This window comes from Verrucomicrobium sp. BvORR034 (genome assembly GCF_000739635.1).
Lineage (GTDB): Bacteria > Verrucomicrobiota > Verrucomicrobiia > Verrucomicrobiales > Verrucomicrobiaceae > Verrucomicrobium.
Window position 1 is genome coordinate 57,672 of the sequence record NZ_BATQ01000117.1, and the last position, 57,671, is coordinate 115,342.

The following is a 57,671-nucleotide window of genomic DNA, read 5'->3' on the forward strand; positions in this document are numbered from 1 at the left end:
CGAAGGCGGATGCCCTGATCACCACTTCTGAAATGGACCGGGGCAAACTTGAGACCGACCTTGAGGTCCAGGAGTTTGCCGGCTTTGGTTCCGCGGCGGGCGGCGACTATTTCGAATTTCGCACCCCAGACGGTGCGCTACTGGCCCGCTCCCCCTCCTTGCGGCGGGATCGGCTTCCGTCACTATCTGCTCCGCTGACGCGCAAGCCGCAATCTGGATTCCTCGACCTGCCCGACGGACGCCCGGGGCGCGCGCTCTGGCTCGTGGTACCCGTGAAGTCCCGCGATCACCCCGAAGGTGCTACGCTGGTGGAGCTGGGGGTCGCCAGCGACAGCGCCTCTCTAAGCCAGACCCTGCATACCCTTGGGATGGTGGTCGCTGGTACTGCCACAGTGGGATTGCTCGTAGGACTGCTCGTACTGCGCGGTGTGGTGCGGAGAAGCCTGCAGCCCGTTTCCGACCTTGCCAAGGAGGTTCAGGAAATACCCGTGGATGAACCGGCGCGTGCGATTGACGCGACCGCGCTCCCTGCCGAGCTGGTCCCCGTGGGAAGGCGGGTCAATGACCTGCTCTCCCGCGCCCGCGAGGCCATTGAACGCGAGCGCCGCTTCAGCAGCCACGCCGCTCATGAATTGCGCACCCCTCTCGCAGAGCTGCGGGCCATCATCGAGCTCATGGCTGAGTGGCCAGATGAACGGACCACGGAGCAGTTTGAAGAAGCTCAAAAGGTGCTCAAGGGATTGGAGCAGTTGTTGCAAAAGCTCACCCTGCTCTCCCGCGCTGAAGCAGGTCGGCAGCCAGTGCACCTAGAATCCCTGGATCCGGCAGCGCTGGGCGAGGGAGCGGTGGAGCGCTTCAGAGCTGCCGCGGAGTTGCGCGGGCTCAGCCTTGTATTGAAACCGGGATCCGGCCCTCTGCGGTCTGATCCGGTGATTTGGGAGGCGATCGCCAACAACCTGCTGGAGAATGCCGTCTCCCACGCCCCCGCCGGTGCGACCATCACCGTGGAGTCCTCCGCTGAGCAGTTGGCGGTTTCCAATCCTGCACCTGGGCTCTCCAGTGCGGATCTGCCCCATTTGATGGAGCGATTCTGGAAGAAGCATTCCCGGCACGGCGAGGGAGAGGAAATCATCAGTCACTCAGGACTCGGACTCTCCCTGGTGGCGATCTATGCCCAACTGCTGGGCACGGCGGCGACAGCAGAGTTGCAACCTGGCGGAATCCTTACCATCAGGGTGCCGTGGTCGCGAACTGAAGGTACCCAGGGTTGACTCGCTTAAGGCTCGTCCAACCACTGGGCTGTGCTACAAATCCCCTTCGGGGATTAACTGCGGACTGAGCAGAAGTCTGCACAGTGGAGATGCTCAGTCGAAGCTCTTCCTCGAAGAGGATGCGGCTCCAAGCCCAACGTTGGCGAGCTTCCAGCGAGTCTACGTTGGGTATGGGTGTTTGAGGTTTATACTCCGAAGGAGTTGTGGCGGTCAGACTGCCTTGCGCGTTCAAAGTTCCCTGTCAGATTTTTTCTTTACATGCTCACATCGCACAATAACCTGTGCTAATGAGAATGGGACTGTGTTTTGCCTGGGCAACGCTGCTTCTCGCGGCCACGAGCTGTGTTGCTCACAAGCAATATCGCTCAGACTACTCCACCACACAGCTGCGGCAGCCGCCAAAATCGTTGCCCAGCCCCCACTCCGTCTTGGACCCTGTCAGTGTTCCAGCCGACAGCCGCGAGCACCGCGTCTTCGAAGTGTATGGAGACACCTTCAAGCTCGCCCACATCGAGTGCGATGACCAGGGCAGCTACTGGGAGACCACGCCAGACAACGTCGAGTCCAACTCAGGCATTCGGCCCGGACGAGGACGCAATCAGATCGAGTTCCTGGAAGAGACCCTGGAGGCTGATCTGGCAAAGAACCGCGCCCGCTATCGCAACGGGGTCATCCTTCTGGCCTTTGCCCATGGCTGGAACAACAACGCCCAGGAGAAGAATGACAACCTGCGGGAGTTCCGCAAGGCCGCGTACGAAGTGTGGGAGGATGAGAACACCAAGCCCGGAGCCCTCAAGCGCCCTGTCGTCGCCATCTACCTGAGCTGGCGCGGGCGCGTCATCCAGAACGCCACCTCCCTGGGCATCGAGAACGTCAAAGGGGCCAGCTTCCTCGCCAACATCCCCCACTACTTCAGCTTCTGGAATCGCAAAGGCACGGCGGAGGAGATTGGCTACCGCGCCATGGCAGAAAGCTTGAAACGCATTTCCCTGATCCGCCGGCGGTTCGAGGAAGCAGAGCCCCGCAGTGCGGCAGACAAGAACTCCCGGGCCATCATTGTGGGCCACAGTTTCGGAGCTGCGGCGGTGTTCTCCTCCGTCTCGCGATCCTATGAGGATGATCTCATGGAGTTGGTGTACGACCACGAACGGCGCAAGGAGCGCCCCTGGGTGCATCGCAACTGGGATCTGGTGGTACTGGTGAACCCCGCCTTCGAAGCCCTGCGTTATGTCACCATCGCCCGCTACAGTCGGGACCAACGTCTCGTGGATCTGGCCGAATCCCGCCGCGTCCCCTACATCTACTTGCCGCGGATGATTGTCGTGGGCTCCAAAACAGACGTCCCCAACAAGACCCTGTTCCCCATCGGACAAACGCTGGGTAATCTCACCAGCTCCACGCAACGCACTCGTTGGATTGAGCAGGGAGAGCGGCTTCGCGTGGCCTTGGGAGCCTACCGCCCCTTTGCCACCCACGACCTTGTTAAATCGGGCGACAGTGCCATGTTACGGGCCATCCCCAAGCAGGAAGACAAATCCAGCTTGGGCGGGATGAAGCCCCTCTCCGCAGGCGAACACGGCCGGGCCTTCATGTCCCCTTTCCAGACCCAAGGGGTGGTGGACGACGCCAGCAGCATCGGTCCATTCATGGTCGCCCAGGCAGACAAGTCAGTCATCGATGGCCATGGCGACATCTGGAACGACCACTTCCGTCTCTTCATCACCCGGCTCATTGAAGCTCGGGAGACCACCGTGAATCAAATGTCACGTCGAAATTAAAGCCGCGACCGTCAGCCCAACCACGCACAACTTGACGCCCTGCCGGGACCGTCCCAGTAGTAGGCGTCGGGCCAAGTCTGCCGATGCGCCCACCTCCGGAACAGAAGCTGTCGTCCACCTTTGATCATGGTCCGTCCCTCCCTCTCCTCCGCCGTCCGAATCGCCTGTGCTGTGGCCGTTGTCACTTTGACCGCTGGGTGCAAAAAGGAATCACCAACTCCTCCAGCAACCCAGGCAACTGCCACGCCTGCGGCTGAAGCCGCCGCGTCTGGGGTGCCATCGACCAGCACCGCCCCGACGACCGCCGAAACCGCGAATCTCCATCCCGCAGGAGCCTCAGAAGGGCCCTTCCAGATTACGACCAACCAGCCCTCTTACCAGACAGGCGACCGTCAGAAGGTCAGCGTCCGCACACCTGAGAGCGGCTGGCTCTATGTGGGAGCCATCAATGCAGACGGAGGTGTGCTCCTCTATTATCCCAACCCCTCCCAGCCCAGCGGCAAGGTGTTCAAGGACCGCACCATCAACCTTCCGCCGGAGTCGGGGCTTCGCGCAGAGGAAATGTGGGACATCAACACGGCGCTCCCCGAAGGCGTGAACAAGAGCCGTGAGATCGTCTTTGCCATTCTCTCCCATCAACCCATCGCGGATCTGAAGCTCGACTGGGGCGTGGATCAGCGCGACGCCCTCACTAAGGCTGGCATTCTAGCCGAAGGTGCCAAACCGACCACCCCCGGCTCCAAGTGTTTCCCTCCCACAGACAAACATCAGGTGGCGTGGCGTGAGTATGATATCACACGCGCACCGGAACATGTGGAGAAGCCTGCTCCGTGAATCTGGCAAGCGGCAGACGTTGCTCCGTCGCGGCTCACCATTGCTTAGAACCTGTTTGGATAAAAACGCTGGGTGTGTTGCGAGGCATTTTGAGTCTGGACAAGGCGCGAAGAGGGCGTAAATCGAGATTCACAACCGATGAGCAACGCCGTCCAGGCTCAAAAGGACCGCAACCCGGAGGGGCAGTTCTCAGGCTCGGCGAAGCCGCTTTTATCTCATTCCCTTAATTGAACCTGCCACACCCGGATGTTTTTATCCAAACAGGTTCTAAAGCTTCGGCTGCTGCTTCCACCAAATCATCCAAGGTTCCAGGTCGGGCCCCAGCTCTTCTCCAGAGATAAGTTCGAGAGCACCCACGACATTGGCACGATGTTCGCCACCTGTGTAGGAGCTCTTGCTGTTGTCAGTCTCCGGATCGAATTTGCAATCAAAGCTGCCGAGCAATACCGGCACCGCTTCACGCGCTTTCATTCGGCCGAGGTGCTCCACTGACGCACAGACAACGTGCTTGTCATCGCTGGTGGCGACATAGGCCATGAACAAGGGGTTCAAGCTGGGGTCTTCCAGCTCGGCCATCTTCTTCACCACTTCGATGGCTCTCCATCGATCATTGAACGGCCCCTTCAGCAATTCCTCGAACCGGGCCCGTCGTTTGTCCGGCTCAAGCGCGGCCAGGGCGATCCTGGCGGCAAGGGATACCTCGGTCATCTGGCCCGGCTCCTTGTTGACCAATTTTTCAAGGTAATCCCGGGCGCGAAGGTCTCCGAGTCTTCCCAATGCCGTCACCGCTTCAGGGGATTTCGAATGCTCCATGAGCAGGGGCACGGCCTCTTGAATTCGAAACTTTGCCACGGCCCTTGAAAGATCGTCAACATCAGGCCAGCTCGAAGGTTGCAACGCGAGAGTCCTGGTCCGCAAGGCATCCATGAGCAAAGGCGCAGCGCGCGGGTCACCCAGCCAAGTCAGCGCCAGCACTCCGTAGTCGCTGGGGTATTTCTTAAAGTTCGCCTCCAACACCGAGAACGCCCCTGGACACTTCGTTCGCGCCAGCGCCAACGGGAGCCGTTCCTCTACCGTCGCATGCTCAAGAACGGTGCGGGCAGCTACGCCCCCTGCCCCAGCAGAAGAGCGATCAAAAGTGAGCTTGCGGTCGTCCGTCAAAACCTTCTCCACCACGACCAGCACCCAAGGTGGAGTTTCGTGACCATAGCAGTGCAGAAGATGACTCAAGGCCCGGTGAAGTTCCCTGACCTCCCTCCACTCCGTGGTCTGCGCCCAGTTCTTGAGCAAGCTCGTCGCAGGCTCACTGCCCATTCGTGGGGCCGGCAGGGCGATCAAGAGTTTCACCACCATCGGAGAAGCCTCGGCCATTCGCTTCTCCAGGATACTCCGCATCGGGAGTGGCTGGTAAAGGTCAACCGCAGCATCGAGTGCAATGTTGGACTGGCAAAGACCCTCGAACTGGGTGCCCCACAAGTCACGAGTGAGAGGGTGCCCAACGGCGTAACTGACGGGAGGGAGAATCGTCGGACACTCCAACTGCCCGCGCCGATGGACGTGCAATTTGATGGCCCGTCGCGTTGGAAATGGAGGAGTCTCCAGCACTCCCGTCCATGTTGAGGCCGACGTATTGGATGTCTTGATAGAAGACGGGCTCTTACCTCCCTTCGACATCGTCAAGGGTGGCCCATCAACGGCAACGGTTGAATTCTGACCTTCTCTGAGACGGAGGACGATCTTCACGTCTAGAGGATGTCTCCACGAATCACCTCCGGACCGATCGCCCCAGAGATAGACCAATGCCCCTTCCCCTGGCTGCAATACAACGGGTGGCCGTACGATGTCCTGCCCAGCGGAGTGTCCCGCATAGATCACGCCTCCTCTTTCCACCTTAGGACCGTCACCCTCCAGATGTTCGCCCGGCATCCAGGGTACCCGATGCCACGCCCCTTTCCGGTCATGCTTGTGCAATTCGAAGAGGCGCGCGAGTTGGGAATCAGGCGGGTTCCCCATGGGCACTCTCAATGGCGAACTGCCGACGTTGCGCAGCTGCACCAGCACCACATATCCAGCAGGTCCCCAAGGATCCACAAAGTCCACCCGCGCCGCCAATCCATTCACAGGTTCCGACCATCGGGCCATGGCGGATACTTCGGCGGCCATCTCCGTTGTCGTCGCTGATTTCCTGATCGGCACCTGGGTACCATCGTCCTGCTTCGCTTGGGCAGAGACGCAGGAGAGCATGCCACTCAATACGACGGCGATGCTCAGGCCGAGAACTGCCGCAACGCCATCTCGGAAAAGATGTTTCACCATCATCACCTCCAAAAAATGCCACACATCGAATAGCCCGGGCAATCGGCATCTTCATCGATTTTTCACAGCCCAGTTTGGCCACTAGCCGACGCTTAAGGTTGTCACGTTAGATTCGCGCACCAGAGTTCACCCTTCGTCCAGATTCACTGAATCCTTCCACACTCAAAGCGCCGGGACAAAAAGAGCATGCCGACTGCAAGCTACGCGACCGACATGCAGGCAGTTTCAACAATGCGAACTCAAGCAATCGGCTTGAAAGAGACGTCCTGAATGACCTTCCCTTCCAGATCCTTCATCACGAACTTCAGCCCGCTCACGTCGGCGACGCCTTCGATGAAGGTGGCGGCCTGTGGCTTCGGACCTCCGCCGACCAACTGCCCGTAAGGGAATTCAGTGGTGCCTGGAATCCAGGCCGTCTGGTGGGTGTGGCCGGAAATCACGATCTGCGCCTTCCACGCGACCAAGGTATTGTGCCAAGCCTCGCGACTGAGGCGGCTGTAGTGATCGTAGCCACCGATTGCATAGTCGGCGATCTCCTCGTTCTTCCACCGCAGCGGAATGTGGCAGAACACCACGCGAAACGGTGCATCCCTAAACTCCGGCAATTCGACAACCTTCTTCAACCACTCGGCCTGCTCCTGACGGAGGAGTTCGAACGCCACCCGCCCTCCGAAGCTAGGATGATTGTCCGGCTTGTCCTCACCGGTATGGAGACAGATGAACGCCACCGGACCACTGCGAAATGCGTAGAACGGGCGGCCATTTGGCGTAGCAACGAGTTCCGGCATCTTGAACGCCCACTTGCCTCGGACATCGTGGTTTCCCCACACAACGAACATGGGGCGGCCCGTGCTCACATCCTGACCAGCGGGATTCAGGAGCGTCGGAGCGAGCCAGTCCTCTTTGTCCCAGTTGTTGCAAATATCGCCGTTCCACAGCAGGAAATCCCCCTGCGGCGTAGCAGCATGGAGCTTCTTGATGGTTTCCTCGTTCTGGTGCGTGTCATTCCAGACCGCAAACTTGGTCGTGGCGGCCTTTGCATCCAGAACGCGAAAAGGCCTCCACGGGCTTTCTTCGCGGGCCTTTGCGCCATCGCCGGACTCGCTGACGGCACGAATCTGGTAGTTCACGCCAGTTTTCAAGCCCTCGATACGCACGCGCACAATGCGATCGCCCTGCGGCACGAAACCGAATGCATCCTCGTGAGCTTTGCCATTGCTGCCATCCTCTGCCTTCCACTCCACCCAGCCGCAGGCCAGCCGACTGACTCCCCAGACGAGCTCGAGACCATCGGCACGCGGGGCCATGTGAACGGCCGGAGTCGTCATCAGCGAACCTCCCGCTGGAGTCTCTGCTGCTGCCGTTTCCGCCGTACGCACCAGACCTGCAGAACCTGCCACCGCTCCGCCTGCAACACTACCAAGGAATTCACGTCGTTTCATATGAGGGCAAAGGTAAGTGGTCGAAACGCCAGATTCTGCAGCAATCTTCAGACTGACGCGAGAACAACCACTTGATGGTTGGATGGGAATCGGGCTTCCTGTCAGACCGAGTGTCGGCGACGCCGCAATGCTACCAGCGCCGCAGCAAGCAGCAACATCACCGCACGGGACGGTTCCGGCACCACCACGAGGATCCCCTGGGTCATGAACGCGCTGGTATCCCAGTAGTAACCAACGGCAAGCTCTGGCAAGTCCAGATCACCTGCCGAAGTGAGCCCGGCGAACTGTCCGCTCGTGACGGTAAACCCACCTTGAAGAAGCCCTACCCAGTCCAACAGGTTGAACACATCGCCGGTGCTTGCCGAATATCCTTCATTGATAAGAAGAATGGTGCCGTTCCCGTAGGTGCCAGACTCCCTGATACCCAGCGTCAACGTTCCAGTCATGGCCACCGCATCATGACTGGACAATGGGCTCGCGGTGACATTCCAGGCAGGGTTGTTGGCAGTGTAGTAGGTCTGCGCATCCACCCAGCTTCCGCCCGTGATCGCCCCGTACAATGCGACGTCCTGAGGAATGGTTGCGGACGTCAACTGTAGCTGGATTTGCCCTCCGGTAGCCACGGTCAGACTGCCCATAGATAGCCGCCCCTTCCCGGCACCTGCCAGATCTCCGGGTTTTAGGAAAGCATCATTCTGAATATCCACATGGTTGTTGATGGTACCCGTACCAGCCAGAGTGGCACTCGCCTGCACCGTCACGGCACTGCTGATGGATCCCGCCTGATTCTCACCTACTTGAAACACCCCCGCCTGGACTGAAGTCGCGCCAGTGTAACCGTTCACTCCAGATGCGATCAGGGTACCAGCGGTGGTTTTGACGAAGGCCCCGCCCCCATTAAGCTCCTGGAGATTCCGGATGCGCCCTTGCTGGGCTTGGAAGGTCACCTGACCGTTTGCAGCCGAGGAGCCGATCGTGCCCCCCGTCATGTCCAGGATGCCCCCATTCAGCGTCACCGTTGCGGTGGCGGATGCACTCATCCCCTTGAGCATATTCCCCCCAATGGTGAAGGTCCCTCCCGTGAGGTTCAGGGCGCCTGACGACAGCCCGGTCCCATTGTTGTGTGCTGCGAGGGTGACATCCCCGGTCACCTCGAAGGAGCCACCTCCCATGTTAAGCGTCCCTGCACCGAAAGTGGCGGTCGTGCTCCCGGTCCCGGAAGCAAAGCTCCCCACCACCAGCGAAGAAGCCACAACACTGTTGTTACTGGAGGCGCCCAGCGTCATCACAGCGGTGGCGGTCCCCAACCCGCCTCCTGTCTTCTCGCCCATGACCACGGCTCCCAGATTGGCGATAAACGTGCCCGCCGACATGTCGAATGTACTTGTCGTGAGAGTCCCGGTGTTGCCCAGATTACGACCGATGTTGAGCGTGGTCGAACCACCGCTCAGCCCCTGCAGCGTCAACGTCCCGCCACTGGCCAGGGTGGCCTCGCCACTACCCTTGAACCCACCAATCGTCATCACTGGCGTGTTCACCGTATTGGTGCCGCTGCCGAAGGCAACTGTGTTGACTCCCACAACCCCAGGCGTGCTGCTGCTCGCCACGACAAAACTGGTCGCGGCCGTAATGGTGTTGTTCGTGGCCAGGAACAGGTCCCCCTCCAATCCCACGTTGCCGCCGCTGACGTAAACACCCACGCGCACCATGCCCACGTTCGCAGTGAAGTTAGAGGCACCCCTCAAGTCCACAGTTCCCTTGCGCGCTGTGGTCGAAGCATCATTGATCACTCCGATGTCGAGATTGCTGCTGGCCCCACTCCCGATGCTCAAACTCCCGCCGGCCACTGCGTAATTCAGGGCACCGGTTGCGAGGGTTCCCACCTGCACCGTGCCAGTGAAGCTGTTAACTGCCCCCCCGAGGTTCATAGTCCCGGCCGTGACGGTGCCGGAGGTGAGGGCGAGCTGATTCCCAAAGGTGAGCGTGCCAGCGTTTACCACCACCGCGCCATTAAAATTGTTTGCGCCGTTCGCCAGCATCGTTCCCGCACCCCCTTTGGTAAAAGTGCCACCACCAGCGATCGCATTGGCCACCGTCAGCGTCACCCCCGAATTCACGGAGAACATCCCGCCCAATGCCCCGAGCGTGATGCCCCGGTTGGCATCATCAATGAGCATGTTGGCTGTAGCGATCAATGTCCCACCGTTCAAGGTAAGCTGGTCAGCCTGGAAACCTCCCGTGGGATTGCCGCCAAGTCCCACTTCCGCTGAGACCTGAATGGAGCCCGCGTTCACGACGGTCTTGCCGGTGTAGGTGTTCGCGCCCGAGAGCACCACCACCCCAGCCCCCGTCTTGATGATATCGCCTGTGCCAGAGACAGAGCCCGATACGGTGAAGACAGTAGAGGAATCCGTCACGGTCCAGGTCTGAGTTCCAGCCAGGGTCACGTTGGGACTGAAGCTGATATTGCCGGAGCCAGTCAACAAACTGAACCCACCCAAGCCCAAAGTCAGGGTGTTCCCACCAGCAACCACGGTATTGTTTCCACCAGAACCTGAACCAGCCAGGAAGGTCACACTCTTCACGGCGATATCCGCGCCAAGTGAGGTAGTGAAGTTTTGCGCTCCAGTTGCGTTGAAGAAAACATCTGTCCCCGCGTCAGGCACCACCTGCGTATCCACGAGACCATCTGCCGCCGTGGCCCAGTTGGTGTTGCCGTTGATCTGGGACGCGTTCCACACCCCTGTACCGGAGCCGGTGAGATCCCCTTTCCAGTAAGCCGTGGCGGGACCCGCGAGAGCGGTAACGTTCAACACCAAGTTGTTCGCCTGTGTATTGTCCAACGTGTAAACGTACGAGCCAGGATTAAAGATCGCTCCGAGGGAGAATGCACTGTAGCTCGTCGCCACAGCACTCTGGACGAGGGTGTAACTGGTCAGCAGCGGGCTTCCCGAGATGTAGATGTCTGTGTTCACGGTGGTAGCAGCCACGTTGAGAGACTGCCCTGCACCAAGCACCAGCCTGTCGTTGTTCGCTCCGTTGATTCCAAAACCCAGACTCACCGTGCCGCCCGATGTTCCCAGCGTGACCACCGAACCCGAGCCCGTGAGTCCGTAGCTGGCACCACCGCCCGTGGAGGCGGTGTTGAGCACCAGTGAGGCCCCGTTAGCGACCGTGATGCTTGCGGTTGAACCGAGTCCCGAGGCATGTCTCACCTCCAGACGCCCTGCATTGACCTGGGTTGAACCCGAGTAGGTAGAGGCTCCGGCAAGCACCAGCGTTCCGGTGCCTTCCTTGTCGAGCCTGGTCTGAGCGCCACCGAAAATAGATCCCGCCACTGTCAAGGTGTTGGAACCTCCCGTCACCTCAATGTTCGCAATTTCCCCACCCAACGTGAGGTGTTGGTTGTTCCCGAGAACCGAGGCAGCGCCTGTACTGGTCAAGGTGGAATTCTCAAGGATGGCGATGGTGTTGCCCACCGCATTGTTGCCCAGACTGCTGCTGAAGCTGATCCCCCCCTCCTCAATCACCAGGGCACCGGAGAAGGTGTTGGTACCGTTGAAGGCCACGGTGCCCGTTCCTCGCTTGACGAACTTCCCGCTGCCTGACAGGTCTTTGCCCAGGTTCAGGGCGGTGCCGCTCGTGTAGTCGAACACCACCAGGGCATTGTTTACGATGCTACTGGCAAAGGAACTGGTGTTGAGTAGGTAGAGCGTACCGCCATTCACCGTGGTTCCACCCGTATACCTGATTTGAGATCCAGAGAGGATCTGCATACCGCTGCCCAACTTCGTCAGGCTAAGCGGATTCGCATCGGCTCCGCCCACGTTGTTGTCTCTCAGGTAGCCGTTGTAGCTGAAGTCCCGGTCACTGTTCAGAATCAACGCACCGGAAGAACTCACGGTATCCGTCTCCCGGTTTTCAATGACTCCAGCACCCGTCACGTCAGAGATGCCGGCCACCGTTTCGGTGTGCCCCAAAAGTTTGAAGTAAGCCCACCGGCTGCTGGCAGCGACCCCATTGAAGGTGATGGTTGAACCATCCGCGATCTGCTCGTCTGCGCCCAGCGCCGCGCCGGCAGTCCCGCCCGCTGGCGTTCCAGATGAACCTATCTGAAGATTTCCCAGGATCGTTTGATTGGTGGCACCGTTCAAGAGCACCCCTTGCGACACCCCTGCATTGCCCCCGGTAATGACCGACGTATGGCCCACGACGAAAGTCCCCGTGTAGGTCGAAGCGCCCTGGATCGTCAACAAACCCGAGCCAGACTTGATAAAGTTCCCCGGCCCCGTCATATCCAATCCGTTCAACCACACATAGCTGGTTCCATTGGTATCCAGAGTGCCGCCAGCGTTGGACACGTTGATGGCCCGGCCGCTCAGGTCATCCGCGAACACTCCGCCGAATCGCAAAACACCGCCATTGAACGTCAGCCCACCTGATCCGAGGTTTGCAAGGCTGGCTACCTGCAGCACCCCTTCATTCAGGAAAGTGCCTCCACCATAAGAGTTTGCGCCAGACAAGATCAGCGTGCCCCGGCCCGACTTGCTGAGTGAAGCGCCAGTACTGATCAGGCTGGAGGCGATTTCCACCGTCAATGCTGGAGTCGTGGCCGTCGAGATCGGATTCACCACCTGCATGATGTACTCGTTAGTGGCTCCCACCTGAATGCTGCTGAATCCGCTGACCAGCAGACCATGTGCACTGGAAGCTGTAGCCCCCGTGTTCAGGGTGAAGAGGAATGCCCCGCTGGTGTTGGTCAGCACGCCAGAGCCGGACACCGTCAGAGATCCCGCCGCCGTGGTCGCGTCATGCAGAATCAACGAATTGATGGTCTGCCCGCTGACACCAGTGAGGTTCGCTGAAAGTGACTCCCGAATGTTGTCCTGGGCCACGCCGCCTGCCGCGAAGGTTCGAAACTCGGTCGCAAGATCCAGCACCACAAAGCCCCGGTTGTCCACATAGGTCACAAAGCTATTGCCCATGTTGTTGTCCGCGAGGTCATCCAGAATCGTCTCACCGATCACCCACGGCACAATGCTGACGTTCTTGTTGGATCCACCGGTTGCAGCCCCACCACCTACTAGATTGGACGTCATGAATGCCGCGTCATTGGCGTCCGCAATCTTGAGCAAAGAGCGTTGTCCGCTGGTCGCCCCGAGAGCTGCGCCCCGGATGTTGAAGGTGGCACCGATGCTGCGAGAAATGCCATTGGCCGCAATAATGCCCGAGACGGAACTGCTGCCACCTGCGGCTTCGAGCCCAGCATAGTTGGCTCCACTGGCGAAGACCAGCGATCCCACGGTTTCCGTCAGGTTGCTATTGTTGTCCGTGCGAATAGAAAGTCCCCTTGCCCGGGTCTCACCAGCCCAGGGAGAGTTGACTGAGTTGAGCGTAATCACCGCCGAGTCCGAGATACGGGTGGTGTTGGAGGAGTCGTCGTCGTTGTCGATCAGGAACGAGCTTCCGGCATTGAGGTTGATCTCAACGCTTCCATTCAGACGACCAGCCGATCCCGAGATGTAGAGCATCCCAGCATTCACGTTTACCGCTCCCGTAAATCCCGCGGCGGTGTTGCCCGTCAGCTGAAGGTTGCCATTACCCACCTTGGTGATGGTGCCGCCGCCCGTGAAGACACCACTGTAGGTGGCGCTGCCAGTTTGGTTGATGGTGAGCGAGCTGCCCGCACCAAGTGAAATGGTACCGTTGGATGTGTTGGTAGTATCAATACCCAGTCGCCCCATCGTCTCGGACGCACCCGCTTCCAATTCCAGGATGGTGCCAGATTTCATGTGCACACTGGTTGCGTCCCCAATCGCGTTGCCACCTTTGAGGATCAGGGTGCCTTCATTCAGGGCCACGAAGCTGGCAGCTCCATTGTTCAGGCTGGTGGCGAAGTAGTTGTTTCCTGCAAGCACCAGCGCCCCAGTCCCGCTCTTGGTCAGCGTCGTGGTGCCGAAGAGCCGGGAGCCAATCGTCAGCGTGGCGAGGGTGTTGTATTGATGAACGATGATCTCGCCCGTGACCCCTGAGTTGGCTCCTGCCAACTGTCCGCCGGAAATGACGGTGCCATTGGCACCGACCCCGGAATCAACATAGATACCGCCATTGCGCAGAGTGAAGCGGCCTGCCGCGTCAACATTCACCGTTGAGGCCGTCCCACCAGCCACGAAACTTAAAGTGGATGCAGCCACTGACTGTGTGCCAATCACCCCCGAGAAAGCGCCCGTGTTGGAGACATTGTCAGTTGCCAGCCAGGTGGTCACGTCGTTTTTATTGACGCTCGTCATCTGCACCACATTCCCAGTACCATCCGTTGCCGCCAGGCGGGTGGTGCCCCCAGTCGAAAGGGTGGCATACGGCAGGATCGCATTCAAATGTGCGGTGGCGACGCTCGCACTGCCATTGTTGTAAGCGAATGCAACAGCAGAACCTCCCACACTCCTGGTGATGGCCCCCAGATTCAACGTCGCAGTTTGGCCAGCGCCAGCATTGACATTGACATCCGTGGTTCCCAACAAAAGGGTGGTGCTGACCACAGCTTGGATGGTGGCGGCCGTGCCACTGCCATTGATGGTCAGCACCGGATTCACCAAGGCTGGATTGGCTGCCCCAAGTGTCAAGACACCCCCAATTTTACTCGAGTTGTTAGTGGTATAATCCAGGATCAATGTGCCCTCCTGGATGTTGGTAGCTCCCGTGGTGGTTCGCGAGCCTGAAAAGACCACGATGCTGTTGCTCACCTTGGTGATCGCCCCTGTGCCTGCTAGGGTGATACCACTTTCGACTGCCCCATTTCGCAGGGAGAATGCCCCAGCGGTGGTAATTGTGCCCGTGCCGGTGACGTTTCCGATATTGGTGCCATTGCCCAACTGAAGACCACTGGCCCCGATGGAGATATCTGCGGCCAGATCCAGCCGACCCGCAGCAGCGGCTGAGGCAGAGGAGGCATCCCCTACCAGGATCATGTCCGTGCCAGTGCTGATACCGTTGGCGACCAACACGTTCACCCGTCCGCCGTTGCGGATGAAGAGATCATCCCCTTGGTGGACCCCGGAACCTCCTGCCGTGCCACCAATATTCACGATCGCTGAATCCTGGGTGCCAGCACCATCAATGACGATGTCGTCCGTCGCGTTCAGGGCATTGCTCACATTGGCGTTCAGGGTGCCCGCATCAATCACCCAGTCATCAGTTGCAGAGGTGGCGGCGTTGATGTTCAGGACACCCGTGCTGTTCTTTTGCAGGTCGGAGCCTGAGCCAGTGACGGAGACGATGTTGTTGAGGGTGATGTCGCCCGTGCCCGAGAAGACCACGCGGTTGTCCGTGGTGAATCCAGTGCCCGTGATGGTTCCATTTAAAATCAGTTCGACAGTCGCTCCAGTGGAAGCGGCGGCCGTGATGGTCCGGCTGCCGGCGGGGGTGGCATAGAGCAATCCCGCATTCACAACCGAACCTTGAGGGTTGTTGGTCGCGCTATAAGTGAGCGTGCCACCGAGACTGATCACTCCACCACCAGCGGTGTCCAGAATGTTCGCCGCGGAAGACCCCGAAGCGCCCCCCAGGTTGATCGATGCCAGGGCGGGACTTCCACCGTTCACATCAAACGCTGCCGTCGCTCCTGCTGCTGCAGTGATGGTGAGAGCACTCCCACCACTAAGATTACCCCCGGTCGCCAGTTGCAGAGTGCCTCCCGTGATCAGCGTCGCGCCGGTGTAGGTGTTGACTCCCCCCAAGATCAAAGTTCCGATCCCCACCTTGGTCAGCGCCATCGTGCCCGCTGCGCCATTTCGCACCACTCCACTGAAGGTGGAGATCGTGTTCAGAGACCCCACCGTGAGAATAGAGGCAGCACTGATGTGGTTGTTTTCGACGAAACCACTACCAGTCAGCGAGCCTAGGTTGCCGTTGTTCCCATTGAGCCGCAGAATGGCAGTTCCATTGACCGTGTAGGCAGAGCTGGCGCTCAGTCCCGTATTCGAGCCGGCCTGCAACACACCTGTCGAGACGACTGTGGCCCCGGCATGACTGTTCACCCCAGAAATCGTCACGGTGCCCGCACCAGTTTTCGTCAGCATGCCATTCCCCGACAGGGCACCACTGATCGTCAGGGAGGCTCCAGTGGCGCTGATATTCCAAGTTTGATCCGTCCCCACCGCGACCGGCGCCGAGATGGTGATGGCACCAGCGTTGTCATCAATGATAAGACCATTCGCGGACACCGAAGGCGCGATGGTGAGCGTCCCGGATGATCCTTGGGCGACGGTGACGCTGGTGACACCAGCAGGAGCATTGGTGAAGCGAAGACTGGCAATGGCAAAATCACCATCCAACGTGGTTGAGATGGCCGCCCCAGTCGCAGCGCTCGAACTGAAGATCACCCCGTTGGCCACGCCAGGCAATGCTGCGGCATCCGTCGTGCCGACCGCATTGGAAGACCAGTTGGTGGAGCCTGGGGAATAGGAAGCCCAGCTGTTGCCCAAATCTCCGCGCCAGTAAACATCTCCCACCAGGGCCGAAAGGACATTCAATTGAACCACGGTCGGGGAACTGGTGAGACTGTAGGCATACCCTGTGAGATGTGCGGAGTAACTCGCGCCGCCAAGACCACTTCCCGCACTAAGCAGGTTGTAAATGCCCACTCCAAAGCCAGCCACTTTGGTGAGTTCAAATCGCACTGAGCTGGCAGTGACAGCGGCACCAGCAGTGGTGATCAGGTCAGAGGAGGTTCCCAGGTCCAGTCCCAGCCGGGCCATGCCGCCGCCCGCCCCCAAGTTCAAGGTGGCAACATTGGCGAGCGGAACTCCCGCCCCGTTGGCTAGATTGAGATAGCCTCCGCCCGCCACGGTCACGGTCTGAATGGATCCGGGGGCCAGCATGGCGCCGCTGAGATTCAACGCAGACCCGGAGGAAACACTTAGCGCACTTGTGCTACTCAAGTCTCCTGAGATGGTAAGCACACCCGCGCTGGCCACAGTCGCCCCTGTGTGGGACGCCACACCAGTGATCACCAGAGTTCCCGTTCCGGTCTTGATCAGAGTGGCCCCGGCACCCGACACGTTGCCACCTAGGGTAAGCACGCCGGTAGCGGTGTTGACGTCCACCACTCCCCCACCCGTGCCCAAGTTGAGGCCCCGATTGACGCCAAGATCAAGCGCTGAGGCTCCGGTGTACCGAAGCACACTGCCATTGCTGAGTCCCAGCGTATTGGTGGCAGAGGCATCACCCAGATTCTCACTTGCAGCGAACGCTAGCGTCCCACCTGAAACTCCGACAGCCCCGCTGAAGGTGTTGGCCCCGGAAAGCGTGAGCACGCCCACTCCCGTCTTGGTAAGTCCTCCGGATGTGTTAGCCGCCAACGTCACCGTCCCCAGGGTGGCAGCCGTCGCTGCGCCACCGCCTGAAAGTGTCACGCTGGGCGTGCCCGTGTAGTCCACCCCCGGATTGGTAATAGTGATGCTGGCCACCCTCAGCGTGCCATTCCCGGTGCCGTCATCCACCATGTTGGCGATCGCCGTCGCTCCGGCACCGAGGCCGGCAATGGTCACAGCCGGTGCTCCGATGTAGCCCGAACCACCATCCACCACCTGAACGGTGGCCACACCATTGCCGGTGGGCGCAAGCAAGTTGGCTCCAATGGTCAGATCAAAACTGTTGGTATCCACGACGGCACCTCCCGCGAAGGTACCGAAGGCACCGTTCACCGTGACTCGGTTCACCGTCGTCGGAACAAACGTCGCGCCGGCCGCGCCGGCACGCAGCGTGCCGCCGTTAAAGTTGATGTAGCTGGTGCCTGAGGTGCGGGTGAAGGAGTTCGTCACCAGCGTGCCAGCATTCATATTTACGATGGCTGTACCCGTCCAGGTACCGCCACCGAACTGCACGCTGCGCCCGGTGTTGTCCAGCAACCCACCCGTAATGTTCAACTCCGCCCGCCCAGTCCCCTGCCAGCCAAGCGCAATGTTTTGTCCTGCTGCACTATGATTCAACGTTCCACCTGCAACCGTGAGCACCCCGATGGATGCCCCGTGGCGGGCCAGCAGCAGGAATCCGGTGTTGTTGACCGTCCCTCCGGTGATCAAGCCGACCCCGATACCGCCGGTCGTGTTCGCGCCTTGAACCCCTCCGAACTGGAACCTGGCCAAATTCAACGTGCCACCCGTCATGACAAGGCTGCCGTAGCCTCCGTTTGCCGCGCCGAATGCCGGGATGGTATCCTGGGTCTCACCCGTTGTCGCGGTATAGGTCCCTCCACTGATGTTCACCGCCCCTGAGGCTCCGTTGGCATTGCCCACCACCAGCAAGGGGCTGGAAATGGATCCGCCCGCCACCAGGTTGAGGACGGCATTGCCGGCAGTGTTTCCCACAATGACGTTGGAAGTGGTGGTGATGCCACCGCTCGTTCCATTGCCCACAGTCACTGCACCGGCACTCACTGTCACCGTGCCTGTGAGAGTGTTTGCTCCCGTAAGCGTCAACGTGCCAGTGCCGGTCTTCACCAGGGCCAGTGTTCCCGTCCCGGCGCCGCTGTTGTTCCGCAGGGTCCCGCTGAAGACAGTGCTGAGATTGTTTCCTCCAACCGTGAGGGTGGCTGCCGTGCTGGCGTGATTGTTCTCCACGATCCCGGACCCGGCAAGGGAACCCATGGCGTTTGCGAAGCCATTCAGGCGCACCACCGCCGGACTGTTCACCGCATAGGCGGAGCTGGCACTGAATGCAGACGCGCCCCCTGCCACCACGGTGCCGCCACTGACCGTCGTTGCCCCTGTATGGCTGGATACCCCGCCAAATGTCAGCGTGCCATCTCCCGATTTCGTCAGGCTTCCCGCACCCGACACTCCACCGGACACTGTGAGGGAAGACCCATTTGCGCCTGTACCCACCACATTCCAGGTCTGATTTCCCCCCAACACCACAGGCGCTGAGATGGTGACATTGCCTGCGTTGTCCTGAACCTGGATGCCTGTTGCGTCTGTTGTAGGGGTCAGGGTCAGCGCATTGGTCGTGTTCGCTCCCGGAGCGATGGTGACCGAGGTGACGCCTGTGGGTGCCGCCGTGAACGTCAAATCACGGATGAAGTAGTTCCCATCCAGCGTGGTGGCGATCGAGGGTCCCGTGGCAGCACTTGAGCTGAAGATCACCGAATGATTTGTGCCCGGATTGCCTCCAGCATTGATCGCTCCCGCGGCGTCGGTCGTCCAGTTGGTAATCCCGGCGTTGTAGCCGGACCAGCTGTTGTTTACCCCGCCCCGCCAGTAGAGACTGCCTGCTGCCATGGCCGTCAGTTGCAGTGACACCTTCGTGTCCGAGACAACCAGATTGTACAGATAGCCGCCAGCCACGGAGCCCAGTGAATAGGTCGCCCCGCTCAGACCACCGCCCGCCGAAAGCAGGTCATAACTCGATGCCTGGCCAAATCCTGAGAGCGCGAAGATGTTGAAGGCAATGTTGTTGGCCGTAATGATGGAGCCGGTGCTCTCAAACCGGTCTGATCCAGCTGTGCTGGCCCCAAGTTCCAAACCAAGGCCGGCTGTGCCGGACCCAGTGCCGAAGCTCAATGTGCCAGACGAGTAGCTGTGCAACTGCCCGGTCTGGTTGTTTAGATTAAGTGTGCCCCCTCCTGCGACAGTGATACTGCTCGTCGTCACCACCGAACCTTGCGGCCCGGCCAGGTTCAACGTTCCCCCCACTACAGTCGTACTGCCAGAATAGGAGGTGTCGGCTCCCGTCAGCGTCTGAATGCCAGCGCCTACCTTCACCAGCGAGAGCACGCCCCCGCCCGATCCGTCACGCAAAGTTCCATTGAAAACTGTCGAACTTCCATCTGTTCCTAGCGTGAGAGTCGATGCAACGACGTTAGCATTCTCCACAATTCCTGTGCCTGCCAGCGAACCGAACGAATTACTGAACCCATCCAACCTCACCGTCCCCGCCGCACCGACGTTCATCGCTGAACCATTGCCAAAAGCGCTGGTGGATCCCGCCAGAAGGAGCCCTCCATTCACCGTCGTGGGACCAGAGTAAGTGTTGTTTCCTGCGAGAGTCCAGGTTCCGGTCCCAGCCTTGGTGACACCCACAGGATCAGTACCGTTTGAGATCGAACCGCTGAAGCGCCCGTTACCAGCGGTGGAACCCTGCAATGTCAGCGACTTGATGCCTGCCGCGGCAGTGGTCGCGCTCGCAAACTCCAGCAATCCCGTCCCGGACTGGTCAATGATAGCGACACCAGTAGTTGCTGAGAGATTGATGGTTCTGTCCGTCGTCTCACCCGTGCCGGTGTAGATGATTCGCGAAGTGATGGTGGCACCACTCCCGAGATTGATCACCGAGTTGAACCCCAAATTTCCCGCCGTTCCGACGTTCCCGATCTTTGACACGGAAACCGCCTGCCCTTGAATACTGGCCGTTCCAGTGAAGATGTTGTCCGCCGTCAGGATCGTCACGCCCGAGCTGTTTGTGCCACCATGGAAATCAATCGTCGCGGCAATGCCGTCAGCAATCACGGCATTGATGACGAGCGTTTTGCTGCTTGCCGCCCCGTAGTCCCCATTTCCCACCCCAAGCAGAATTCGGCCACCTCCGGTGGCATTGATGGTGCCGCTGTTGGAAGTCGTAAGGGACGAACTCCCCGTAAGAATCACATCGTTGCTGGCAATGTCGATCGTTCCGCCGTCCACAGAGATGCGAAGACCGCCGGTATTGATCCCCGCAGCGGCCAGCGTCAGCACATTGGCCGATGCCTGGGTGATGACGGATCCACTCGTGCCGAAAATGGCATTGTTGACGGTGTAGTTGTCGCTGCGGTTAAAGATGAGCGTACCGGTCAAGTTGACTGCCCCTGAGCCCAGTGAACCGGTAGCTCCTCCGTTGCCCACTCGAAGCGTTCCGGCCGTGATGGTGGTCATTCCGCTGTAAGTATTGTCCCCAGTCAGGACCCAGAGACCGGCACCACTCTTGGTCAAGGTGGTCGCGCCACCGTTGTCCCCGATGCCAGCAGCCAGAATGTTTGCTCCGGTATTGGTGCCAGTCAGCGTCAGATTTCTGGCACCGCTTTGCCCGTTGAACCCCATAGCCCCAGTACCAGCAAATGTCATCACGGCCGCCGCTGTTGCACTGGAGGAGTCGAGCGAACCGCCCCCCAAGCCCAGACTAAAGAGACGGTCGGTGCTCGTAGCGGTGGCCCCCGTGTATTGAAGTGCCCCTCCGTTCAGCACAAGATCTGCGGCAGAGCCAGCCGCTGAGCCTTTGCCCAGGCTGCTGGCGGTGTTCACATTGGCAAGCACCGCGACATTGGTCGTGCCGGCAGACAGAGTCGTTGAGCCCGTGTACGTGTTTGTCCCCGCCAGTGTCACGAGACCCGCTCCTGTTCCAGATCGGTTCACCGAAACAACACCCGTCCCATTGTCTGCGATGACCGAGTTGACGGTGATAGCAGATCCTGAGAAGTTGGAAAGGATCAGTTCACCCGCGGTATTGTCAGCTCCGCCTGCGGTCACGATGCCGGAGTTGGCCGCCGTCCCGATCACCAGCGCCCCCGTGGTGGACGCAGTCGGCGTCATCAATACCCCGCCGGCAGCACCGAACCGGAGCGTCTTGCCCGCAGTATCCACTGTCACAGCGGTGGTGGTGTTCTGGGTCAGCGTGTTAATGCTGGTCGTACCGGTCGCTAGTGCCATGTTGGCCCCGGAACCTGCTGAATTGATCCTGACATTGCTGTTGGCAGAGTTGGCAAGCGTCCCGCCAAGTGCAGCGATGTCTATGAAGCTGGTGAGCGCAACAACCTTGCCGGTGCCGTCATTCATCGCAAAGGAGGCTCCCCCATTGACCGTGGCCCACGCCCCGAGAATGCCGGAAGCGTCGTTGGACTGATTGGTCAAGATGATCGCATTCGTGCCCAGAGTTCCGGTGGTTGCTTTGAAGTCAACCGTGCCTCCCCGTTGTGTGCGGGTGATTCCCAGCGTTGCACCCGTACCTCTTAAGTCAAGCGTCGTCGAGGTTCCCGCATTGTTCACGTCGATGATTACCGCACCGCCAGCCACCTCAAGGCCATTGAGCACCATGGTCACACTTGCGGCAGAACGTCCCAGATACTGAAACGTTCCCGTGCCGCTGAGCACGAGACCAGAGGCGCTGTTGATCGGAGCCGCATTGGTGGCGGCACTGGCCACCAGGGTGCCTGCATTCACAATCGTATTGCCCGTGTAGGTGTTCAGACCAGTCAGGATCAAGGATCCCGAACCTGCTCCCACCTTGGTCAGGTTCATGCCATTTCCAGAAATGACACCGGAGATCGTCAATGCGGCCGTGTTGGTGACGCCCATGCTGGTGTGTCCAGCCAGGGTGATGGCGGATGCACTGCTGCCCGCAGTAGTCGTGGAGTTGGTGAGAGCCCCGCTGTTGTTAACACCACTGCCTTGCACGGTGATCGGATTGGCGTTTAGCGCAGCCCGGATGTCGAGCGAGGCCCCATCAGCCACCGTAATGGCCTTGCCCGCTGCTACCGCTCCCACTGCTCCGGCATTTTGCACCCGCAGCGTGCCGGACTGCACATTCACGCTACCGGAAAAAGTGTGAGCCACGCCCGTGTTACCTAGAATCACCATGCCCGTGCCCGAGCCAGTGATGGTCAAATTGCCCGAACCGCCAAACTGGCCTGCATCGTCAAGCGTCAACGTCACCCCGTTGACCACATTGAAAACACCTCCCCCTGTCCCGATGACAAACGACTTGCCACTGGTGGAAGAAGGGTTCGTGGAATTCACCGGAGCAACGACCGCTCCATTGGTCAGAGTGACAGCCTTGGCCCCCGCCCCTAGCGAGAGAAGGTCAGTGGTGGTGGTGAGAAATTCCAGACGGGACGCATTCACCAAAACATCACCCGTGAACGTGCTTGTGGGTGCCATCAGCCTGACGGTGCCTCCGCCATTGATGGACAGGGCGTTGGATCCCGCTGTGACCGTACCCGCCAAGACGGAATTGAACGTCAGGCGTGACCCACCAGCCACCTGTACGGAAAGGGGCGAAGCACCAGAAGACAACGATGCGCCCGCCAGAGTCAAAGTCCCTTCCTCCAACACCACACCCACAGCTGACTGGCTTGAATTCAGTACGACTTGATAAACTCCAGTAGCATTGGTTCCCGCTGCAAAGGCCGCAATCTGGCTAGCTGTCCACGTGGATACTGTACCCGTCCCGTCAGCCTGAGGGTTCCAGTTAGCCGCACTTGAGTTCCACACACCTGAGGGGCTGCTCCCTCCACCCGACCCGGCCACGTTGCCGTTGAGATCCCAGTACAACACCGACTGCGAATGCACCGGCAGCACAAGTAATTGAGCAACAGCAAGAAACGAAGCGAAAACAATGAAGACCTTCATGAGAAATTGTCGAAATGGGATTATTCCGGCGAGTGAATACTAAGTACCCACAAAAATTTCGTCCACGAAAAATTCTGACCCCAGTGTCTGCTAGAGAAAAAGTGCGCCATTCGGCGGGATCTCCTTTGGGAGCCCCCCTTGCCAAAACAACCGGAGGGGTGGTACCGCCACCTGTTTTAGGCCAGAACATCTGAGAGCCTAACAGCCACGAAAAGGCTGTTTCGCCCGCATTACCCCAAAATGATGGGGCCTTCACCCCATATACAATTTCAACCAATCCTTCGAGAGTGGTGCCACAAAGACACCTCCAACTGCCCTCTCCATGAAAACTCACCACAAATACGACGTCGCTGAATATCGCCCCGGAATGGGCATCACCTCGCCAGGGTTGCCGCCAACCGAACCACCCGACAAAGACACCCAGAGTAAAGAGGACAGCCCAAGCGAACTACAAGCGCCCAGCAGCCAGACACTCAATGATCTGACTGGTTCTTCCATCTTCGTCCCACCCCCAAATCCCCCGGTGGAAGACCTGTCATCCGAGCAAACAGATGCCGGATAACCTTGTCCTTGGTGGAAGACTGTTTCACAGCAAAAGGCAGGGCCGCACGTCCTTCGTTCCGCACGGGCATCGTCCCCCAAGTTACCAGACAACAACAACAAGGCGCCACCAACCGTCGCTACACTCATGAAAACGCTCAAGGAACTGTTCCTCCACCAGCTCGGCAGCAGACTCAGCTCGGAAATGCAGCTGGTACGAGGAATGCCCTATATCATCGAGGAGGCAACGGCCTCCACGTTGCAGAGCCTGATGCTGTCTCACCATCATGAAACGGTACGTCAGGTCGAAAAGCTAACGCATGTCTTTCAGGCCTTCAACCAGCCAGCCATTGCCACCAAGTGCGAAGTCACCGCGAAACTGATTCAAGAGTGCCACCGCATGATCCATGCGTTCGGCAATTCGCCGGCCATCAACGCCGCCCTGGTAGGGGCCGCCCAGAAAATTGAACACCTCGAAATCGCCTCGTATGGTTGCTTGCACGAGTGGTCCTTGCATTTGAGGAACGATGAAGCAACCGGACTTCTGCAAGAGCTCCTCTCGGAGGAAAGAACCGCAGACCAGCTCTTGATCAAGCTGGCCCGTTTTCGCTGCAACAAACAAGCCATCGCCGAAAACAATGGAGCCGATCTCCAGTGCGATGCCTATGGTCATCTCGTCCGCTCATCCTCACCTCAGATGACCATGCCTGGGATATTGAGCTAGGTCAGAAGACGGAGGGCATTCCACAATAGCTGATTCAACAAAGTGTGGCCAGACAGTGAGCAAGGTTGTCGCTGTAAGATGGCTCGCCGGACCGCAGATTTCTGCAAGCTTCATCGGACCCGGCACCCCGCGAAGCATTCAAGCAGGCGGTGATTCGCACTCCGGCGATTGACAACTTTTTACCGACTGGCTTTTATCACAACATCACGCTTTGGTGATGAATGGCGGACAGGGAGGGATTCGAACCCTCGGTACTATCACTAGTACACACGATTTCCAATCGTGCCCGTTCGACCACTCTGGCACCTGTCCTTGGAATTCATTTGAGGACGCGCAGTTTGCGTAGATTCCGCATTCCCGCAAGTCTTTTTTGCACTTCTAATGAACTGATTTTCAATGGCAGCCGCAACCGGTGCCGCAATGCCCACCACCGGATGAAACCGGAGCGGTCTGCCCCACGCCCATCAGTCCAGCCCCGCCAGTGATGACGCGGCGGACGGGCACTCCCGTCTCGGGATGGCTCGTCAGAGCGGTGTCGCGCATGCTCTGCTTGATCTCAAAACGCTTCGGGGCTTCCCCTTCCGTCTGGGGGATGGTTTCGTAGGTGTATGTCGCCATGACTTGAAATACCACGGGCCTCCACGAATTCAAGCGGACGCCGCGCCGCCACTCAGGGTCACCTGACCTTCCGCCAGCACTTTGTCCCCCACCCTCACCCGGCCCGTGGCCTGAATGAGGCCCCCCATCCTCCCCTGCACTTCGGCTTCGATCTGCAGCTCGTCGCCCGGGAATGCCGCTCCAAACACTTTCACCGACCGGATCGCCGTCAGTCGAAGATCGGCGAGCGGCGGGATCACTGTATCCGATTGCGCGGCCACGCCGGCGACCTGGGCAATGGCCTCCACCATCAGCACGGCTGGCATGAGCGGCTGACCAGGAAAGTGCCCGTTCAGAAAGGCTTCGTCGCCACGCAACCTATAGGTCCCGGTCGCCGACTTCCCTGGCTCAAGGGAAGCGAGAGCATTCACAAATCGGAACTCGGGACCGTGGGGCAAAGCACGAAGCGCTGAATCGAAATCCATGCCCCAGCAATGATGACGAAAGGAGTGGGATCAATCTCAAAGTGAGGGATGATTCGCTCGCCCCCTCCTCTTCCAGTGATCAGGAGTCCTTCATGATCTGAGGGAGGGCCTTGATCAAGATCTCCCGGCTGCGCGGTCCTCCGTATCCATCCTGGTCTTTGTCATCGAGCAGCAACTCGGCAAAAATCACCTTCCGGTCTGCCTTGGCGGCCCAGCCGACAAACCAGCCCACATGACGCTTCCTGTTCCAAGTGCCATCCGGTTTCCTTTGAAAGCCGCTGCCTGTTTTGCCTTGAAGCGTCCAGCCATCGTCTGCTTTGAACTGGGGCAGGATCCTCTGCGTCATGTCGCAGGCATGATCTGACACTGACAACTGCCGCTTCAGGAGCTTTTGCAGGAAGGCCACCTGCTGATCGGGCGAAATCAACAGGGACGACATGACCCAAGACTCGGTGAGACCGTTGTTCTTTCCCAGATCCCCCGACACATCCTGGTTGCCATAGTTGAACTGCTTAACGTACTTTTCGAAGGAGGCGGTTCCGAGCTGGCGGGTGATTTTCCGGGAGAACCAGATCACTGAGATGCTCTCCCACGAGGTGGGATCGATGGTGCGCTGATCTTCCGTGCGAGACGAGTTGTATTCCGCGAGATAGTCCCAAGCGGGCTCATGCTCGTTCTTCAAAATGCCCGCATCATAGCCCATGACAGCGAGTGGAACCTTGAAGGTGGAACACGGGCTGTGTGCCACGTCACAGGGACCCTCGCGCACGATGATCTTCCCAGTGGCCCCATCAACAATGAGACGACAACTGCGCGCCTTGGCATCCTGAGCGTGGAGGGCGTTGGCTGCCCACAAGATGCAGGCAGCGACTACGGCACCCCTAAATATCGTCTTCAGCATGCCAATGAGCGTGCGATGCACAGCCGGCTTCATCAAGAAGAAACACTTCGCGGAGATTCCCATTGGCGGGACCGCCGCCTCAACAGGACCAAAGGCCCTGCCTCACAGCAGTTCTGGGCAACGCCCAAGGTCTGCAGGTCAAAGACCCATTGAGGGCTGAATTCCCGACGTCATCCAGTCTGCCCACGACACACATCCCTGCATCATTAAAGTCTGAAGTTTGGATTCTACACCCGAGCTCCTCACTCCTTCTCCACTTCATACCCCGTAGTGTCCACCTTGAACACGCTGTCCGGGATGGCTCCATTCAGACGATACTCCGTGATCGCGGTGGTCATGCTGGATCCATCGCGCATATGGATGGTGAGCGCATGCAGGGAACCTTCCTTGATGTTTCCCTTGAGGGTCACCTTGATGACAAAGAGCGCCGCTTTGTTGTCCTTCAATCCCAGCTCGAATGTCCAAAGGTCTGCGTTGTTGGCATCCTGCTCCCCTCCGCGAACTTTGAATTGCTCCTCGAACTCCTTCAAGGAGATCGCCTGCATGGACTGGATCATGGCAAATCCCTGTCCCTTTCCATCCTTCTCCTGTGCCTCCAGGGCTTCCTTGCTCCAGACCCGGGCTTTTTTGTCCTTGCCGTCCATCACCCACAAGGAGCCATCCGCCCCCCGCTGCACCAGGAGATCGGGCCCCTGCCCGACCTGCCAGCGGAAACCACCCGGCTTTTCCATCCAGAGCTGCCCTTCCCGCCTGAGCGGCTTGCGCACGCTCTTGAGCTGACGGAGCTGGTCAAACTTGGCCTGGACAGAGGTCACCTTCGAGGCCGAGACCAGCCATTTCTCCAGGGCAGCGCGAGCCTCGTCGGCGGTGGCTGCGAAAGCTGTCCCCCAAGCCGACATCACCACTAGAAGGCCAAGGGTCGTCCACAATTTGCGAAGTGGAACATCATTGATCAGGCTGAACCAGCGTGGCATTCAGCACACTGCACCACAGTCACAAGGAGGGCAAGCCTCTGGGCAGCCTCGAACAAGAGCAAAAAGAGAGACGGCAGGTAATCACCTGTCGTCTCTGAGTAGTCTGCCTAAGAGTGTTGGCTCAGATCAGCCTCGTTACGCCTCCATAGGGCCATTGACCCCACCCGTGATTCGCTCGGTCTCGATCGAAACGGGCTTGTAGCCGCCAATGGCTTTGAAGTAGCCGAGGAGCAGCAAATAGATCAACGCCATGGTGGCGGGAATGTAGGCATCCGCCTTCAATGTGCGGCGGTCACCCTCGATGCTGGCTTCCACAACCGACTTCTGAGCGGGGTTGCGCTCTTCAACTTTCACAGCCTGGGCTTCGGACAGTTTCGTGCCGTCCAAGCCATGCACAGGTTCAAGGAAGAGAAACGAGCTCGGCTTCTCCGCTTTGTACTCCGAGTAGAGAGCAGGATTGCTCTTCTGAAGCTCTTCACTGGAGAAGCGGTCTTTGGCATAGCCAAGACCAGCAGATCCGAGAAGACCGGCGGACATCATCCCGCAGCCGCCCATGACGGAGATGGCGATGGCACCCGTACGGGGGAAGCGGTCACTGACCACCGCCAGCATGGTGGGCCAGAAGAAGGTCTTGCCCAAGGCGTAAACCGAGAGAGCAACCATGGCACCGATGAAGGTGGTGATACCGCTGACCATGTTCAGGCCGACCACCGCGAGGATGGCGCAGATCAGCAGAAGACCGATCGGGGAGATCTTGAGGTTCTTCTCGATGAAGTGTGCGCAGAAGCGCAGCAGGAACATCAACAGGGAAGTGAAGACGAAGAGAATCTTGCCCTGAGCCGGCGTGAGGATGTTGCCAGTGATGTTCTGAATCCAGCCGTCCGTGCCAAGCTCCACAGCGCCCACAAGTACGTGAGTGATGAAGAGGATGAACAGCAGGATCGAACCCACCGAGAACTTCGTCATGAGGGCTACCACGATGAGGATCACCGCACCGAGACCGTAGGACACACCCACCGGAAGCTGAAGAGCGTTCTGGAAGAAGAGAACCAGAAGGTAGGAAGCCACGGCACCGCCGAGAAGTCCCACATCCTTGAGCATTTCGCCCACGCTAAGCCCTTTTTCAGAAGCTTCAGATTTAGGGAAAGACTGCCCCATGAAGGCAACACCGTAGAGAACCGTAGGAAGGAGGAAGATGCCAAGTTGAAGCTTCCAGCTCAAGTGCGCACCGTCACCCAGCACCCAGCCGATAAGACCACCAAGCACGAGACCTGCAGGCCAGCTGGCGTGGAGGATGTTGAGGTAATGCGTGCGGTTTTTCGGGAACAAAGTGGCGACAAGCGGGTTGGCCACAGCCTCAAGGGTACCGTTGGCCAGAGCGAAGACGAACGTGCCCCAATAAAGGAAATTGTAGGCTACTTCCTGAGGCTGCCCTTTGGTGGCTGCAAAAGTGATGAAAGCCGACGCCACATGGAACAGGAACGCTGCTGCGACCAGCTTGCCGTATCCAATTTTGTCCACGACCACGCCGCCGATGATGATGCCGAAGCAGAAGCCAGTGAAGCCTGCCCCACCGATCGCTCCAAGCTGCGCCCCGGTGAAACCGAATTCAGCTGCCCAGTTAGCCAAGATGCCGCCTCGAATGCCGAAGCCGACACCTGCGGCCAGAATGGCCAGGAAGCCTGCCCAAAGCAGACGGTTTGCGTTGGGGACAATCCCCGCGTTGCTACTCATGTGTGTGTTATGTATTTGGTTGATGTCTGTCTGGTGAGTGAGGTGAGTCTGGAGGGAATGAGTCCCGCGAGAACCCAGAGAACGGCCAAAGCAGCCGCGTTTTTAACAGAAAGGAGGGAGCCCTCAAGGAAAAACTGGCCTAGAACCCGGGTTCCGCCTCTTCGGCGTGACCCAAAGCAACCGGTTTGTAGCCGCCCTTGGCCTTAAAATACAAAAACATGCCCAAATAGCACAAGAACATGAAGGCTGGGAGAATGGCGATGTTCACGAACACATGCAGCTTGCTCGCAGCCTGGGCCTTCTCCAGTTGCTTGGTCTCTTCGGGAGTCAGAGCCTTGATTTTCGTCTGGTCCAAGCTCGGCGCGCTGCCGAAGATGGTGGGTTTTTCCTCGCCTTTGACCTTGGCATAGAGGGCAACGTTCTCAGTCGCGGAGAGACGCTTGTCCATGTCCAGGTCCTGCTTGTAGCCAATCGCCGGAGTGCCCAGCACGCCCAAGAAAAGGACCCCGACGGCTGACACCCCATTCAGCGTCAGCGCCCCACCTTTGGGAAACTGCTCAGACACCATACCCAACGTCGTACTCCAGAGGAAGGTCTTGCCCAAGGCATACACAGTAGCGGCCCCCAGGATCACCCAACCCGCCGATTGCGACAGGCAGAGAAGCCCCACCACCGCAATGGCCGCACCTATGACCAGCAGTCCAATAGGCGAGAACTTGTGCACGATCGGGCCTGCATAGAAGCGCAGCGCCGTCATGATCACGGACGTGTAAACGAAGATCCAAGTCTCAAAATGAGGAAAGTCCGGCCCACTAAGCTTGAGGAGGTCGGGCATCCAGCCATCCGTGCCTAGTTCGGTGGTGGCCAACGGTCCGATGGTGATGAGCACAAAGATGAAAAGCCAGTTGCCGAAGGACCGGGTGTATAGCCCCATGGCAATCGCGACCACTGCCGCAATCGAAAGCACCACCGTGAGCGACGCAGGCTGGCTCATCATCTGCGACACAGCGGGAACCGTCAAAGCCGCGATAATGAAGAAACCCACTGCGCCCACCTCCTTCAGCATATCCCGGTAGCTCACGCCAGCCGCCACCCGTTCGTTGGCCGGGAACCGGCAGGGAAGGATCAGCGCTGCATAGAGGACCACAGGGATGAAGCAGGCTCCATACGCCCATTTCAAGTTGGCAGCCTTGTCCACACCGGAGCCCAGCAACACAGCAAAGAGGGCGCCCAAGGCCAGTCCTGCCGGCCAGCCTGCATGCAGGATATTGAGCCACTTCGCCTTCTGCCGCGGGAACAGCGTCGCCACCACCGGGTTCACAAAGGCCTCCACGGTGCCATTCCCCACAGAAACCAGCAGGGTGCTCCAGTAGAACGACTGGTAGCCGTTTGCCCGCAGCGTCAGCACCAGGGCCACCGCGTGGCACAGGACTGCAAAGACAGCAACGGTCTTGTATCCAATGCGATCAATGATCAGGCTGAAGAAGATGATGCTGAGAGCAAAGGGCCACATGCCCGCTCCGTTGATGGCCCCCTTCTCCTGCTCGGAGAGGTTAAATGTGGCCTGAAGGTCGCCAATCGTATTCGCCCTCACCCCAAACACGAAGGAGGTCGCCACGAGGGCGATGAAACACGCCCAAAAAAGGCGCATGTCCGGCCGGATTGCAGTCGTCGGGTTGGTCATGGGAGAGAGCGAGGAGGCTGAGGAAAAAACGAGTGGAACCCAGTACGGAGTTCCAAGCGCGGCATTGCAACAAAACCGCCACTCCAAGGCAATCCCTTTCTCCACTCCTGCCCGGCGTTGTGTTGCCCCCCTCTCCCACTCCCCATCCACGGCAACTTCCCGATTGCCCGGATTCCTTCCCCATCCTAGGTTGCCCCATGCTCTCTCCTGCCATGATCGCCCTGCTGCGCTGCCCCAATACCAAGCAGCCGCTGCGTCTGGCCACGGCTGCGGAAAAGAGTGCCCACGGCATTCCTACGGACGAGGAAGCCCTGGCCGCAGAGGACGGCAGCCGGCTCTACCGGACAGTCAATGAAATGCCTGTGTTGCTTCCCTCAGCCGAGGTGGTCGCCACCGGGTAGAAGATGCTCACACCCCGGCGAAGCTCCGAGTTCGAGCGCGAAGCCTCGTACACCAGGTTCTTGGCCTTCCGGTGCTTGGTCATGAGATTGTAGGCCCCCAGACACTCGAAACCGGCATTCAGAGCGCCGAGCATGGGCAGGTACTCGTCGAGATCCTTGGTGAAGTTCTCCACCATGCCCCAGGGAGGGAAGAGCTGATCGTCTTCCATCTTGCGCAGCAGATCATACACGCCTTCTGGGTCGGGATCAGTGCTCCCGGAAATCAGGACGTAATGCGGGTGAATGACGGTCTGCTGCGGCAGATCCACGCCGCCCACCATGTAGCCGTTGCCGTGCTGCGCCTCGCCAGCGGAGAGACCAAAGAAGCGCTCCTTGGCCACTTGGCTGTCCGGCCAGTTCTTGGGGAAGTATTCCTTCTGGCGCTTCAGCATGTCCTGCCGGATGGCGGGCCAGTTCTGCTTGGAGATCGCATCCGCCGTTTCCTGGTCGAAGTCGGGATAGAACAGGCTTTGGATTTCAGGGATGAACCCCGTGCCGTCATAAACTCGGCCAGTGGTGGCCATCTTCAGCGGCGGGGGCTTGGCCGTCATGTTAGCCATGGCAAGCACCAGGGCGGTCTCACCACCCCAGTCACGCCAGACAGCACGCAGCGGAGTCACCCGATCCTCACGCACGCCGTGTCGGATGTACCCTTCCCCATCTACGAGCATCTCATCCAGGACAATGCCCCGCAATTGATCGGTCAGATGATCCTTGAGCGGCTGATCCCGCAGGATCTCTGCCGCCACGAGCATGGCATGGTAGTAGATGGCCGTGTCCACCAGGCTGTACTCCGTTCCAGGCACAATGCCGTAGTGCCCGTTTTCGAATACCTTCACAAAGTGAGGCAGCAGACCGCGCGAACTGTCGAGCCGGGTGATGTTGTCATTCACGCGGTACACGAGGTCCCGCGCGAACTTGTGGTCCACCACTCCCAGTTCCGCAGCCAGCGCCGTGCACATGGCAAAAAGGCCCGTGGCGGGGACGTTGTCAAAATGACCATCCCGAATGTGGGCACGGTCTCTCACCCAGGCCGTTCGCAGACTGAAGCAGCGGGCCAGCTTGGCATAGCTTGTGAGAAACACGTACTCATCGAAGGGAATGGCAGGTGCCTGGACGATGAAAGAGATGGAATCCAAGGAGACATCCGTCCCAGACTCTGCCACCCAGTTGAGGTACTTGGCTTTCCCGACCTGATCCGCACTCACAGGCTCCACCTGAGTGCGCATGTCCGGGGTGTCCAGGACAAAGGGCTTCATCCACAGCACCTGTTGCAGAGAGGATTTGATCTCAACCTTCAGCGTCCCCTTCCCCTTCCCGCGGAGTTCAAAACCCACGATTTTGGGTTGAAACTTCGTGTTCATGAAAGGCGGGTAGCACGCCCGGAAATCGAGTTGGGAGTCCAGATCCGTCCCCATGCCAGCCAGCCCGTGCCACATGCCCGCCCAATAGCCCTGTGGCATGTTGATCAGCACGGCACCCCGCTCGCAGCCGATGGATTCCTGCCCGTTGCCAATGAAACCAAAGTCGGTCCCGAGATGGGTGTAGGTGATGAAGGGGTTGACCTTCTCGTGAACATTCTGGCGAGCCTCCCGCTGGGGATCGAACACCGTAAAGTACTCCTGAAGGGGCTGCCGCACACGGCGCGGCTCCGGAACGGGCTCTGGCATGGTTCCCACAGGCATGTCTCCGGGAACTGCGGATGCCGCGACCACCGTCGGCGAAATGACGGGTCCCCCCGCAGATTGCGGAGCCGCTGGAGATGCGGCAGGGACAACCGCCGCAGGACTTGGTGACGCCAGAGGAGCCAGGATTGCCCCTTCCGCCGCAGGTGCGATCGTAGGAGGCGCCGGGGAGGTCGCAACTCCCGGTTCCTGGCTAAAAATGCTAAACTGCAAGACAGCGGCGCAAACGCCTCCCACTGTAAGCCAGGGGAAAACGTGCCGTTTCATAAAGAAATACTTCACGACCGTTGATAAATTACCTCACTCAATCTTTCCATACAATCAAAATCCGCGGAGCCATTGTCAATCAACGACTTGTCATGGATACGTGATGCAACTAGCAAAAGGTACCTGCTTTCTCCGCCCGACTTTTCTCGTCTACCCGCCATGCCTTCCGTTGTCCAGCCTCCCGCCATTCAGGAGCCCATCAGGGTTTCCCCCATGGCGCATTTACCACCCCTTGCCAAAAAAGTGTGGGGCTTTCTCAAGCGCAGCCCCATTGGCGCACTTTTGATCTACACCGCCCTTTCTCTCATCTTGAAGGAGAACTACCCGTTCTCCAACTACCCGATGTACTCCAACCCGAGTGCCGAACGCCCCTACTACACGGTGGCTGATGGGAATGGGCAGCCGATCCCGGTACAGAAGCTGACCGGCATCACCTGCCCAAAGATCGGGAAAATCTACCGCAAGAAAGCGGAAGAACTCGCAAAGAAGCACGACATCAAGGCCAAAGATCTGCCCCCTGCCATGGTGCAGCAGGTTTGTGATGAGATGTTCGTCCAGTTGCGGCACGAGGCCAAAGGAAAGAACCAAGTCCTGCCCGAGCAGCTTCAAATCATCAAGTCATATATCAGCTACAAAGACAGCAAGGTAGTGGAAGAAGTCGAACTCATCGGCAAGGAAACCCTCACCCCTCAGGCACGATGATCAAGTGGCTCTTCTCCGGCTGGAAAACCCTGCCCAAAGTCTCTGCACTCGAGGGTTTTCTCTCCCGCTTCCTCTTTTCGCTCTTCTTGTTGTTCACCCTCCGGCTGAGCATCGACTACACGCAGGAGCCACACCCCGTCGGGCTGCTGAAGCTGCTGCATGGCTTCAATGACGGAAAGCTCTGGCTCACCTGGCTGGCAGACCCCTCCACCTGGAATGTCTATCGCGCCATCTTTGCGGGCCTGCTCGTCTTCTACGTCGCCGGGGCTGCGCTCCCGCTGGTGCTGCCCGTGCTGGCGCTGATGCACGTCCTGCCCTTCACCCTGTACAACTCCCAGGGCTTCACCCACCACGGGTACCAGATCGTCAGCTGCACGCTCATCATCCAGGCCATCGCGGTTCTCTACTACAACTTCCGGGAGAAGTTCACCCTGGCCCCGCCTGATGAAAAACTGCGCGCCTGGATGTTTGTGCAGGCCCAGGTCATTCTCACGGGGATGTACTTCATCTCCGTCTTCACGAAGCTCGACAACTCCGGAGGCATGTGGCTCTGGAATTCGAACAATGTGGCGATGGATATGCTCAAGACCGCCCGCCAGAGCTATTTGAACAACTTCGACCCCTCATTCGCGGGCAATCCGCCAGAGGCCATCTGGATGCTGGAGCACCCCTGGCTCTCCCGCCTGTTTTTCGGCAGCGGACTCTTCCTGGAGTTCCTCTGCATTTTCGCCATCGGGAATCGTGTGATGGGCTTTTTGCTGGGCATCTCCCTGCTCGTCATGCACCGCAGCATCGACTGGCTCATGGGGGGAGTGGCCTTTATCAACAACGAGTTCCTCGCGTTCATCTTCCTGGTGAATCTGCCCTTCCTTCTGTCCTGGCCGGCCGACCGCATTTCCTCTCGATGGATTCGGTGGGGCCTGGTGGCGGGTGCCACGATGGGCTTTTTCGCCAGCTTCTGGCTGCACCCTGGGGGCTCTGGAAACAACTCTTTTGTGGATTACGGCTGGAATGTGGTCAAGTCCATTGATGTGTGGAATAGCCTCTCTGCCGAGGACTGGCGGAAATTCCTGACTTTCACCACCCCCATCGCCCTCTCGATGGCCGGCGGCGGCGCTGCAGGAGCTGCTGCAGGCGCCATCGGCGGCATGTTCGTCCATTCCGCGAACCGCGGGAAGGGACAAGCGGTAGGTTCTTCCCAATAGAAGGAAGAGTCAGGTCCACTCAAGCTCCAGGCCCGCCCCATTCGCGCATAGGTGTGCGAGTGGGGTGGGCCTTCTCGTAGGGTGATTGGGCATGGCGTCTCCCAAATCTTACCCGCAGCGGGTTCATGGAAATCTAGCGCCCTACCCCCATTACAACAAAAAACGGCATCGAATTGCTTCGATGCCGTTTGAATGACTTCAAGATCGTCAAAGACGATCTCAAACTCCAGGACTAGGAACCAGGAGCTGGGGCCGGAGCGGGAACTGCCGGAGCAGGTGCTGGCGCGGGAGCCGGAGCGGCTTCTGGAGCAGGCACAGGGGCCGGAGCTTCAGGAGCGGGAGTCGGCACCGGAGCGGGAACTGGCGGAGGTGTCGGAGCCGGAGTGACGGCTTCTTCCACCTTCTTCGCCGCTTCTTTTACGGCGTCAGCCGTGGCTTCAACAGCCTTTTCTCCGGCGGCCTTGGCATCAGCCGCAGCCTTCTCAGCCTTGGCCTTGAGTTCCTCAGAGGCTTTGGCAGCAGATTCCTTGGCTTCGTCGAGCTTGGCAGCCGCAGCATCGCCAGCCGCCTTGGTGGCGTCCTTGATCGCGTCTTTAGCCTGCTCAACCTTCTCGGAGGCCTCGCTGGCCTTCTGGTCGGCGTCCGTCTGCGGACCCGATTTCTTTTCGCAGGCGGTGATGCCGCCAGCGAGCAGAGCAATGATGAGGATGTGCTTCAGTTTCATGGGATGTATCTTCTCAGAGTGAGGATAGTTATACAACCCGGATTGCGCACTTTGTTCGCCAAAATTGCTCCCTCTTGAGGATTTGGCAATTTGAAGCAATGTTACAGAAATGCTTCCCTGGCTCTCCCCTGGCAAATTCCCCCTCTACCTCGCCCCCATGGCGGGCGTCACAGACATGGTTTTTCGCAGTCTGTGCAAGGAGCTGGGCGCTGACGTCATGGTTACGGAGTTCGTCTCCGCAGAAGGCATCTTGCAGGCGGACGAGCGAACCCGAAAGTACACCGAGTTCGACGACGCCCAGCGCACCGTAGGGGTGCAACTGTTTGGCGCCGATGGCCAGCGTATGGGCGAGGCCGCACGGAAGATCGTGGACTGGAAGAGCCCCGACTTCATCGACATCAACTTCGGCTGCCCCGTGAACAAGGTGGTGGCCAAAAATGGCGGCTCCTCCCTGCTCAAAGACTGTCCCCTTCTCAGCAGTGTGGCCGCAGGCATTGTCAAGGCCGTGCCCGTGCCCGTCACGGCGAAGATACGCATCGGGTGGGATGCCACCACCATCAATGCCGTGGAGGTGTGCCGACTGCTGGAGGACACAGGCATCCAGGCCATCGCCATCCATGGTCGCACCCGGGCCCAGGGCTACACAGGCCAGGCCAACTGGGACGTCATCGCCGAGTGCGCCGCTGCCGTAAAGATTCCAGTGATCGGCAACGGCGACATCGCCACCGGTATGGATGTGGCCAAACGTCAGCGTGAAACCGGGGTACACGGCGTCATGATTGGCCGCGCAGCCATGGGCAACCCCTGGGTTTTCCGCGAAGCCAAACACTATCTCCAGCACGGCACTCACCTGCAGCCACCTACCACGGAACAGCGGTTTGAGCTCATGCTCCGGCACACCCGGCTGGCGGTGCACTCCAAGCGATACGGCAGCGAGATTCAGGCACTGCGCTCCATGCGCAACCGCCTGATGACCTACACTCAAGGCCTGCCGGGCAGCAAGCACCTACGCATGCAGTTCTGCCACATCGAAAGCATCACCGAGCTGGAGGACATCGCTGCCGAATACCTGCGCCGGAAAGAAGAACTCGCCTGCGTCGCCTAGCCCTCCCCTCCCCGGGCATTCGTTCATCCTGATGGACGCTCCCGCACAATCACTTTTTGTTGGCAACCGGTCCGACCGTTGTGTCATAACACCCGCTGCCACGGCGTTCTACGCACCCTTAGTCCCCCCATGTACCCTTCCAATCCCTGGTTCTGGCTGGCGATCCTCGCTACCATTGGGCTCTACAAGCTCGAGCTTTTCGCCATCCTTCTCAATCTGAAATCCCTGGTGCCCACCGTCCCTGACAAGTTCAAGGAATGGATGAACCAGGAGCAACTGGAGCGCGCGCAGGAATACGCCCGCACCAATGCCAGACTTGAGGTCATTGAGAGCAGCGTGAGCGTCGGCATCTTTATCACCTTTTGGTGGGCGGGCGGCTTTCATGCCATGGACCAGTGGATCCAGGGCTGGGGGCTGAACGCTCTCTTTACCGGGCTGGCCATCTTTGCGGTGTTTTCGGTCGCCCAATCGCTCCTCAGCCTGCCTTTCGAGATCTACCACACCTTCTTTGTCGAGGCCGAGTTCGGGTTCAACCGCACGACGATTCACACCTTCATCATGGACCGGATGAAGGGCTTGGTGTTGCTCACAGCCTTGGGCGGACCTCTTCTGGCGATCATTCTCTGGCTCTTCGACCACGTGCCTATGGCGGCGCTCTACGGGTGGCTCATCCTTACCGGCTTCTCACTGGCGATGACCTTCCTCTCCCCCCGCCTCCTCCTTCCTTTGTTCTTCAAGTTCCAACCGCTGCCAGACGAACAACTGAAGTCTGAGATCGTGGCCATGAGCGAGCGGTTGCAGTTTCCCGTGGGCGACGTCAGCCTGGTGGACGGTTCCCGGCGCAGCGCGAAGGCCAATGCGTTTTTCACAGGCATGGGTCGGCTCAAACGCATCGCGATCTTCGACACGCTGGTTCAGAACCATTCCCGGGAGGAGATTCTGGCAGTGCTGGCCCACGAAATCGGGCATTCCAAAAGGAAGCACGTCCCTAGGCAGATCGCGCTCAGCCTGGCAACCTCAGCACTGATGTTCGCGCTGCTCCACTTCGCCGTTCACGATCCCCGCCTCACCGCAGCCTTTGGCGTGACTCCTCCCACCATCGCCTGGAGCCTGCTCTTTTTCGGCATTCTCTACCGGCCATTCAGCACCGTACTGGGCTGGGTCACCTCGTGGTTGAGCCGCAAGTACGAGTTTGAAGCCGACGCCTACGCGAGGGAAGCGATGGGTGGCCCGGCTCCTCTGAGTAGCGCCCTCACCCGCATGAGCCGCGACCACCTCAGCAACCCCACCCCACACCCCTTTTACGTTTTCCTCCACTACTCCCATCCTCCTGTCTTGCAGCGGCTGGAAGCCTTGGAAGGCAAAACGGCGGGGTGATTCCGAAAAAGCAGGTGCAGTTTCTGCAATTTTCTACGACTATTGAAACCACAAGACTTTTTGCACTCCTGCTGATTCTGGAATGAGCAACTCCGCCATTACCCTGCAATGCCCAAGCTGTGGAGGCATCTTCATCACTTTGCAGCAGAGCAGCGGCCCCATGGAAATTTGTCCGCACTGCGCAGTTTCCTCGCCCCGCAACCTGTTCCTCCCGGCTCAAGGTGGACCACAACCTCGGCATCGCACCACACTGCCATCTCGCCGGGCTGCAGGCGAGCCCCCCCGACTGACACACCTGGAGACTGAGAACCCGGCCACCGACGGCAGAGGCATCACTCCCGGAGCAGGCACCACACCCAGTCAGGGCATCGGCCATACGCTCCCCCCTCCAGCGACCATTCCCCAGACCTGGGAGCCGGCGCCTCAACTCGCTCCCCAAGGACACGGCCTACCGGGAACTGCCAGCTTCGCCCCCCATCCCGCCCCACCCTCATTCACGCCTTCAGCACCTTCTTATGGACAGCCGGTGCAGCCAATCGCGCCCCCGGTTGAGGCAGCGCCAACCATCACCCCACCTCCAGCACAGCTGCCGGAGTTGCACTTCCCCGCGGTGACTTGGGATGCTCCGCCTGCCCAGCAGACGGCTCCAGTTCCCGACCCAGCACTTGGCGCTTGGCACCACGCTCCGCACCCCGCGCCCGCCGCAGCCCACGGATTTGCCGCTCCCCCGGCGGCATTGCCATTTCCTGCACCAGCTCCGCCCATTGCACCCATGGCACCGTCCGGGCCAGCTCCAGCGATGGCACCCCCGGCGTCACCTCTACAACTGCCGCCTCCACCTCAGTTTGCCCCAGAGCAGCAGGCCACCGCCTATACGAGACCGGACGCCAATTTTGGATCGGTGGGCCCTCCAATTTCGACCTCACATTTCACACCGGCACCCGCGCCGGAAATAGCGCCCGAGCCGCCACCAGCATTCATACCTGCGCCAGGACCTCCCCCTGGCTTTGGCTTTCCAACAACATTTGCCCCTTCCCCACCGGCGGAAACATCGGCCCCCAGCGCATTTGCGGGGCCGAACCACCCCTCGGGATGGGGGCCTCCCGTGTCACCGGCCGCCGCACCGCAGTGGTCACCGGGTGCGATTCAGATTCAACCCAACCAAGCCCCCCCAGAGCCGCGGGTCGATGCCGCTGTAACGTCGCCACCTGCCTCCTCTTCTGAGTTTGGCGGCGTCAATCCCCTCACGAAGCCCGCTGGCACCCCCGCCCCCCCTGCCAACACTCCTCTCGCGTTCTTCGGCATACCCGCACAGGAGGAGCCGGTGGAAGCCATTCCAGGGCACCCGACTCCGCCTGCAGAGCAACTTCCAGCCGTCCAGCCCGCCCCATTCTCCTGGCCACCACAGCAATCGGCACCAGGAGTTCCCCAAGCGGCAGTCGGCAACTCTTTGGGTTGGGCACCCGGAGCGCCACCCATCGCTCACGCGGCGCAACAGTTCGCCCATCACCCTCTTCCGCCTGTTGAGCCAGTCAATCACCCTCCACCAATGTGGCCCGGACTGGGCTTGGAAGGCAGCGATCAGCGCAATCATCCCTTTGCCAATCTGTTTGGCCGTGATGCGCCCCCTCAGGCCGATCAGGTCGCCATTGCGTCAGGAGTTGTGGACGGAGCCGCCCCGCCCCCAACGACCAAACGCACCTCAACCGTCTTGGTGATCTTGTTGCTCGCCATCATCGGCAGCACCTTCTGGTACGTGTGGAAGAATCGCGCCAAGCTGCTCAAGCTGGCCCCTTCCAGCCAGGCGGAAACCATCATCCCGCTCCCCCTGCCCTCCCTGGAGTTCGCGCCTGCCGCCTCGCCCGACCCCGCTCCAGCCGCAACGCTCGAACCAGCCATAGATCCTCTGGATGCCGCCACGCCGGATATCACCCATAACATCGCCGCCGCAGATCGTGCGGCAGTCTTGGTGAAGACGCTGGACGCCGCCAGCACCGAGGAGAACCGTCTCAAGGTCATCTTTCACGCGCAGGATCACAAGGCAGACGTGAAGCGGTTCTTTGACTCCCTCGGCAACCAGCTTAAGCCGATTCTGCTCGATCCCACCCCGGCCGTCGTCAACCCTCTCCTCGCTGGCCCTAAACTTCGTCTCTTTCGCCTGGTGACAGCCACTTGCGCCAAGGGGGCCGTTCTTCGCATGGAGCCCGGCCCCAATGACACCCAGCTTCTTGACTGGCCGCTGTTCATGCAGACGCATGAGCAGCATTTTGACAAGTTTGTGAAATCAAACCCGGCCCCTGAGCAGCGCAAGGCAGAGTGGTTCTCCGTCCTTTGCAAACGGCGGCACGATTTTGACCTGCCCAAGGACACTCAAGATGCCTATGTCTGTCTCGAAGCGCAGGGCTCCCTGTCACCGGAGGGTAGCACCGTGCTCTACGTCAACAAGGGCCTGCCCGCTGGCCGCCTTCTCGAAACCCACCTGAAGTGGGCCGAGATCTACCTGGTGGATTTGCTCGTGGGCAAGGCTGAAATCGGGGGGAGCACCACTCACGTAGTCCTCGATTGTACTGGTACGGACACGGCTCGGAAATAGCTCGCTATGGAAATTTTGACGATCTGGCACGTATTTTGCTTGCATCCTTCTTGAAGTGGGATTCTATGAGGCGGTAAACCTCATTCCACTATGTCAAGTCAAGGCCTCTTTCAGCATCAAGCGCTCAAGCAGGTCATCGGGCCTCAGATGCAGCAGAGCCTGCAAATTCTGCAGGCTCCTGCTATGGAGCTTCAGCAGATCATTCAACAAGAAGTCGCCGTGAATCCGGTGCTCGAGGTTGAGTCCCCTGAAGTTTCCCTCGATCAAACAGCTTCAGAAGACCCCGATTCGGACATCTCGAATCTCTCTCGCCTGGATGAAGAATGGCGCGAGTACTATGCCCAGAATCGTGCCCAGTCCACCCCTCGCACGTCTGACGACGAGGAACGGCATCGATTCATGATGGACTCCATTGTGGCGCAGACCACGCTTCAGGAACATCTGCTCAGCCAGCTCAACTTGAGCGAGGTGCAGGACGCTCAGATGCGCGAGATGTGCGAGTTCATCATCGGGAACATTGATGACGACGGATTGCTTCACACCACGTTGGAGGAGTTGAGCCTGCGTCACGCCCTTCGTCTGGATGATCTGGAGAAGGCCAAAGCACTTGTGCAGAGCTTCGAGCCGGCTGGAGTCGGCGCGGAGAACCTGCGCGAGTGCCTGCTATTGCAACTGGAGCGCCAGGGGCGCAAGGCCAGCCTGGCCTACCGCATTGTGGATCATCACCTCGGAGACCTGGCCCACAAGCGCTACACTCTGCTTTCCAAAAAGCTCGCCGCTCCCCCTGATCAAATCAGTCGCGCCGTGGAGGTTGTCGCCGGGCTGGACCCCCGTCCAGCACAGGGCTTCGCCGTGATGCGCAATCATTACGTCACACCGGACATCCACGTGGAGCGGCAGAACTCCGAGTTCGTGGCGGTGATGAACAACACCGATCTCCCGCATCTCCGCATTAGTAATGCCTACAAGGACATTTTAGCGCAGCCCGAAACCGGCAGCGAAGCCCGCAGCTACATCCGCGAAAAGATTCGCGGAGCCAAATTCCTGATCCGCAGCATCGCGCAACGCCAGCAGACGATCCAGCGGATCGCTGCAGAAATCCTGAAGCACCAGCACGACTTCTTCGAAAAGGGGCCGAGCCAGCTCAAACCTCTGAACATGGCGACTGTGGCGGAGGCAGTGGGCGTGCACGAAACGACCGTGAGCCGGGCCATCGCTGGCAAATACATGGCCACTCCACACGGTGTGTTCGAGCTGAAGTACTTCTTCACCAGTGGCGTGCGAACTGAGGCAGGAGACGATGTCAGCAATACGGCGGTGAAGAACTCCATTGCGGAAATCATCAAGAACGAGCCCCCACAAAAGCCCTACTCGGACGAGCAGTTGGTCAAACACCTCGGTCAGCGCGGCATCAAGGTCGCACGCCGTACCGTGGCCAAGTACCGGGAGGCCATGGGGGTGCTTCCCAGCCATTTGCGCAAAAGTGCGTGAGATGATGCAAGTTTTCGGTTTTCAGGGCACGGATTTCAGCGAAGGAGAACGTCGCCAGCCGCACTGGTGGCGCGTATCTCCCTCCTGACTCCCTGATTTCTGACACTGAAGACCACCTCTCCCACATGATTTCTGAAGATCTCGTCCGCTCCACCTTGGCCACGGTCAAATATCCGGGCTTTTCACGGGACATTGTCTCGTTCGGTTTGGTCAAAGCCGTAAAGGTGGAAGGAGCGGACGTGCAGGTGGAAATCACCATCGCCACGAGGGACGCCAACATCCCCCGCCAGATCCACGAGCAGGCCACTGCAGCCCTTCAGGCCTTGAAGGGCGTGGGCAAGATCAAACTGAACTTCGACATAAAGGAGCCCCCGGGCGCCGCAGTCGGCCAGAATGCCGTGCAGGCGGGCATCCCGGGCGTGAAGCACGTCATCGCCGTGGCTTCAGGCAAGGGCGGCGTAGGCAAGTCCACCGTCTCAGCCAACCTGGCAGTGGCGCTGAGCAAAACCGGCGCTCGCGTCGGCCTGTGCGACTGCGACCTCTATGGCCCGAGCATCGCTTTCATGTTCGGCACGGATGAGCGCCCCTACGCCACCGACGACAACCAGATTGTCCCCATCGAACGCTACGGCCTGCAGCTCATGAGCATGGGCTTCCTGCTGGATGACGAGTCTCCGGTGATCGTCCGCGGCCCCATGGCCACCCGCTACACCCAGCAGTTCCTCCGCCAGTGCGCCTGGAACAATCTGGACTACCTGATTCTCGATCTCCCTCCAGGCACTGGCGACATCCAGCTGACCATCGTACAGACCGTGGCCCTCAGCGGTGCGCTGCTGGTCACCACCCCGCAGGAAGTCGCCCTGATCGACGCCCGCAAGGCGGCCACCATGTTTGGCAAGGTGAACGTCCCCATTCTGGGCATCATTGAAAACATGAGCCACTTTGTCTGCCCGAACGACGGCAACATCTATCACATCTTTGGCAAAGGTGGTGGTGAGCGCGAGGCCAAACGTCTGGGCGTGCCTTTGCTGGGCCACATCCCGCTGGAAATCCAGGTGCGGGAGAGTGGCGATGGCGGCAAGCCCGTGGCGCTGGAAAACCCAGCCGAGCACCCGGCGAGCCAGGCCTTCCACGATCTGGCCAAGGCGCTGGTCACCATGATTGAGCAGCGTCACTCCTGATACCGGCGAAGCGGCAGCTCCCCGGGTTTGTTATTTCTCGCACCCTCGACACCTCCCTCCGAATGGCAGTCCCACTTCTCGACGTCAACGCCCAGAACCACCCCCTCGAGTCCGAATTCAACAGCGCCTTTCATCGCGTCTTCCGCACCGGCCATTTCATCATGGGCCAGGAGGTGACCTCGTTTGAGCAGGAGATCGCCGGCCTCGTAAAATCCAAGCACACTCTCGGCATCTCCTCAGGAACCGATGCCATTCTGCTGGCGCTGATGGCGCTCGACATCGGCCCTGGTGACGAGGTGCTCTGTCCGGCATTCACCTTCTTTGCGACAGCAGGTTGCGTATCCCGAGCCGGAGCCACTCCAGTGTTTGTGGACGCATGTCCAGGGTGCTTCAACCTGGACCTCCGCGACGCCAGGAAGAAGGTCACAGCCCGAACCAAGGCCATCGTGCCCGTGCATCTCTTTGGGCAAAGTGCCGACATGAATGGCATCATGGAGCTGGCCACGGAACATGGGCTGCGAGTCATTGAAGACGCCGCTCAAGCCATCGGTGCCGGCTATCACGGCCGGAGCGTGGGGACCATCGGCGACTTCGGGTGCTACAGCTTCTTCCCTAGCAAGAACCTTGGCGGGCTCGGGGACGGCGGCCTGCTGGTGACCGAGGATGACGAGCTGGCCAAGAAAGCCATCTCTCTGCGCAACCATGGGATGAGCCCCAAGTACTACCACTCCCACATTGGCGGCAACTTCCGTCTCGATGCGCTTCAAGCAGCGTTCTTGCGCGTAAAGCTCCCCCACTACGCCGGCTATACCTCCAACCGCCGGGCAAATGCCGCCTTCTACACGGAACGCCTGAGTGCTCTGCCAGGCGTGGGCCAAGCATCCGTGAACGCCTGCGCATGCATCAACTCCTCGCCCACCGACACGGCGCCAGCAGCCCGCATCATTCTGCCACAGGCTCTGCCGGGTCATGATCACATCTGGAACCAATACACTCTGCGAGTAACTGGTCCGGGACAACGCGACGCGTTGCGAGACCATCTGGTAAGCCGGCAAATCGGTTGTGAAATCTACTACCCTCTCACCATGGACCAGCAGGCCTGCTTTGCCGACCTGCCTGCCTCCTCCAAGGTTGGCTGCGAAGTTTCCCACCAGCTCGCCAGCGAAGTCCTGAGCATTCCCATCTACCCTGAACTCAAGGTGGAGCAAAAGGAGGAAGTCGTGTCCGCGATTACCGATTTCCTAACGACACAGTCTGCTGCATGATGTTCTGGAGAAAGGCGTTGCCCGATTTGGCGACATGATTCACGGTTAGGCATAGAATCTCGATTTCATGAAAAAAGCGCTCATTACCGGCATCACCGGGCAGGACGGTTCTTACCTCGCGGAACTGCTGCTCGCCAAGGGCTACGAAGTACACGGGATCATTCGCCGCGCCTCGACCTTTAACACGAGCCGGATCGATCACCTCTACACGGATCCCCACTTTGACAACACCCGTCTCTTTCTTCACTACGGAGATCTGACGGACTCGGTGGCCCTGGTGAAGCTGCTTTATGCCCTGAAACCCGACGAAATCTACAACCTGGGCGCCCAGAGCCACGTGAGGGTCTCCTTCGATATCCCAGAGAGCACAGGTGACATCGACGGTCTCGGCACCCTCCGCATCCTTGAGGCTATTCGTGAAACCGGACTAGTGGAGAAGGTCCGCTTCTACCAGGCATCTTCATCCGAAATGTTCGGCAAGGTACAAGAGGTTCCCCAGACAGAGAAGACCCCCTTCTGGCCAAGATCACCCTATGCCTGCGCCAAGGTTTACTCGTACTGGCTCACGGTGAACTACCGCGAAAGCTACAATCTGCACGCCAGCAACGGCATCCTGTTCAACCACGAATCACCCCGCCGTGGCGAAACCTTTGTCACGCGCAAGATCACTCGTGCCGCCACTCGCATCAAGCTGGGCCTCCAGGACAAGCTGTTCCTCGGCAACCTCGATGCCAAACGTGACTGGGGCTTCGCCAAGGACTATGTGGAGATGATGTGGATGATGCTCCAGCAGGACCAACCCGATGACTATGTGGTGGCCACGAATGAGACCCACAGCGTCCGGGAGTTCGTAGAGGAGACTTTCTCATGTCTGGATCTCGACTGGGAACAATACGTGAAACATGACCAGCGCTATGAGCGCCCCGCTGAGGTGGAGCTTCTCATCGGCGACCCCGCCAAGGCAAAGCGTCAGTTGGGCTGGGAGCCCAAAGTTCGTTTCAAAGAACTCGTCAAACTCATGGTCGATGCCGATCTGAAACTTGCCGAGGCCGAGAAACGAGCGCTACAGGTTTGACGCAGGAGTCGGCGAGCCACCGACGGTCCAGCATGGTGACAGAGCCGCACCCTCATGGGGCGGCTCTTTTTTTGTCCAGTCTGATCGCACCTCCCCTGGTCCCACACCCTCGGTACGAGGAACCCACAAGAGCCATCAAAAGCGGCGATTCTCGCCGCGCTTCAGCAAAGCCCCGCTAGCGGGGCCAGGTGCTGAAGCCTCCACGCAACTCACACCGCTCCAGACTCCTCCCGCAACACTGAAGATAGGGAACTCCCCTGCTGGCGGCGCGTTTGCCACTCTCCGATTCTCGGCGGGAACCCCAGTGAACCATCCTCATGCACCATGGACAGGTTCACATTAAACGCCGGATCCGCCTCACAATACGGCTGCCATTTCTGGCGGAGCAACATGGTCTCCCGGGTTGCTCGTGCTTTGCCAGCATCAGTGCGCTCATCCGCTCCACGAGAGGCTGACTCATGGTGGCTCATCTCGGCAAAAGGGGTGTACACGTTGCGATAGCCTGCATCATCCAGCTTCAGACAGAAGTCGATGTCGTTGAAGGCCACCTTGAAATCTCCTTCATCCAGTCCACCCACCTCCAGGTACTTGCGGCGCTCCACCACCAGACAAGCCGCAGTGACAGCAGAGAAATTCTGGCAGAGATGAAGCCGTCCCCCGTGGGACTGGTTCGAGCTGTCACACCCCTTCAAAAAGTGTCCGGCAGCCCCACCCATCCCAAGGATCACCCCGGCGTGCTGAATGCGACCATCCGGATAGTACAGCTTGGTCCCCACCGCACCAACGTCTGGCCGGACCGCCTGGCTCACCATCTCTCGCAGCCAGTCGCGTTCATGAATTTCGATGTCATTGTTGAGCAGGCAAACCACCTGCTCTGTGCATGCAGCAACAGCCTGATTGTTGAGCAGCGAGTAGTTAAAGGGCCCGGGGACCCGAATCACCTCTGCCTTATCCTGAGCCTGCAGACCCGCCAGATACTCCAGTGTTGACTCCTCGTTCGAATCATTGTCCACAATGACCAGCCTGAAATGGGGATAGTCGGTGCGGGCCAGCACGGATTCCACCGCCACCTCCAGCAGATGCCGGAAGTTTCGGGTGGGGATGATGATGGCAACCGGCGGAGGATCGGACAGACTGCGGCGCACCCGCAAGTGCCCTTGCTTCAGCTCTTCCACTTCCTCCACTGCCTGATTTGTTCGGGCAAGATGATCCTCCACCACCCGCTTTCCGGCGCTGGAAGCATAGGACTTCTCAGAAACTCCCCGGGCAGTGCTACCCTCGATGCTACGCCAGTGGTACAGGATCCTGGGAACGTGATGGATCCGATTCCGGCCCACTGCTTCGAAAACACGCAGCGCCAGGTCCCAGTCCTGCGCGCCTTCCGTACCGGCGCGAAAGCCGCCCAACTCCCTCACCAGGTCCGTGCGGTACACACCGAGATGACAGACACAGTTTTGAGAGAGCAGCAGGTCGTAGTTGAAGTCAGGCTTGAAGTATGGGTCATACCGCACGCCCGCTTCATCCAGATGATCCTCATCAGAATAGATGAGAGCCGCCTCCGGCTTCGCCATGATCTCGCGGGCCATCTCCAGAAGAGCGTGGGGCCGCAACTCATCATCGTGATCCAACAGAGCCACGAAGGAGCCGGTGGCGAGTTCCAAGGCGCTGTTCGTGGCCGCAACAATATGCCCGTTGCTGGGCCGAAATACGACCTTGATCCTCGGATCACTGGCCGCATAGTTCTCAATCGTCTTCCGAACTTGCGGATCAGGCGAAGCATCATCAGCAATGCAGAGTTCCCATTGGGGATAAGCCTGGCCCAACACCGTCTCGATCACCCGCTTCAGCCAACGGAGCGGGGTATTATACACCGGCAGTAACACGGAAATGAGAGGTCCGTCGGTGAGCGCAGCTCCCTCCTGCCGCAGCTTGACCAGATCCTCCGCATGAATCGTGTCATAGTGGTGCACCCACGTTGCGTAGTCCTGCCCGGAATCCTTTTGTTTCCACGGCCAGGCAATCCATGGAGCGGTGACCGGGAGTTCCTCCATCAACAACCACTTGCCATCGGACCGTTTGCATTCCACCTGGATGACACTTCGACCTCGCGGCACTTCTACGTCGATTAGAAACCCACTCAGGGCGGCTTCTGGATGATTGGGATACCGATAGCCCAAATAGGGCCTGGGTCTCTTGCGACGAGCCGTGAAGGATTGTTCTCCGACCCTGGCGCGCACCCCTTTGAGAAACTCCCCTGCGAGGTCGAAACACCAGCCATGAATCGTCAGCTTTCTGCTGTGAAGCTTGCGCTCCACAGGGAATTCGATTGCATGCAGCACAACTGGGGATTCAGGCATTTCGGTCGCACTCTACAGATCAGGGAATCGCGGATTATTCTCTCCGCCCCCCGGAGAGTCCAGCGGTTTCAGAACGAACTCCCAACGACAATACTCCTTCGACAAAGAGACACAAAAGGAGAAGCGCCCCTCCGACCAGTACCAGGTTCATCCCATTGTCGAGCAACCACTTTTTCTCCCGTTCCAGGTGTCCCACAGCTTTGGGCTCGGTAAAGGCAAACCAGCGGTCCGCGAAGCGGTCTGCGATCTTGATCCGGTAAGGACGATAAGGAATGCGCACTAAAAACCGCTTCCATTGATCCCCGGGGCGCTCTTCAGGCAACAGACGGATCTTGCGACGGCCCGTGGCGTCCTGAATCTCCAGAGAAGAACCCTTGGGGGATGGCGCCCCTGCCATCCAAATCTCCACCCACTGCGTGGCAGGGGTGCCGGCGAACTCAAGCGTCAACTCCCCGGTGGCCGCACTGCCAGCAGGTGGAAGAAAGCTCCCCCAATAAGGCTGATGCGGAGCCGGACCTGTCCTCGCATCCACCCCACCATTTCTCACAAAGGCCCTCTCATCCCCGGCCACCACAGTGGATGGCGGAGCCTCCTTGAGGTCTGCTGGCAGCAAGTCCAGTAACGTCTTTGATCCCAAGATCTTCTTGAGCCGGCCTCCATTGCTCAATGGAGGAAGTGGATTCTCCTTCGACTGATACAGCCCCCTGTCATCGCCAACGCTGAGATAGCGCCGAATGCTCACTGTGTGCTGATTCTTCAGCCAGGCTAAGCTTCGAGCGGCCGGAGCTTGCACGACGAGGAAGTCACTCAACACTGCCCCCAATACGACCACGCTCCATGCAATCAATGCTCCGCGTACGATCGCCTGTCTTCTGACAATAGCTCCCCCTGCCACGGCCCAGCGCAACAGAAGCACCGCCCAGGCGAAATTTGCTGCCAGCCCGCAGACATTGATGGGGAAGTACCGGCTGGCGATCACGGCTTCCGACCTCGCATAGGCAATCGCCAAAGCATGTACTGCCACCCAAAAGGAAAGCGCCATGGCGATGCGCACCCGGGAATCCAACACCAACCGCCCCATGAAGATCGCGACCAAGCCCGCCAGAGTAGGCAACTGCACCAGCAACCATCCCCACCCCCCTGCTCCTACAGGCCAGGACAGGAACACGAACAAACCGCGCAACCGATCCCACCAGGAATGATGAATGTTGGCCTCCGTGCTTTCGGGAAGATGAAATGCCAGAGCCCCAAAAGCGAAGAGCATAAGCAAACCAACACCCCAAACTTGGGCTTTGGTGCGCATCTGCGGCGCAGCAAGCGCTTCGACGATCAGCATTCCGGCGAGCGCCAACGCGGGAAAGAACCCACCCGCCATGGTGCCCACTCCCAGAACCAGCGGCAGCCAGCCCAACCACCACCGAACGCCGAGAGGCCGGGCGGCTCCAGCCGCGACCCAGATGGCAGCAAGTCCAAAGAGTCCCATCAACGGGAAGGAGTTTTGAAACCCACAGAGCAGGTTTTCATAGTCCATCGGCACAGCGGCCAATCCCAACGCCACCACGAGACAGAGGCGTGCCGCCCCCCGGGTCAGGTGACACAACAATACAAACAAGAGCACTGCAAACAGCCCATGGAGCCCAGCAGAAACCACCATCTGTAGAATAGGGTCCCAGATACCGTGAGCATCCAGCAGCGCGAGGAAAATCAACCGTGGAAAGAGAATCCGATGCTCATTGTGTCGATCAAAGAGTGTGCGCCAGTCGAAGTGACCTTCCACCCACGGTGGATAGAGTATCTGTCCCTCTGCATCCCATTGATCCCAAAACGGCGCAGGCGATGCCATGTCATGAATCCAGACCAGTCGCACGCCAAACACGATCAGAAACAACGCGACGCTCAGCAGTCCAATTTCGCGCGACCTGCCCAAGCCCCCTACAATGCCACGGGTGCACTTTGAAAGGAACTCCCTGAAGCTATTTTTCATGGATGGACAGATGTGCCGAGCCGAGGCCCGGCCATCATCCGCAGCTTCCCCATGCAGGCAACCAACTTCATCGCCAGAGCGGAAATATCATCCGTTCCTGCCATTCCCTCGGAAAGTGCATCGACATGCCTGAGCGACAAGGCACGCGATGCCTTCTGCAATTCTCCTCACACGGACGCTCAAAAACTCTGCCACCAAATCAGGACACGCCAGGCTTCCCAAACATCTCCTTCTTCAGCACCTTGGAATTCCGGCCACTGCGGTCGTATTGCTCGCGCCGGTCAGAGGGCAGGATGCCGGGGCCGACGTCCACATATCCCATCTTCTCTTCAAAGAACCGGGAGGCCTGGGTGCTGAGGGCGAAGATCCAGACGGCACCGCGCTGCCGTGCCATGTCTTCGGCATAGGCTACGAGCTTGCGCCCGTGACCTTTGTTCTTGTGCGCGCGGCTCACGAAGAGGCAGGCGAGTTCCGCCACCTTCTCCTTCTCGTCGGTTTCATACATGTGCACCGCGACGGTGCCCACGAGATTCCCGTCCAGCTCAAAGACAAAGAAATCGTTGATGCGCTTATGCACCTGCTCGCGGGATCGTGGAGCAAGTGCAGCATCCTCCACGGACTGGCGCATCATGGTCATGATCGACGGGATGTCGGTCACCCGGGCACGACGGATCTGCTGGTACTCGTCCGCATGGATCATGGTGCCCACCCCTTCGTTGCTGAACAACTCAGCAAGCAACACCTCGTCCTGGCGACCGTCGATGATATGGACGCGAGCCACCCCCTCGCCACAAGCGAGCGCGGCATACCGCAATTTCGACACCAGGCTGGGGTCCATATGAGGATCCCGGCGTTTGGCAATTTCACGAGCGAGCTTGATGGGCAATTGCGCCAGACGCTGGCCTTCGCTGTTCATCAGCCCTTCCTCGGCCACAAAGATCACTTTGGCAGCGTCCAGTGCGAGTGCCGTTTCCACTGCCACCGCATCGGAGTTCAACCGCAAGGTGGTGCCACGTCCATCATAGCCGAATGGAGGCAGCACAGGGATGATCCCTTCCTTGAGCATACCAATGAGCATCCGGGAATCCACTCGCTCGATCCTTCCGGTGTGTTCAAGATCCACCCCCTCAATCACGCCCGCAGGATGCACGGCCAAAGCATTCGGCACGGCCACGCGGAGTTCGAGCGCGGTGAGATCCGCCACCAATTCGCTCGTAAGCCGGGAAATGGCGTCTGCGCTCACCTCAAGGGTGGCGGTATCAGTGCGCCCCATGCCGTCGTCACTGGAAAGGGTGATGCTCCGGGCCTGGGCCAGCTCACGAATCTGGAGCCGGGCACCAAATGAGATGACAACCTGGATGTTCAGAGATTGCAGGACGGCAATGTCCTGAAGCAGGCTGGTGAAGTTCGGCAGGCGCATCACCGCGCCATCCAGCGCGATCACAAAAATCCGCTCCCGGAACTGGGGAACGTATTGGAGAATGCCTCTCAGGTCTTCGAATTTGCTCATTGAAGGTAGAAGCCCCCAACATTCTCATCGAATGGCGGGGATACAAGCCCTTGGGCGATAAAGGTTGGATGGGAGATCAGGACAGTGAGCCCGCCTACTCTCCGTGATCCACCACATTCGCCATCTCGGTGCGCTTGTGCTGTGGCGTCCTAAACAACACGGACACCCCCACGGTCACGAAAGTGCCCAAAGTGATGCGCCAGGGGAACGACAGAATGAATGGCTCAGACATTCCAACTCTCGTCTGGATATCCATCGGGTTGCTCAAAAACAGAACCGCCAGGATGCCGCAGATCATAGCAAGGATGTTCGTCCCATCGCGACCACGAGTCTTTGTCAGCACCGCCACAAGGAAGATCCCCAACAGCGACCCAAAAGTGAACCCGAGAATACCGAGCACCAGCTTGATGATTTCCTCTTCAGGATGGTGCGCCATGTACCAGGCTGTGGCAACCCCCACGACAATGATGAGTACAGCAAAGAGCACTGTGCTCCAGCGGAGCACCTTGATGCGCTTGGACTCCGGGGCATCCGCAGGCAGTCGAGGGAGGATGAAGTCGCGGGCGAAGCTGGTGGCCAAGGCATTGAGAGCCGTGCTCAGGGACCCCATGGCAGTAGCCAGAATGCCGGCCGTCACCAGACCCCGCATACCTGCGGGCATCTCCTTCATGATGAAGTAGGGAAAGACTTCCCGGGTTTCCGCAGGCATGCCCGAATCTGGATGGGCCTTGTAGTACGCGTAGAGGAGAACGCCGATGAAGATGAAGGCGGAAACCAAGGGCAGATCGACAATGCCGGACAGGATGGTGGCGAAGGCACTCTGCCGACGATTCTTGGCGGTGAGCATGCGCTGGACCGTGTCCTGATCGATACCATGAGTCGCCATGGTCACAAAGGTGCTGCCGATGATCGCCGCCCAGATGGTGTACTCCGTGGTGAGCACGTTTTTGATCCAGGCCCAGGCACCGGGTTCTGAAGGTTTGGCAAAGTCAAAGAACGCCGGTTCCTTGATCACCGCAGCAACCGTCTCCATGCCGCCTGGAATGCGCCCCAACAGGTAAGGAATGGTGAATGCCAGTGCCGCAAGGAGAACCGCCACCTGAATGAAGTCGGTCCAGATCACGGCTCGAATGCCCCCCACAGAAGTGTAGATGGCGGTCATCAAGGTCACCAACACCACCGCACCCGCATAGAGCCAGAATTTCGTCCCTTGCTCGACAGGGGCTCCCGTCCACAAAGCGTAGGCAAGGACGATAATGATCGCGGAAACATACAGCCGGGTCCCCATGGCCAGCACGCGGGTGACCAAGAAAGTAACCGAAGCAAACTTCCGCGTCCAAGGGCCGAAACGGGTCCCCAGGAACTCGTAGAGCGACACCACATTGTGTTTGTAGAACACTGGGATGAACAAGAAGCTGACGATGATGCGGGCCAGCACGGTCCCGATCGCAAATTGAGCATAGCTCCAGTTCTGCCGGCTGAAGCCCGTCTCGGGAGCTCCGAGGAAGGTCGCCGCGCTGATCTCCGCTGCAATAATCGACGCCAACACCGCCCACCAGGCCATCTCGCGGTCGCCGAGTGCATAGCTTTCCACGCTCTTGTTCTTCCGGCTCTGGGCGAGACCAATCCCCAGAATCAGGGCGAAATAGAGCAGCAGCACCAGGATGTCCCACGTGAAATTCATGGGGCCGACGATGGCGTGAACAGCCAGCATTGACAAGGGCCGTCAGAAACGAACAGAACTTTTTCGATCCTCCAACCCACATCGCCAGCCGGGAAATGGCGTCTCAACGAGCGTGGCACCCCATCGCTTTGCTCAATACTCGTTCCCTTTTTATGTATTTAACAACCAAACTCCAGGGAAGGACGGTGGCGGCGTATGAAGACACCTTGCCGTTTCACACGCCTGCTCAGAGCGCAAGCCATTCCCATGGCGGCAGCTTTGGCCTTCGCGCTCGCCTCCCCCACCCCGTCGCAAGCCGCCGGAGCGCTCACCCCAAAGGGCTCCCCGCATGAGCCGCTCCGACTGGTGGACCACCACGTCCAAGTCACGCTCAACAACGGGTTCGCCCGTACAGAAGTCACCCAGTCGTTCTACAATCCCAACGCCCAGGATCTGGAGGCCGTGTACCGGTTCCCTCTGCCAAAAAGCTCAAGCCTCTCTGAGGTCAGCCTGACCCTTGGCGAGCATGAGATTCACGGAGAGGTTGTGGAAAAGACCCGCGCCCGGACCATCTACGAAGACGAGAAGAAGAACGGCCAAGACGCCGGGATGGCGACGAAGGAGACCTTTCAGGCCTACGAGTTCCGGGTGACCCCAGTTCGAGCCCAGCAGCAAACCCGCCTCAGACTCGTGTACTACCAACCACTGGAAGTCGACACAGGAGTCTGCCGGTATCTCTATCCCCTGGAGGAAGGGGGCACGGATGACGCCGCTGCTGCCAGTTTCTGGGGACCGGCCAACTCCACGCTGGATGGCACGTTCACCGCGGATGTAGAGGTCAAGTCGGCCTGGCCCGTGACCAACGTCCGGCTGCCGGGGTTCGAAGGCGACGCCCAGACCACCAAGATCGCTGAAGGGCACTACAAGGTGCACGTGGAACGCAAGAACCGACCACTCACCAAAGACCTGGTGGTGTACTATCGCCTGGAAGACAACCTGCCCGGCCGGGTGGAAGTGATCCCCTTCCGCGCCTCTGAGACCGGACCTGGCACCTTCATGATGGTGGTGACTCCCGGTCTCGATCTCCAACCCCTCAGCCACGGTGCAGACTATGTGTTTGTCCTCGACACCTCCGGCAGCATGAGCTCCAAACTGCAAACCCTCGCCAAGGGAGTAAGTCAGGTGATCGGCAAGATGTCGCCTCAGGACCGGTTCCGCGTGATTTCCTTTGCCGACCGGGCCACAGATGTGACCGGCTGGTTGGAGGCGACTCCGACCCATGTCGAGAGAGCCCTTCACCAGATCCAGACCCTGCGCTCCGCAGGCAGCACGAATCTCTACGATGGTCTCTCCATGGCCATGCAGAAGCTGGACGCCGACCGGGCCACCAGCGTGGTGCTGGTGACCGATGGCGTCACCAACACCGGCATCGTGGACTCGGCAGCGTTTCACCAACTGGTGAAATCACACGACATCCGCATCTTCGGCTTCCTAATGGGCAACAGTGCCAACTGGCCTCTGATGCGGACCGTTTGCGAGGCCAGCGGCGGTTTTTACGCCGGGGTTTCCAACGATGACGACCTCCTCGGCCAGATCCTCCAGGCCAAAGGCAAAGTGTTGCACGAGTGCCTTCATGACGCGGAGTTCACCATCCAGGGCGTAAAAACCCTCAACACAACGGGAAGCATTCCCGGCAAGATCTATCGTGGACAGCAGCTGGTGATGTTCGGCCAGTACGAAAAGGGCGGCGACGCGGAGCTGGTCCTAAAAGCCCGTCTCACGGGAGAAGACAAGGTGTACCGCACCACCTTCAAGTTTCCCGAAACCGATATCGAGAATCCCGAGATCGAACGCCTCTGGGCACTTGATCAGATCGAGCAATACGAACTTCGCGCCAACACCGGGGCCCTTCCCCAGCATGAAGCGAACAACGCCATCCTCGGTCTGGGATTGCAATATCAACTGGTCACAGATCAGACCTCCATGCTGGTGCTCAATGACGACGCTTTTTCCCGTCACGGCATCGACCGTCAAAACCAGAGCCGCGCTGCGGCAGAACAAGCCGCCCACAATGTTCGCCAGGCTGCACCTGCGGCGACCAACTATCGTGTGGACGCCGCCCAGCCCATGACACCGCACGCTGCTCCGAGCGTGGCCCCGCCGCAGCGGTCATACAGCGAAAGCAGCAGCAGTTCGGGCGGCGGAAGCTGGTTCCCAAAAATCGGCGGTGGTGGTGGAGCGATCTCCCCGCCAGCGATGCTCGCGCTCGCTCTGTTCTCCGGACTGGCTCTCATGAGTCTGCGCCGGATTTCGGGTGACGCACGACAGGACTAGGCCATTGCGGGGACTCGTGGCTGCGCTTGCCTGCATGCGGCCACGATAACCGCTTGGGGTGTGGGAGCTATTTCCCGCTCAACCTCTGCAACCATTTCCCACATCGTGACATATGCTCCACTCAACCTCTGAGCCATCGATCAGCATGCCCGCATCGCGTCTGCCCGTCATCATCGGGGCCTCTCTGGCCTTGGCGATTGCCGTGAGCACGGTCGCATTGGGGTTTCAAGCCCTCCTGACTGAGACGTGGCAATGGCAACGGGGAGAGTGGGGCATTCGCCCCATGCCAGAACGTTGGCAGTGGCTGACAAGTCACCTCACGCACTGGTCGTGGGGGCATCTTCTCTGGGATCTGGGGGCGTTCATCGTACTTTCCATCGTCTGCCTTAGAGCTCTGCCAGCCCGCTATCCGCTGGCACTGGCATTTGCAGCCGCCCTCATCCCCCTGGAGATCCGGCTTCTGGAACCGCAGTTTACCTCGTACCGCGGACTGTCTGGTCTGGACTCCGCGCTCTTCGGCCTCGTCGTGGCGGCGCTATGGAGGACCCAAACCTCCCTCCCTCGCCTGCTCGCCGTCCTGGGTGCCTGTGGGCTGGTGGGAAAAACAGGGTTCGAGCTGCTCACGGGCGCCACCCTGTTTGCCCCTGAGGAACCCGGACTCTATCTGCCTGTCCCCTCCGCTCATTTGACCGGATTTGTTGCCGGACTCCTTGCCGGGCTCCCCGTGCGTTCGCCACGATCTCCCCCGCCAGCACCGTGCGCCCCCGGTTCGCGAAACACATTTCCACTTCCGGCATGGCACAGGTGATAGCTCCCCTCACCTCTCCGCGTTTAGCTCTGGCCTTTTTGGCCGCATCTGGCCATTGTCATCGTTTTTCCGATCGCATCTCCTGCCCCACTTACATTCACACCCACCTCCCCTGACACTCCGACTCCCGACTCATGGCCTCCATTCCCCCTCCCAACGCCCGCGGCCGAAATATGGCGCTCACCGCAGCCTTTCTTGGCTGGCTTTTTGACGGCTTTGAGATGGGGCTCTTCCCCTTGATTGGCAAACCCGCGCTGCAGGATTTGCTGGCAGGCACTGGGGATCCGTCTTTGATCAGCCAGGGCGTGGACCGCTGGTTCACCGTCATTATCGCCACCTTCCTGGTGGGCGCGGCCACGGGGGGCGTCTTCTTCGGCTGGCTGGGTGACCGGATCGGCCGCGTGAAGGCCATGACCTTCTCCATTTTCACCTATGCCATCTTCACCGGTCTGTGTGGTTTTGCCACTGAGGCCTGGCACGTTGCGATCCTACGCTTCATTGCCTCTTTGGGAATGGGCGGAGAGTGGGCCTTGGGCGTGGCCCTGGTCAATGAGCTCTGGACCAAAGGCAACCGCGCCTGGGTCGCAGGTGCGATCGGCGCCGCGGCGAATATTGGTTACCTTCTTGTGGCCTTCCTCAGCCTCGGCATGAACAACTTCCTCACCTCGGTTCAGGATATCTTCGCCAGCCTCGGAGCTTCGCAGGGGCTCTCGGACTATCTGCTGCACAACCAGGCCTGGCGTTTCCTCATGATCAGCGGTGCCTTCCCTGCTGTGCTCATCTTCTTCATCCGGCTCTTCGTGCCGGAGTCCGACAAGTGGGAGGAGGAGAAGAAAACCGGCTCCACCTCGCACTGGAGTACGCCGGATCTGCTCGGCGTCCTCTTTGGAGCCGTCGTTGCGATGATTATCATCTGGGCGTGGTCACCGATGGGTGTAGCCACCCCTACGGCTACCGTCATCACCGTCGTTGGGTTCTGCGCCGTGGTCTGGGGCTTCCTCCTGCCAGTGCGCCGTTACCTGCAGCGCTCCACGGCTGCAGGAAACATGTCTGAGGACATGCGCCGCAAGGTGCGGTCCAACCTCGTCATCGGTGCCACCCTCGCGGGGATTGCGTTGCTCGGCACCTGGGGGGCCGCCCAACAGGCACCCAAGTGGTCCACAGAGCTTGCCTCCAATGGATACTCTCACCCCATGCAGTACACCCAGATCTGCACGGCATTGGGAGCCACGGTTTTTGCCCTCCTCACAC

General features: G+C 59.4%; 34 protein-coding genes and 1 tRNA gene (2 of these 35 cut by a window edge). 18 read left to right on the forward strand and 17 right to left on the reverse strand.

Going from position 1 to position 57,671, the window contains the following annotated elements; translation table 11 throughout:
* From BV034_RS19355 to BV034_RS19365, 3 genes are all read left to right on the forward strand, one after another.
* Positions 1-1,271, forward strand: the 3' portion of a protein-coding gene (locus BV034_RS19355; RefSeq protein ID WP_050028635.1) for a histidine kinase dimerization/phospho-acceptor domain-containing protein. Its footprint begins 133 nt before the window's first position; only the last 1,271 of its 1,404 coding nucleotides appear in the window; its start codon lies off the left edge, out of view; it ends in the stop codon at positions 1,269-1,271.
* 428 nt (positions 1,272-1,699) lie between these two features.
* Positions 1,700-3,049, forward strand: a complete 1,350-nt coding sequence (locus BV034_RS19360; RefSeq protein WP_265593191.1) for a hypothetical protein — start codon at positions 1,700-1,702, stop codon at positions 3,047-3,049.
* A gap of 126 nt (positions 3,050-3,175) precedes the next feature.
* Positions 3,176-3,883, forward strand: a complete 708-nt coding sequence (locus BV034_RS19365) for a DUF4384 domain-containing protein (protein WP_050028637.1) — start codon at positions 3,176-3,178, stop codon at positions 3,881-3,883.
* 267 nt (positions 3,884-4,150) lie between these two features.
* Here the strand turns inward: BV034_RS19365 and BV034_RS19370 are convergent, their stop codons facing one another.
* The 3 genes from BV034_RS19370 to BV034_RS36195 all read right to left on the reverse strand — a co-directional run bounded on the left by BV034_RS19370 (position 4,151) and on the right by BV034_RS36195 (position 23,015).
* Positions 4,151-6,127, reverse strand: coding sequence for a HEAT repeat domain-containing protein (locus BV034_RS19370; protein WP_265593192.1), 1,977 nt, complete (start codon positions 6,125-6,127; stop codon positions 4,151-4,153).
* Positions 6,128-6,438: 311 nt separating this feature from the next.
* Positions 6,439-7,641, reverse strand: a complete 1,203-nt coding sequence (locus BV034_RS19375; RefSeq protein ID WP_050028639.1) for a metallophosphoesterase — start codon at positions 7,639-7,641, stop codon at positions 6,439-6,441.
* A gap of 101 nt (positions 7,642-7,742) precedes the next feature.
* Positions 7,743-23,015 (reverse strand): autotransporter-associated beta strand repeat-containing protein, encoded by a 15,273-nt coding sequence (locus BV034_RS36195; RefSeq protein ID WP_265593193.1) that lies wholly within the window; start codon positions 23,013-23,015, stop codon positions 7,743-7,745.
* A 322-nt stretch (positions 23,016-23,337) separates the two neighbouring features.
* Between BV034_RS36195 and BV034_RS36200 the strand changes: the two genes are divergently transcribed.
* Complete coding sequence (locus tag BV034_RS36200; protein ID WP_265593194.1) at positions 23,338-23,577, forward strand: hypothetical protein; 240 nt, start codon at positions 23,338-23,340, stop codon at positions 23,575-23,577.
* Between the two features lie 126 nt (positions 23,578-23,703).
* Positions 23,704-24,279 carry a ferritin-like domain-containing protein gene (locus BV034_RS19385; RefSeq protein ID WP_081887941.1) on the forward strand — a complete coding sequence of 192 codons (576 nt, stop codon included), beginning with the start codon at positions 23,704-23,706 and terminating at the stop codon, positions 24,277-24,279.
* Positions 24,280-24,501: 222 nt separating this feature from the next.
* Here the strand turns inward: BV034_RS19385 and BV034_RS19390 are convergent.
* From BV034_RS19390 to BV034_RS19420, 7 genes are all read right to left on the reverse strand, one after another.
* Positions 24,502-24,591, reverse strand: a tRNA-Ser gene (locus tag BV034_RS19390).
* Between the two features lie 81 nt (positions 24,592-24,672).
* Positions 24,673-24,897 carry a hypothetical protein gene (locus BV034_RS19395; RefSeq protein ID WP_050028642.1) on the reverse strand — a complete coding sequence of 75 codons (225 nt, stop codon included), beginning with the start codon at positions 24,895-24,897 and terminating at the stop codon, positions 24,673-24,675.
* A 29-nt stretch (positions 24,898-24,926) separates the two neighbouring features.
* Positions 24,927-25,361, reverse strand: coding sequence for a 3-hydroxyacyl-ACP dehydratase FabZ family protein (locus tag BV034_RS19400; RefSeq protein ID WP_050028643.1), 435 nt, complete (start codon positions 25,359-25,361; stop codon positions 24,927-24,929).
* Between the two features lie 79 nt (positions 25,362-25,440).
* Positions 25,441-26,295, reverse strand: a complete 855-nt coding sequence (blaOXA, locus tag BV034_RS19405) for a class D beta-lactamase (protein WP_265593195.1) — start codon at positions 26,293-26,295, stop codon at positions 25,441-25,443.
* 209 nt (positions 26,296-26,504) lie between these two features.
* Positions 26,505-27,236: an outer membrane lipoprotein carrier protein LolA gene (locus tag BV034_RS19410; RefSeq protein ID WP_050028644.1), complete on the reverse strand. Its 732-nt coding sequence runs from the start codon at positions 27,234-27,236 to the stop codon at positions 26,505-26,507.
* A 135-nt stretch (positions 27,237-27,371) separates the two neighbouring features.
* The gene (locus BV034_RS19415) at positions 27,372-28,970 is read right to left on the reverse strand and encodes an MFS transporter (RefSeq protein ID WP_050028645.1); all 1,599 of its coding nucleotides are present in this window, start codon (positions 28,968-28,970) and stop codon (positions 27,372-27,374) included.
* 139 nt (positions 28,971-29,109) lie between these two features.
* The gene (locus tag BV034_RS19420) at positions 29,110-30,621 is read right to left on the reverse strand and encodes an MFS transporter (RefSeq protein ID WP_265593196.1); all 1,512 of its coding nucleotides are present in this window, start codon (positions 30,619-30,621) and stop codon (positions 29,110-29,112) included.
* Between the two features lie 230 nt (positions 30,622-30,851).
* On the opposite strand from BV034_RS19420, the gene BV034_RS36205 reads away from it, so the two are divergent.
* Entirely contained in the window at positions 30,852-31,055 is a 204-nt protein-coding gene (locus BV034_RS36205; RefSeq protein WP_265593197.1) for a hypothetical protein, read from the forward strand.
* Here the strand turns inward: BV034_RS36205 and BV034_RS19425 are convergent.
* Positions 30,992-32,764 carry a hypothetical protein gene (locus tag BV034_RS19425; RefSeq protein WP_265593198.1) on the reverse strand — a complete coding sequence of 591 codons (1,773 nt, stop codon included), beginning with the start codon at positions 32,762-32,764 and terminating at the stop codon, positions 30,992-30,994. The two genes, BV034_RS36205 and BV034_RS19425, sit on opposite strands and share 64 nt — an antisense overlap.
* A gap of 441 nt (positions 32,765-33,205) precedes the next feature.
* On the opposite strand from BV034_RS19425, the gene BV034_RS19430 reads away from it, so the two are divergent.
* Positions 33,206-33,748: a hypothetical protein gene (locus tag BV034_RS19430; protein ID WP_050028648.1), complete on the forward strand. Its 543-nt coding sequence runs from the start codon at positions 33,206-33,208 to the stop codon at positions 33,746-33,748.
* Positions 33,745-34,953 (forward strand): hypothetical protein, encoded by a 1,209-nt coding sequence (locus BV034_RS19435; protein ID WP_050028649.1) that lies wholly within the window; start codon positions 33,745-33,747, stop codon positions 34,951-34,953. The genes BV034_RS19430 and BV034_RS19435 overlap by 4 nt, the downstream gene beginning before the upstream one ends.
* Before the next feature lie 232 nt (positions 34,954-35,185).
* Here the strand turns inward: BV034_RS19435 and BV034_RS36210 are convergent, their stop codons facing one another.
* Positions 35,186-35,677, reverse strand: a complete 492-nt coding sequence (locus BV034_RS36210) for a hypothetical protein (protein ID WP_050028650.1) — start codon at positions 35,675-35,677, stop codon at positions 35,186-35,188.
* 109 nt (positions 35,678-35,786) lie between these two features.
* Between BV034_RS36210 and dusB the strand changes: the two genes are divergently transcribed.
* Both dusB and BV034_RS19450 read left to right on the forward strand, forming a co-directional pair.
* Positions 35,787-36,782, forward strand: coding sequence for a tRNA dihydrouridine synthase DusB (dusB, locus tag BV034_RS19445; RefSeq protein ID WP_050028651.1), 996 nt, complete (start codon positions 35,787-35,789; stop codon positions 36,780-36,782).
* Positions 36,783-36,911: 129 nt separating this feature from the next.
* Complete coding sequence (locus tag BV034_RS19450; RefSeq protein WP_050028652.1) at positions 36,912-38,159, forward strand: M48 family metallopeptidase; 1,248 nt, start codon at positions 36,912-36,914, stop codon at positions 38,157-38,159.
* Positions 38,160-38,725: 566 nt separating this feature from the next.
* On the opposite strand, the gene BV034_RS19455 is transcribed toward BV034_RS19450, so the two are convergent.
* Positions 38,726-38,998 (reverse strand): hypothetical protein, encoded by a 273-nt coding sequence (locus BV034_RS19455; RefSeq protein WP_050028653.1) that lies wholly within the window; start codon positions 38,996-38,998, stop codon positions 38,726-38,728.
* A 710-nt stretch (positions 38,999-39,708) separates the two neighbouring features.
* On the opposite strand from BV034_RS19455, the gene BV034_RS19460 reads away from it, so the two are divergent.
* The 5 genes from BV034_RS19460 to gmd all read left to right on the forward strand — a co-directional run bounded on the left by BV034_RS19460 (position 39,709) and on the right by gmd (position 45,764).
* Positions 39,709-40,752: a hypothetical protein gene (locus BV034_RS19460; protein WP_050028654.1), complete on the forward strand. Its 1,044-nt coding sequence runs from the start codon at positions 39,709-39,711 to the stop codon at positions 40,750-40,752.
* A 90-nt stretch (positions 40,753-40,842) separates the two neighbouring features.
* On the forward strand, positions 40,843-42,243 hold the full coding sequence (gene rpoN / locus BV034_RS19465) for an RNA polymerase factor sigma-54 (RefSeq protein WP_050028655.1): 1,401 nt from the start codon (positions 40,843-40,845) through the stop codon (positions 42,241-42,243).
* Positions 42,244-42,368: 125 nt separating this feature from the next.
* Positions 42,369-43,424 carry an Mrp/NBP35 family ATP-binding protein gene (locus tag BV034_RS19470; RefSeq protein WP_050028656.1) on the forward strand — a complete coding sequence of 352 codons (1,056 nt, stop codon included), beginning with the start codon at positions 42,369-42,371 and terminating at the stop codon, positions 43,422-43,424.
* Positions 43,425-43,486: 62 nt separating this feature from the next.
* Positions 43,487-44,689: a DegT/DnrJ/EryC1/StrS family aminotransferase gene (locus BV034_RS19475; RefSeq protein ID WP_050028657.1), complete on the forward strand. Its 1,203-nt coding sequence runs from the start codon at positions 43,487-43,489 to the stop codon at positions 44,687-44,689.
* A gap of 67 nt (positions 44,690-44,756) precedes the next feature.
* Positions 44,757-45,764, forward strand: a complete 1,008-nt coding sequence (gene gmd / locus BV034_RS19480; RefSeq protein ID WP_050028658.1) for a GDP-mannose 4,6-dehydratase — start codon at positions 44,757-44,759, stop codon at positions 45,762-45,764.
* Positions 45,765-45,973: 209 nt separating this feature from the next.
* Here gmd and BV034_RS19485 read toward each other — a convergent pair whose 3' ends face one another.
* The 4 genes from BV034_RS19485 to BV034_RS19500 all read right to left on the reverse strand — a co-directional run bounded on the left by BV034_RS19485 (position 45,974) and on the right by BV034_RS19500 (position 53,299).
* On the reverse strand, positions 45,974-48,121 hold the full coding sequence (locus tag BV034_RS19485) for a glycosyltransferase family 2 protein (protein WP_063768835.1): 2,148 nt from the start codon (positions 48,119-48,121) through the stop codon (positions 45,974-45,976).
* Positions 48,122-48,155: 34 nt separating this feature from the next.
* Complete coding sequence (locus BV034_RS19490; RefSeq protein ID WP_050028659.1) at positions 48,156-50,105, reverse strand: hypothetical protein; 1,950 nt, start codon at positions 50,103-50,105, stop codon at positions 48,156-48,158.
* A 199-nt stretch (positions 50,106-50,304) separates the two neighbouring features.
* Complete coding sequence (gene argA / locus BV034_RS19495; protein ID WP_050028660.1) at positions 50,305-51,615, reverse strand: amino-acid N-acetyltransferase; 1,311 nt, start codon at positions 51,613-51,615, stop codon at positions 50,305-50,307.
* A gap of 94 nt (positions 51,616-51,709) precedes the next feature.
* Positions 51,710-53,299, reverse strand: a complete 1,590-nt coding sequence (locus tag BV034_RS19500; protein WP_063768838.1) for a sodium:solute symporter — start codon at positions 53,297-53,299, stop codon at positions 51,710-51,712.
* A gap of 195 nt (positions 53,300-53,494) precedes the next feature.
* Between BV034_RS19500 and BV034_RS19505 the strand changes: the two genes are divergently transcribed.
* From BV034_RS19505 to BV034_RS19515, 3 genes are all read left to right on the forward strand, one after another.
* Entirely contained in the window at positions 53,495-55,612 is a 2,118-nt protein-coding gene (locus BV034_RS19505; protein WP_081887943.1) for a VIT and VWA domain-containing protein, read from the forward strand.
* Positions 55,613-55,757: 145 nt separating this feature from the next.
* Positions 55,758-56,420, forward strand: a complete 663-nt coding sequence (gene rrtA, locus BV034_RS19510) for a rhombosortase (protein WP_265593199.1) — start codon at positions 55,758-55,760, stop codon at positions 56,418-56,420.
* A gap of 134 nt (positions 56,421-56,554) precedes the next feature.
* Positions 56,555-57,671, forward strand: the 5' portion of a protein-coding gene (locus BV034_RS19515) for an MFS transporter (RefSeq protein ID WP_265593200.1). The gene runs 419 nt beyond the window's last position; only the first 1,117 of its 1,536 coding nucleotides appear in the window; it begins with the start codon at positions 56,555-56,557; the stop codon falls past the right edge of the window.

Bases quoted from the DNA above. Each gene is read 5' to 3' on its own strand.
- blaOXA (WP_265593195.1), bottom strand. From the start codon at position 26,295: ATGAAGCCGGCTGTGCATCGCACGCTCATTGGCATGCTGAAGACGATA.
- BV034_RS19505 (WP_081887943.1), top strand. From the start codon at position 53,495: ATGAAGACACCTTGCCGTTTCACACGCCTGCTCAGAGCGCAAGCCATT.
- BV034_RS19365 (WP_050028637.1), top strand. From the start codon at position 3,176: ATGGTCCGTCCCTCCCTCTCCTCCGCCGTCCGAATCGCCTGTGCTGTG.
- gmd (WP_050028658.1), top strand. From the start codon at position 44,757: ATGAAAAAAGCGCTCATTACCGGCATCACCGGGCAGGACGGTTCTTAC.
- BV034_RS36200 (WP_265593194.1), top strand. From the start codon at position 23,338: ATGAAAACTCACCACAAATACGACGTCGCTGAATATCGCCCCGGAATG.
- BV034_RS19420 (WP_265593196.1), bottom strand. From the start codon at position 30,621: ATGCGCCTTTTTTGGGCGTGTTTCATCGCCCTCGTGGCGACCTCCTTC.
- BV034_RS19475 (WP_050028657.1), top strand. From the start codon at position 43,487: ATGGCAGTCCCACTTCTCGACGTCAACGCCCAGAACCACCCCCTCGAG.
- BV034_RS19430 (WP_050028648.1), top strand. From the start codon at position 33,206: ATGCCTTCCGTTGTCCAGCCTCCCGCCATTCAGGAGCCCATCAGGGTT.
- BV034_RS36195 (WP_265593193.1), bottom strand. From the start codon at position 23,015: ATGAAGGTCTTCATTGTTTTCGCTTCGTTTCTTGCTGTTGCTCAATTA.
- BV034_RS19500 (WP_063768838.1), bottom strand. From the start codon at position 53,299: ATGAATTTCACGTGGGACATCCTGGTGCTGCTGCTCTATTTCGCCCTG.
- BV034_RS19450 (WP_050028652.1), top strand. From the start codon at position 36,912: ATGTACCCTTCCAATCCCTGGTTCTGGCTGGCGATCCTCGCTACCATT.
- BV034_RS19395 (WP_050028642.1), bottom strand. From the start codon at position 24,897: ATGGCGACATACACCTACGAAACCATCCCCCAGACGGAAGGGGAAGCC.
- BV034_RS36205 (WP_265593197.1), top strand. From the start codon at position 30,852: ATGCTCTCTCCTGCCATGATCGCCCTGCTGCGCTGCCCCAATACCAAG.
- BV034_RS19435 (WP_050028649.1), top strand. From the start codon at position 33,745: ATGATCAAGTGGCTCTTCTCCGGCTGGAAAACCCTGCCCAAAGTCTCT.
- BV034_RS19490 (WP_050028659.1), bottom strand. From the start codon at position 50,105: ATGAAAAATAGCTTCAGGGAGTTCCTTTCAAAGTGCACCCGTGGCATT.
- dusB (WP_050028651.1), top strand. From the start codon at position 35,787: ATGCTTCCCTGGCTCTCCCCTGGCAAATTCCCCCTCTACCTCGCCCCC.
- rpoN (WP_050028655.1), top strand. From the start codon at position 40,843: ATGTCAAGTCAAGGCCTCTTTCAGCATCAAGCGCTCAAGCAGGTCATC.
- BV034_RS19415 (WP_050028645.1), bottom strand. From the start codon at position 28,970: ATGAGTAGCAACGCGGGGATTGTCCCCAACGCAAACCGTCTGCTTTGG.
- BV034_RS19370 (WP_265593192.1), bottom strand. From the start codon at position 6,127: ATGCTCTCCTGCGTCTCTGCCCAAGCGAAGCAGGACGATGGTACCCAG.
- BV034_RS19410 (WP_050028644.1), bottom strand. From the start codon at position 27,236: ATGCCACGCTGGTTCAGCCTGATCAATGATGTTCCACTTCGCAAATTG.
- BV034_RS19485 (WP_063768835.1), bottom strand. From the start codon at position 48,121: ATGCCTGAATCCCCAGTTGTGCTGCATGCAATCGAATTCCCTGTGGAG.
- BV034_RS19375 (WP_050028639.1), bottom strand. From the start codon at position 7,641: ATGAAACGACGTGAATTCCTTGGTAGTGTTGCAGGCGGAGCGGTGGCA.
- BV034_RS19425 (WP_265593198.1), bottom strand. From the start codon at position 32,764: ATGCCAGAGCCCGTTCCGGAGCCGCGCCGTGTGCGGCAGCCCCTTCAG.
- BV034_RS19400 (WP_050028643.1), bottom strand. From the start codon at position 25,361: ATGGATTTCGATTCAGCGCTTCGTGCTTTGCCCCACGGTCCCGAGTTC.
- BV034_RS19385 (WP_081887941.1), top strand. From the start codon at position 23,704: ATGAAAACGCTCAAGGAACTGTTCCTCCACCAGCTCGGCAGCAGACTC.
- BV034_RS36210 (WP_050028650.1), bottom strand. From the start codon at position 35,677: ATGAAACTGAAGCACATCCTCATCATTGCTCTGCTCGCTGGCGGCATC.
- BV034_RS19470 (WP_050028656.1), top strand. From the start codon at position 42,369: ATGATTTCTGAAGATCTCGTCCGCTCCACCTTGGCCACGGTCAAATAT.
- BV034_RS19460 (WP_050028654.1), top strand. From the start codon at position 39,709: ATGTGGCCCGGACTGGGCTTGGAAGGCAGCGATCAGCGCAATCATCCC.
- argA (WP_050028660.1), bottom strand. From the start codon at position 51,615: ATGAGCAAATTCGAAGACCTGAGAGGCATTCTCCAATACGTTCCCCAG.
- rrtA (WP_265593199.1), top strand. From the start codon at position 55,758: ATGCCCGCATCGCGTCTGCCCGTCATCATCGGGGCCTCTCTGGCCTTG.